Consider the following 57,465-nt stretch of genomic DNA (forward strand, 5'->3'; position numbering starts at 1 on the left):
CTTGCCGAACTTCCGCAGGTAAGGCGCAAGCAGCAGGGCCAACAGCACGTAGCCACCCGTCCATCCCATCAGGAAGGTCGAGTTGTCATAGCCGGTAAAGGCAATCAGGCCCGCCATCGAGATGAACGAGGCCGCAGACATCCAGTCTGCCGCTGTCGCCATACCGTTGGTGACCGGGTGTACGCCGCGACCGGCGGCGTAGAACTCTGATGTGGAACCCGCGCGGGCCCAGATCGCGATGCCGATGTACAGCGCAAAGGATGCGCCGACAAACAGCAGGTTGATGGTAAACTGATCCATTATCCCCGCTCTCCCTTACTCTTCATCCACGCCGTGTTCGGCGTCCAGCTTGTTCATGCGCCAGGCGTAGTTGAAGATCAGCACCAGAAAGACCAGGATCGATCCTTGCTGAGCGAACCAAAAGCCCAGATCAGTACCACCGACGGCGATGCCCGACAGCAGCGGACGCAGCAGGATGCCGAATCCAAATGACACCAGCGCCCAGATCACGAGGCTGATGTAGATGAGGCGCAGGTTGGCCTGCCAATAGCCCTTATCGGCTTCGGCTGCCTGCGCGGAGTTTGTAGATTGATCCGCCATTGCGGGTTCCTCCTTCGCTTCCTCGTTTGGCGGCCCGGTGCCCAACTCCTCCAGTGCGTCGGTCCGCTTCTCGACAATGCCCAACACCGTGTGGTGTCAGGCAAAACTCCACCAGTCCGCCAAAGCGGTCTTTTGAAGTATTCTTTTTAGGATCAAAGCCTTGCGGCTTATCTCCTCCCCTTAACTCATCACGTCGCTGACGATCCCTTCGAGATCGCCCGCGATATCCTCGATCCTGCCCATGGCATTGATGCGTTTCAGAACACCGTGACCGTCGTAATAGGTGATCAGCGGCGCGGTCTGCGCATGATAAGCTGCCAGACGCGAAGCCACGGTTTCAGCGTTGTCATCCGCGCGGCGCTTGAATTCGGTGCTGCCGCACTTGTCGCACTTACCGTCTTCGGCAGGCTTCTTAAACTGGTCGTGGTACCCTTCACCGCAGCCCGCGCAGGTGTAGCGGCCCGAGATGCGGATCACCATTTCGGCATCTTCCACTTCCAGGCTGATTGCTGCGTTGATCTTTTGGTCATTGGACGCAAGCAAACCATCAAGCGCCTCGGCCTGAACCGTTGTGCGTGGGAACCCATCCAGAATGACACCCTTGGCGCAATCTGGTTGCGCCATACGGTCGCGCAGGATCGCAATGACGATCTCGTCACTGACCAGATCACCGGCTTCCATCACGGCTTTGGCGGCTTTGCCTGCGTCGGTGCCTGCGGCAACGGCTTCGCGCAGCAGGTCACCCGTGCTGAGTTGAACAAGTCCGAATTTCTCTTCCAGCATCCGGGCCTGCGTGCCCTTCCCGGCGCCCGGAGGGCCGAGAAGGATAAGTACTGCGGGTGTGGTGATCGTAGCAGCGTCCATCACATCCTCACTTGCCCGCGCGGTTTTCGATCAGGTCTTCGACCACCGACGGGTCGGCCAGTGTCGAAGTGTCACCCAGCGAACCGAAATCGTTTTCGGCAATCTTGCGCAGGATGCGACGCATGATCTTGCCCGAGCGTGTTTTGGGCAGGCCCGGGGCCCACTGGATCACATCGGGGCTGGCGATCGGTCCGATCTCGGTCCGGACCCAGGTGCGCAACTCCTTGCGGAGCTCTTCGCTTGGTTCACGGTCATTCATCAAAGTGACATAGCAATAGATGCCTTGCCCCTTGATTTCATGAGGATATCCGACAACAGCGGCTTCTGCGACGGCGGCGTGTGCTACCAGTGCGCTTTCCACCTCGGCCGTTCCCATGCGGTGGCCGGACACGTTGATCACATCGTCCACGCGCCCGGTAATCCAGTAGTCGCCATCCTCATCGCGACGGCAACCATCACCAGTGAAGTAGTAGCCTTTGTAATCCGAGAAATAGGTCTTTTCGAACCGCTCATGATCGCCCCAGACGGTGCGCATCTGGCCGGGCCAGCTGTCTTTGATGCAGAGCACACCCTCGACACCATTGCCTTCGATCTCGACGCCGGACTGCGGATCCAACACCACTGGTTCGATGCCAAAGAACGGCTTCATTGCCGATCCGGGCTTCATTGCATGGGCGCCGGGCAGGGGGGTCATCAGGTGACCGCCGGTTTCCGTCTGCCACCATGTATCCACGATGGGACATTTGCCCTTGCCGACCACTTCGTTGTACCAGTTCCAGGCTTCGGGGTTGATCGGTTCACCCACGGTTCCCAGAGTGCGCAGATCGCTGAGGTCGCATTTCTCGACAAACTCTTTGCCCTGACCCATCAGGGCGCGGATCGCTGTGGGCGCGGTGTAGAACTGGTTCACCTTGTGTTTTTCGCAAACCTGCCAGAAGCGCGACGCGTCGGGGAAAGTTGGAACGCCTTCAAACATCAGCGTGGTCGCACCATTGGCCAGGGGGCCATAGACGATATAGCTGTGGCCGGTCACCCAGCCCACATCCGCAGTACACCAATACACGTCGCCTTCGTGATAATCGAAGGTGATCTCGTGCGTCATTGCGGCGTAAACCAGATAACCGCCGGTTGTGTGAACAACGCCTTTTGGCTGACCTGTCGAGCCGGAGGTGTATAGGATGAACAACGGATCTTCGGCGCTCATTTCGGCAGGCGCGCAGTAGTCGTCCGCCTCAAGGGCCATTTCGTTGTAGTCAAAGTCACGACCGTCGATCCAGGTGGTCTGGCCACCGGTCCGTTTGACGACAAGGCACTTGACCGTATCCTTGCAGTGCAGCAGCGCCGCGTCGGCATTGGATTTCAGGGGCGTTTTACGACCACCGCGCGGAGCCTCGTCCGCAGTTATGACGACCTTGGCGTCACAGCCATTGATCCGGGCCGCCAACGCGTCCGGCGAGAAGCCTGCAAAAACGATAGAGTGAATTGCGCCGATCCGCGCACAGGCCAGCATGGCATATGCCGCCTCGGGGATCATCGGTAGATAAATGACAACGCGGTCGCCTTTGCGCACACCCAAAGATTCAAGGACATTTGCCATGCGGCAAGTGCGGCGGTGCAACTCCGCGTAAGAGATATGCTGAGCCGGATCATTTGGATCGTCCGGCTCCCAGATGATTGCCGTTTGATCACCGCGGGTTTTCAGGTGGCGATCCAGACAGTTGGCCGAAACATTCAAGGTGCCATCGGCATACCAGTTTATCTTAACCGAACCGAAATCGTAGTTAACGTCTTTGACCTGGGCGAAGGGTTTGATCCAGTCAACGCGCTTGCCTTGCTCGCCCCAGAATGCGTCGGGGTCGCTGATCGAAGCGGCGTACATGTCGGAATATTTTTCGGCATCAACATGCGCACGTGCGACGGTTTCTGCGGATGGCGGATAGGTCTTGGCATCTGCCTGGGCAGCGGTGGTCATTTTTGAGGCTCCTCCCTCTGGACTGGATTTCGTTGGGATATTTTTTGCCACTTGGTCCGGCAATGTCGATCCCGTTCCTCCCCAAGGTCGAATATTACCGAGTTCTGAAAATAAATAAATAAATTGCCGGAATCCCTGAATTTATTTGTAAAAAAATTTCTAACTGCGGCCACATCTAGTAAAGAAAAAGCGCAAATTTCGTAAAAATCTTTTTAAAGTAAATGGATAGGTGTAACACATGCCCTGCTTGCAGTACTTGACACATGCGGGGGTCAGTTCACGAACACCTGGTTTTCCTGCATGCGCAATCCAATCGGGAACTTCTTCTGATACCAGCGGAAAACCAAGGCAGGGTTGGCACAGTAGAATGTTGGCGCTAGCTTGATCCTCAAGCGCCTCGGGAGGAGGCGCATCAATGGGAGATCAAATGATGAAAAAGATGTTGAGCGGCGCCGCTGTCGCCGCCCTGAGCTTTGCCTTTGTCGGTGAAGCTTTTGCTACTGAGTGGAACGCATCGGTCTGGGGTAAGCGTCGTGCCTTCACTGAACATGTTGAAAAACTGGCCGAACTTGTTAGCGAAAAAACCGGTGGTGAATTCACCATCAATGTCAGCTATGGCGGGTTGTCCAAGCCGCGCGAAAATCTGGACGGCATTGAAATCGGCGCCTTCGAGATGGCTCAGTTCTGTGCAGGTTACCACCGCGACAAAAACCGCGCGATTACTGTTCTGGAGCTGCCCTTCCTTGGCGTGAACAACCTGCAGGAGGAGGTGGCGGTCAGTCATGCGGTTTATGACCACCCCGCAGTCAAGGATGAGATGGCGCAATGGAACGCCCGCATCATCATGACCTCACCGATGCCGCAATATAATCTGGTCGGCACTGGCGAGCCGCGCGATGAACTGGCTGATTTTGACGGAATGCGGGTCCGTGCAACTGGCGGTTTGGGGCAAGCCTTCGAGGCGGTCGGAGGTGTTCCGACATCAGTTCCCGCAACCGAGGCGTTCAATGCCATGGAATCCGGTGTCGTCGACACCGTGGCCTTTGCCCAGCACGCACACCTGTCTTTCGGAACAATCAACGAAGCCGACTGGTGGACGGCAAACCTGAACCCGGGAACGGTAAACTGCCCGGTCGTGGTCAACATTGACGCCTATGAGGCCCTGCCAGCCGCGCATCGCGAGGCGCTGGATAGCTCGATTGATGAAGCGATTGACCACTACCTGACAAATTACGACGGATTGCTCGAGCAATGGGACAGTGTTCTGCAAGAAAAGGGTGTCCAGAAAGTCATGATTGATGATGCCGTGATTGCAGAATTCCGCACTAAAGCAGCCGACCCGATCCGTGAAAAGTGGATCGCGGAAATGACGGAACAGGGGCTGCCAGCGCAGGATCTTTATGATCTCGTGCAGATGACGCTGACGCAACAGCGCGGCGGCAACTGATCCTGAACCCGGGTGCCTGCCAGGCACCCGGTACACTAATATTGGGGAACACTGGAATGGCAGGACAGGCCACGGTGCTGGTGGACGGAAGTCGTCTGAGCCAGCTGGATCAGCAGTTGTTGAAACTGGAGCGTTTTCTAGCGCTCATCAGCGGTTTGGCAGTATTTGGCCTGATGGTCCTGGCCGTTATCTCGGTCAGTGGGCGCAATGCCCTGAATGCCCCATTGCCAGGATATGTTGACTGGATCGAACAGGCGATGCCATTGATTGCATTTCTTGGCATTTCTTATGTTCAACGCGACGGTGGCCACATCCGCATGGACATCGTTCTGTCGCGCCTTCACGGCAGAGGGTTGTGGTTGTTCGAACTGATCTCGGTGGTTTTGATCCTGCTTCTGATGCTTGCACTGGTTTGGGGCAGCTGGTCTCACTTCGACCGCTCCTTTGATTTCGGTGCACCATTGTGGAGCCGCGACAGTTCCATTGATATCGGGATTCCATTGTGGCCCGCCAAACTACTGGCCCCCGTTGCGTTTTCCGTACTGTGCCTGCGGCTTGCCTTGCAGGCTTGGGGCTATGGCCGCGCATTATGGCTGGGATTGGAAACTCCGGTGGCCGTTCCGTTGATACAGAACGCGGCAGCACAAGCAGCGGCTGAGGCCGAACAGTTCGAAGGGCAGGACTGATTTATGGACACGATTGAAATTGGCCTCTGGGTCACGGGCGGGCTTCTGATCTTTGTCGTGGTCGGCATGCGCGTGGCCTTCGCTGCGGGCTTGGCCGGGCTAATTGGGCTTGTTTGGATTTTTTGGGCCAAGTTTGGGTATGATCCGGCGCGGTTCGGTAAAGCGCTGACTGTTGCGGTAAAAACCGCCGGGCAAGTGCCGCATTCCAAAGTTGCCTCTCATACCCTTAGCCTGATCCCGACCTTTATCCTGATCGGGTATCTGGCTTATTACGCAGGTCTCACGCGGGCGTTGTTTGAAGCTGCCAAACGCTGGGTCGCATGGGTTCCCGGAGGGTTGGCGGTTTCAACCGTATTCGCCACTGCTGGTTTCGCCGCGGTGTCGGGTGCCTCGGTTGCCACCTCTGCCGTCTTCGCCCGCATCGCGATCCCGGAAATGCTGAAGGTAGGCTACAACAAACGCTTTGCTGCTGGTGTGGTGGCCGCCGGAGGAACGCTGGCATCACTGATTCCACCATCGGCTATTCTGGTGATCTACGCGATCATCGTCGAGCAGGATGTCGGAAAGCTGCTGTTGGCGGGGTTCATTCCGGGCGCGTTTTCAGCGATCATCTATGCCGTGCTGATTGTCGGGATCGCTGTGATATTTAAATCCGTCGGTCCTCCGGTCACAGGCTTTACATGGAAACAGCGCTTTTCGGCCCTTCCCGGAGCCATTCCTATTGTCGCCGTCATCCTGATCATCATCTGCTTTGTCTATAACCCATTTGGTGAAAAAGCGTGGGGCACGCCGACGGAAGGCGGCGCAATCGGCGCCTTCATTGTCTTCTGCTTCGCGCTGTTTCACGGCATGCGTTGGAGCGAGTTCAAATCCGCGTTGCTAGAGACGGCCAAGCTTACTGCGATGATCTTTTCGATCATCTGGGGCGTTCTGATCTATGTGCGGTTTCTAGGGTTCGCAGATCTTCCGGGCGCCTTTTCTGACTGGATAACCGGGCTCGAGATGTCGCCCATGTTGATCCTGATCTGTATTCTTCTTGCCTACGCCGTGTTGGGCATGTTCATGGATGCGATTGGAATGCTTCTTTTGACCTTGCCTGTTGTTTATCCGGCGGTCATGGCGCTGAACGGTGGTGAAACGGTCAGTGCTGCAGACAGTGCGTTTGGCATGTCCGGGCCGATGTGCGCGATTTGGTTTGGAATTCTGGTCGTCAAAATGGCCGAATTCTGCCTGATCACACCGCCCATCGGACTCAACTGCTTTGTCGTCGCCGGGGTGCGACCGGATTTGAGTGTTCAGGATGTTTTCAGGGGTGTGACACCCTTTTTCGTGGCCGACGCGCTGACCATAGCAATGCTCGTGGCTTTCCCTGGTATTGTACTCTACCTGCCATCGCTTGCGGGGTAGGTAGGATGCGAGGCTCTGCCTCGCGCTCCGGGATATTTAAAGCCAGATGAAGAACGGATCCCCTGCTTCATCTGGCCAATAAATATCCCGGGGGAGGCGTCCGGCACGGGCGGCGGGGGCAGAGCCCCCTTAGGTGCGCCTAACCGGCCCGCATCAGCATTCCGAACAGGTCGCGCGGATCGTCCGGGTCGGCCAACATGTCCAGAGGCTCAAAGAACGCAGTGCCTTCGATCACCTGCTTGACATAGCGCAGGGCTGAGAAATCTTCGATCGCGAAGCCAACACTGTCGAACAGGGTGATTTGGCGGTCGTCTGTGCGCCCTTTGACAGCTCCGGTCATAACCTGCCACATCTCGGTCACGGGATGATCAGCATCCAGCGCTTGAATCTCGCCCTCGATCCGGGTTTGCTCGGGGTATTCGACAAAGATGTCCGAGCGCAGCAGGATATCCCGATGCAATTCAGTCTTGCCGGGACAATCGCCACCGATGGCGTTGATGTGGACGCCGGGGCCGACCATGTTGTCGGTGAGGATGGTGGCGTATTTCTTGTCGGCCGTGCAAGTGGTGATGATCTGAGCACCTTCAATAGCGTCTTCCGGCGTCTTGCATGGGATGACCGTCAGGCCTTTGCCTTGCAGGTTTGCGGTGCATTTCGCTGTTGCACCGGGATCGGTATCGTAAAGCCGGACAGTGTCGATCCCGCACATTGCCTTGAAAGCGAGGCATTGGAATTCGGACTGCGCCCCATTGCCGATCATGGCCATGGTCGTGGCATTCTTTGGGGCAAGATAGCGCCCGACCAGAGCGGACGTCGCCGCCGTGCGCAATGCAGTCAGCATCGTCATTTCGGTCAGCAGAGTGGGATACCCGGTGTAAACATCCGCCAGCAATCCGAATGCGGTCACAGTTTGCAGACCCTCGGAGGTGTTTTTGGGATGTCCGTTCACGTATTTGAACCCATATGCCTCCCCATCCGAGGTGGGCATCAGTTCAATCACTCCGTGGGGTGAATGCGCCGGAATGCGCGGGGTCTTGTCAAAGCTTTCCCACCGTTTGAAATCGGATTCGATCTGATCGGCGATCTGTACGATCATCTGTTCGACACCTATGTGGTGAATCAGCCGCATCATGTTGTCGACGGACACGAAAGGCACGAGCGCCTTTTCAGAAGGTTGGGTCATCAGAAACTCCGGGTGGGGCGGTCAAAGATGCGGCGGCCCATAAGTGAGGCGGCCAGATCGACCATCAGCTTTGCAGTGCGGCCACGTTCATCCAGAAACGGGTTCAGTTCGACAAGATCCAGAGAACTGACCAGTCCGCTTTCATGTAGCAGTTCCATGACCAGATGAGCCTCGCGTTCGGTCGCACCGCCGGGAACAGTGGTGCCGACGGCAGGGGCAATGGCCGGATCCAGGAAATCAACATCCAACGAGACGTGGAGAAGAGCGTTTTCGGCTTTCACGCGATCCAGGAACGCCAGCAACGGCGCCTTGATCCCATGTTCGTCAATGCTGCGCATGTCGGCCAGCATGGCGCGGTCCTGTTCCAGCGCCAAACGTTCCGCCGGGTCGACAGAGCGCAGGCCAATCATGCCGACTCGGTCCGTTGGCACGACAGCGGGTAAGGGCGGAAGCGCCTCGAATCCCGACCTTCCTGTGAAATAGGCGACAGGTGTGCCATGCAGGTTGCCGCTGTCTGTACTGTCGGGGGTGTGAAAATCACTATGCGCATCCAGCCACAGAACGAATAGCGGGCGGTCGACCTTAGCAGCATAGGCGGCCATCCCGGTCACGGTTCCCATGGACAATGCGTGATCGCCGCCCATGAAGATTGGAATGCCCTGTTTAGCTGCTGTCAGTGCGGTCTTGCTCAGCGCTTGCGTCCATCCGACGCATTCGGGCAGCGCGAACAGGTGCGGATGCTCGGGCAGGTCCGTTTTTTCAGGTTGCACGTCGCCCCAATCGCAAACGGAGTGACCAAGATCGGCCAAGGCCTGATCCAGCCCGGCCACGCGATATGCGTCAGGACCCATTCGGCAACCCTGACGCCGTTTCCCGGCGTCCATCGGCGCGCCGACTAAAATGATGTTTTTGCGTTCCATGTGGTCCATTTAGGCCGTCACTGTGTCTTGCGTGAAGAGCACAAAATGCTCAAAATGGATCAGGAAGCTCCTTAATGAGAAGGTAATATGGACGAATTGGATAGTCGTCTGCTGGGCGCCTTGCAACGTGACGCGCGCGCCAGCCTGTCAGAGCTGTCAGAAACACTTGGTGTGACCCGCACTACGGTGCGCAGCCGTTTGCAACGGCTCAAGCAATCCGGAGAGATCGTTGGTTTTACCGTGTTGACGCGTCGGGATCTGGCGCAAAGCCCGGTACGTGGGCTGATGATGCTGGAAATCGAGGGGCGTGGCACCGAGCGCGTGATGTCCCGGATCGGAGCCATGCGGCAGGTCACGGCGGTCCATTCGACCAACGGCAGTTGGGATTTGATTGCCGAAATCAGTACTGAAACTCTGGCCGAACTGGACGAGGTTCTGTTTCATATTCGCAGGATCGACGGCGTTACACGTTCGGAAACGAACCTGCTGCTGTCAACACGCAAGGGGCGGCTCTAGTGCTTTGAGATGAATGCGACTTGTGCCAGAGTTTGTGAGTAGACAGGGTGCGACTTACCCTTAGGTAGGCCGCTTGCTGACTAAGGGTTCAGTATTTCCGGAAGGCTTGCGGCATGACCACATCTGAAAATGGTGACGAACCTTTGGCCGGACAGTGGGCCGAACGACTTGCTGGTCTGCTGGAAAAACCCTGGCTGCGCATCGCGATACCGGTCGTTATTACCGGGATTGCCCTTTCGGTTTTGCACGATCTGTCGGCCCATGTGAAATGGTCGGATGTCCAGACCGATATTTCGGCGACATCATGGAAATTGATGGTTTTTGCGATGTGCTGGACAGCGTTCAGCTTTTTGTCGCTGTCGCTCTATGATGTGTTCGCGGTACAGAGCGTGGCAGATGGCAAGGTGCCGTTACCTGTGGCGGGGATGGCCGGAGCCAGCGGATACGCGGTGTCGAACTGCCTTGGGTTTTCCTACATCACGGGAACCGCGATCCGGTATCGGATATACGCGTCGCTTGGCTTGGACCTTGGCCGGGTGGCTGGCGTAATCGCGACCTCGTGGGTGGCGTTCTGGATGGGTCTGATCCTGATTTTGGGCTTATTGCTGACCCTGCACCCGGATGGAATATCCAAGGTGATGCCCGTCAGCGAAACGGTCGAAACCACCATAGGGTTGTGCTTGCTGGCTGCATTTGTTGCGATGTTCATTTGGCTGTCCAGCGGTGGCCGGCGGTTGGCTGTTGCGGGCGTCGGTTTCGATTTGCCCGGAGGTAAACTGGCGGGCCTGCTGACGTTGGCTGCCATTGGGGACCTGTTTGGCGCATCCATGGTGCTTTACGTACTGATGCCGGATGATCTGGGTGTCGGGTACCCGTATTTCTTCACGATCTATATCGCCGCCATTGCCGTTGGAATCCTGAGCCATGCGCCGGGTGGGATTGGCGTGTTTGAGGCGACATTGATTGCCGGTCTGGGGGCGTCAGGCCGTTCGGATGTGATTGCTGCGTTGCTGCTGTACCGGGTGGTTTACACTTTTCTACCATTTGTAGTCGCCAGCCTTTCCATTGCCGTTGCATCTGCCTTGACCCAAAGACACATGATCGGCGGTGCCGCCATCTGGGTCTATCGCGTGATCCGTCCCATGGTTCCGATGGTCGCGGCCGGGGTTGCCGCGGTGGCCGGGGTAATCTTGCTGGTGTCGGGCGCGCTACCAGCGGGGGCGCAAAAGCTCAGCACGCTGAAAGATATGCTGCCGCTTTCGTTTGTCGAGGCTTCGCATCTTGCAGGCAGTGTCGTTGGGGTGTTGCTATTGCTGGTGTCGCGCGGGTTGTTCCGCAAGCTCTACCGGGCATGGGTCGTTGCGATGGTGTTGATGGGTGTGGGGTTCTTTGCGTCGCTTGCAAAGGGGCTCGACATCCACGAGGCGTTTTCGATGCTGGGAACGATTGGGCTGCTGGCTATGTTTCGTGGCGCGTTCTACCGGGTCAGTGGTGCGTCGATATTTCGGCTGAACATCCCATGGCTGATCAGTGTCGTGGTTCTGCTGGCAGTGATTTTCTGGATCGGGCTGTTTGCATATTCACATGTCGAATACCAAAACGATCTGTGGTGGCAGTTTGCCTGGAACGGTGACGCCTCGCGCTTTCTGCGGTCCAGCCTTGTTGTGGCCGTGATCGTGGGCATTGTTGCCGTGAACTCTCTGTTCGGGCGTGAGGTTCCGACACCACAGCGGGTTGAAATCCCAGAGGTTGTCGAGCGGCTGGTGATGGAGAGTGAGGATACGGAGTCGCAAATCTCGCTCACCGGTGACAAGCAATTCCTGATCTCACCGGATGAGACCGCATTCTTAGCGTATGCAGACACGGGCAATGCGCTGATTTCAAAAGGAGAACCGGTTGGTGACGAGAGGGCCGGGCAGCAACTGATTTGGCAGCTCCGGGAAATGGCGGATCGCGAAGGTAAACTTTGCGCGTTCTACAGTGTCTCGACCAAATATCTGCCGACTTTTCTGGATCTTGGACTGTCGATCCTGAAGATTGGCGAGGTTGCGCGGGTGTCATTGCACGATTTCTCGCTGGACGGAAAGTCGCGCAAGCGGTTCCGGCAGGCCAAGAACCGTGCTCAACGCGAAGGATATGTGTTCGAGATCATTCCGAAAGAAGAACTGGCGCCTCTGTTGTCAGATTTGCGTGGGATTTCAGACCGCTGGCTTGCGCAAAAGGCCGGTGCAGAAAAGGGCTTTGCACTGGGGGGGTTTGATGATCAATACCTGTCCTATTTCGATCATGCGATCCTGCGTGATGGCAACACCGGCAAGGTCATGGCCTTTGCCAATCTGTTCCAAGGAGGGAACAAGTCCGAGCTGTCACTGGATCTCATGCGCTATGAACCCGATAGCCCAAGTTTCGTCATGGACGCTCTTTTCGCCGACATGATGGATTGGGGTGCGCAGCAGGGGTTTCACTGGTTTTCACTGGGTGCCGCACCGTTCTCAGGGATCGAAAACCGTCAGCTTGCTTCGCTTTGGAACCGCATCGGTGGGTTCGTTTACGAACATGGCGAACAGTTCTACCATTTTGAGGGCCTTCGTGCGTTCAAGCAGAAGTTCGATCCGGAATGGAGCCCGAATTATCTGGCCAGCCCCGGCGGGCTGGCCGCGCCCCGCATCCTCTATGAGGTTAATATCCTGATCTCGGGCGGGTTGCGCGGGTTAACCAAGTAGCACCTAATTCAGGCTTGCGCGGGTTGGGGTTTTCTGCAGCAGATCGCCCCAATCCGTGCGATAGGCCATCTCGGCCAGAACGGTTTCGGGCAGGAATTCCTGATTTTGCCGGATTTGCCATCCGCCGCCCAGACCCTTGTAAACCGCCACCAGATTGCTGGATACCTGCTGCCGTGCCTCGATCAGATTGGCCTGCGACCGCAATAGTGCGGTCTGGGTGTTCAGCACGCGCGAATAATCGGCAATGCCATCTGTATATTGGCTGACGGCGATTTCGGCAGCTTTGCGTGAGGCTTCGACACTTTGCTGATAGAACCCGACCTGCTTACGTGCCTGCGCATAAGCGACCATGGCACTTTCAACCTCGGAATAAGCGGTCAGCACAGTGTTCTGATAATTCGCAATCAGCGCCTGGTAAGCGGCGTCCTGCGCGCGAACATTGTTCTTGATGCGGCCATAGTTCAGCACATTCCAGACCACACCGGCACTGGCCAGACCGGTGGTGCTGCCACCGCTGAACAGATCGCGCCCGCCGGATGCCTGCAGACCGATTGCGCCTGACAGGATGAATTGGGGATACAGGTCCGCCATCGCGATGCCCACTTGTGCCGATTGCGTGGCTGCCGCCAGTTCAGCCGCGCGTACATCCGGGCGGCGGCGCAGCAATTCAGCGGGAACGCCCACTGCCACATTTGCCCGGGCCGATGGAATGCGGCCGGTATTGCCCAGCAGACCGGTCATGCGTGAAGGTGTCGTGCCCAACAACACCGCAAGCGCGTTCTTGGTCTGTTGCAGGTCGCTTTCCAGTTCGGGTACCAGCGCCTTGGTGTTGTTCAGCAGGGCGGCGGATTCCTGTACGTCCAGTTCCGTGGTGACGCCATTGTTAAACCGCAGCTGAGTCAGGTCTGCCGAGTCCTGCTGCAATTTGATGTTCTCGCGCGCAATTGCCAGCGTCTCTTGCAGCGCCCGGATATTGACGTAAAGCGCGGCGACATCCCCGGTCAGCGTCACCAGCGCGTCGTCGTAGTTTGCTACTTGCAGGGCCAGATTGGATCGCGCGGCCTGAACGCCGCGCCGCTGCGCGCCCCAGACGTCCAACTCCCACTGGGCATCGAAGCCGACTTGCGAGGTCGAGAACTCGGTATCCAGCGGGATGACGCGATTGACATCCGAAATTGGCCCCAGATTGTCGCTGATCTGGCGCCGTTCAAGCGAGCCGCCAGTGGCCTGCGACTGCGGGTAAAGCTCGCCAAAGGCGATACCCAGTTGCGCGCGCGCCTGCAAAACCCGCGCACCAGCGACCTGAAGTGTCAGGTTCTGGGCGTAGGCCTCGGCAATCAGTTTGTTAAGGGTCGGATCATTGAATGTCTGCCACCATTTCACGACAGGCGCACTGCGCGACGTCAGCCCGCTTTGACTGGCGCTGGGGTTGTTGACCTCAATCCATTGTTTTACGACAGGTGAATTGGGGCGCACAAAATCCGGTCCAACGGGTGTGCAAGCCGCGAGAGTGGCGGCGCAAATGGCGGTTCCCAACAACCTGCGGAGTGTCATGGCGCGCATCCTCAGATATCCAGGGGTCGGATGAAGTTGGCGAAGGAATAAAGGCGGATGTTGATGCGCCTCAGAAACTCAAAACTTTTGCCCTGGCCTGTATAGATTGCCACAGCGGCATGGCCGCCCGCTGGGAAGATGTGGTCTTCCGGCACATCGACGGTGATCTGAACCGCAATCCGACCGGGCAGTTTGGGCAGCTCGAAACCGGGCAGGCGGCCCGACGGGATGAGTTGCCCTTGACGGGTGGCCCACCAGATCGCTTCGACCTTGCCCGTCAGGATTTCACCGGGATAAAGATCAAGCGCGACTTCGACCTCTTGTCCCGGTTCGACAAATTTCAGGTTCTGCTGGCGGAATGTGGCAAGGATATAAGGGCTTTCATCAGTCACGAAGCTGGCAATCGCACCCAACCGGACGTCACCGACTACCAATCCGGGGCGGGCCTGCTGTGAGACGATCATGCCATTTTCAGGCGCATAGATTGTTGTGTTTTCCAGAAAATACTCGGCTTCGGCCAATTGCGCCTGCGCCTGAAGGATGCCCGTGTTCACGCCGTCAATCTGCGATTCCAGCGCCAGTTGAGCCTTGGTCAGGTTGGCCCCAGCCTGTTTGACGGCGGCCTGATCTTCCGTCACCTGTTCGTTCCATCGATCCAGATCGTCCTGACGGGCGCCTCCGGCCGGAACAAGATTCTCATACCGCGCCTGTTGGGTTTGCGCATAGGCCAATTGCGCATTGGCCCGTTCGACAGCTTCGGTCGACGCAATGACATCCTGTTCAAGGATTTTGGCGTTCTGCTGTGCCGCCACCAACTGGGCCTGCGCATTATCGACCGCCAGCGAAAACACCGTATCATCGAACCGATACAGCGGATCGCCCTTTGCGACCGGTGTATTCGGTTCAACAAGAACCTCGGACAGAATCGTCGGCTGTGTCAGCTTGGGGATGATCTGTATGGTCGAACGTACCACGTGGCTGTCTGCTGAAAACGGCTGAAAGAAGCGCAATGCCACAAGGAAGATCAACAGCAGGTGTGCACCCACCCAGAACGAAACAATGCCCCAGGCAATGTTGAACTTCAGCCATTCCAGCTTGAAAAAAATGAGCCAGACGAAAATGATGTAGAACAGCGTGATGCCGAGGGCGACGAACATAGGAAATAGGGTCCTTCGGTCTTAACTGGGTTGTGTGTCATCTGTGTCCAGACGATCCTGGTATTCGGGTTTGACCTTGCCGCCAAGGCGTTTGATTTCATCGCGAATGGCATCTTTTTCCTCGTCCGGGCCCCGGCGAATATCGACCGTGACGCCATCGTGGAAAGCCCACATGAAGGCGTGAACCCAAGGCACGACAGCCAAAAACCCCATCCATCCCATGATCTTTACGGCTTCGGCATGGGGATGATTACGTTTGATCGCGATCCGCCCCGGAAGGCCCATAATGAACAGGAACAGCGCCATAACTGCTGCAAGCAGCAGGATCAGCGCGACCAATGTCAGATAGTCATAATAGCCCAGCGGCTGGCCCAATAGTCCCATGTGTGTGCCTCCATCAGGGGAAGGTTAGGGTATCCTCAGTCATTCGTTTTCAGTTCGTCAATCAACTTGTAGTCCGTTGGCGGGTCATCACAAATGCCCGGTCCGCATTCCAGCAGAGTTGAACCGGCGTTCAGTACGGCAAGTGCCAGCATGACAAAGAAGGCGGTTTTGGCCAGCTTGTTTCCCCCAAAATGTACCTCGCTGGCCGCGCCCGAGTCATATTGGCGATCAAACAGCAGCATGAACGACGTACCCAGCAGGACAAGGAAAAAGGCGATGCCCGCCCAAGTGTAATAATGCAGCCCCAGAACGGGCGATCCGTAATGGCCGGTTCCAGGCACAATGTGCAACAGGATTTGCCGGATCGAAACACTGCCGCCATACAAAGCGGCAATGAGCATGATGGCATAGTGCTGCGGTCGCGCGCCATAAAGCAGGTTCAGGCCCAGCCCGACGCCGACGGCTACAAAGCCGACACGCTGCAACAGGCAAAGCGGACAGGGCAGTTCGTAAAGGACAAGTTGATAGAAGAACGCCAGCGCCAGAACGAGACTGACGGCCAGCATTCCGATCGCGTTTAGTGTACGTGACAGTTCGGGTGTCATGATGAGGCCCTCAAAGCTGAATTGTCAGCTGACTGGTGGCGTGGAATTTCAACCAGTAGATACTCAGGGCAATCGTAAGGAAGAACAGCGCATTGCCTGCCTTTGTCATGTTGAAATAGTTGAGCCCCATCGTGGCAGTAAGTAATGCAAATAAAAGCGCAATCATGGCCCGGTGCTCCCCTCCCGTGCACATATCTTTATGCAAACGATAGTGTCAGGCCGGGTGGCATCTGGCAAGCGGCGCGGTAAATTGGAGACTATTCTTAATGTCCGCTAGTTACACAGGACGATGTCCGTTTGCCATTCCTGACCGCGCAGGTGCAGATCGCCAGGTAACGGCGCATCCGTGTAAATCGCATCGATTTCAGCCAAAGAAGCGATGCGCGCCGGGGCCGAGCGGTGAAACTTGGAATAGTCGGCAACCAGAAATGTGCGGCGTGCCTGCGCAATGATGGTCTGGCTGACTTGTACCTCCTGAAAGTCGAAGTCCAGAAGATCTCCGTCAGTGTCCAAAGCTGAACAGCCGATTACGGCAAGGTCAAATTTGAATTGCCGAATGGTCGAAACAGTCAGGTTCCCGATCAACCCGCCGTCGGTGCGCCGCAGGACGCCACCGGCCATGACGACCTCACAATCCGGGTTCTCAATCAGAATGTTTGCGACATTGATGTTGTTGGTCACAACCATCAGATTCTTGTGGTTCAGCAATTGCCGCGCCACGGCCTCGGTCGAGGTTCCGATGTTCATGAAGATCGATGCGCCGTCGGGGATATCGGTGGCGCAAGCCTGTGCAATACGGGTCTTGGCGTCGGCGTTCAGGGCACGGCGGTCTTCATATCCGATGTTTGACACGCCCGAGCGCAGCACCGCGCCGCCATGCACCCGATCCAGTTTACCTGCCTCGGCCAACTCGGTCAGGTCGCGCCGGATCGTCTGGACCGTGACACCAAATCTTTCGGCCAACCCGTCAACGGTGACGCGGCCTTCGGCCCCGGCAATGTCCAGAATGTCAGATTGGCGAAAAGACAGGGACATGGTGTTTCCAAACTTGAAGTGTTTCTTTCGTTTTTGTTCTTTTTGGCCGATTTTGCAAGAACGGTATTAGGAGATTTCAGGTTAGTGTTGCAAAGCGAAAAAAATCGAACATAAACATTGACCATACGAAGGATGTTCTGGCAAATGCCTGTCATCCATCCTGACAAGGAATCATTGGCATGCAGTCAGCGGACGTTCAGACAACGGACCTTTTTATCATCGGGGGCGGGATCAATGGTTGCGGCATCGCTCGGGATGCTGCTGGTCGCGGGCTGTCAGTTACATTGGCAGAGATGAATGATCTGGCCTCGGCCACATCATCAGCCTCGACGAAATTGTTTCATGGCGGGTTACGCTACCTGGAGTATTTCGAAATCCGTCTGGTCCGTGAGGCTCTGATCGAGCGTGAAACCCTGTTGCGCGCGATGCCGCATATCAGCTGGCCGATGCGCTTTGTGCTGCCCTACCACAAGGACATGCGGTTTGACTCGGAAACGCCGACCTCCCGGCTGCTCAGTACGGTCATGCCGTGGATGCGGGGGCGGCGTCCGGCTTGGCTGATCCGGTTGGGTTTGTTCATGTATGACAATCTGGGTGGCCGCAAAATTCTGCCGGGCACCACATCACTGAACCTGCGATCGGCTCCGGAAGGCGTCCCGTTACAGGACAAGTTCGAAACGGCTTATGAATACTCTGATTGCTGGATCGAAGATTCACGGTTGGTGGTCCTGAATGCCCGCGACGCCGAGGCGCGCGGTGCGCAGATCATGGTGCGAACCGAGGTGATTTCGGCCGAGCGGGTGGACGACCTTTGGCAGATATCCATTCGTAATCGCAACAGCGGCGAAACCCGTCTTGTCCGGGCCAGAATGCTGATCAACGCGGGTGGCCCTTGGGTCGGTGACATCATCCAGACCAAGATCCGTGTCAACTCACGCGAGGGTGTTCGGCTTGTTCGGGGCAGCCATATTGTGACGCCCCGGCTGTATGACCACGACAAGTGCTATTTTTTTCAAGGCGAAGACGGCCGCATCATTTTCGCCATACCATACGAGCAGGATTTTACCCTGATCGGCACAACGGATCAGGATCACCCAGACCCTGACACGAAACCCGTCTGTACCGAGGCCGAGCAGGAGTATCTGTGCGCTTTCGCATCGAAGTATTTCAAGCGCGCTGTGACCCGCGAAGATGTTGTGTGGACCTATTCCGGTGTGCGGCCGCTTTATGATGACGGCGCCAGCAGTGCCACCGCCGCAACGCGGGATTACACGCTGAAGGTCGATGCGCAGGGTGGGGCGCCTGTATTGAACGTGTTTGGCGGCAAGATCACCACCTATCGACGGCTTGCGGAAAGTGCTCTGGAGAAGGTTGGTGAATTTTTTCCGAATATGCCGGGCCCCTGGACCGCCGGTGTGACGCTGCCGGGCGGTGACTTTCCGGTTGACGCTGTTGAAGCCCTGACTGATCAGCTTTTGGCCAGGTATCCGTTTCTGGGTGCCGCCTGGGCTGCACGCCTGATCAGGGCCTATGGAACCGAAGCAACAGATGTCCTTGGGGATGCGCAGCAGCTGTCTGATCTGGGTGAGGATTTTGGCGCAACCCTGACCGAGCGGGAGGTCGCGTGGCTGATCGACAAGGAATATGCACGGACCGCCGAAGATGTCGTCTGGAGGCGCAACAAGCTGGGCCTGCGACTGAGTGCGGAGCAGATCGCGCGGATCGACGGTTGGATGGCTGAACGGCTGGCCCCCGGCAAGGCCTGATCCATCTTTCTATCCTCTTGGCGGGTGATGCGTGTTGTGCTAGCCGTTGGTCACGGTCGGCAGACACCGAGGCGTCGCTGCTCTTAACCAGAGTGCTAAACCTGCCAGTGTAATTGAAACTATCGCAACCATCAGGGCGTTGTTTCGTCAAGTCAGCGACCAACGATCGCGCAAACGCCCGATATGGATTTGTGATGAGCAAAACTCCTGTACCCTTGCACGCCGATGATTTGACCGGATTCGTGCGCACCCTGTCCCAACAGCTTGGCGGCTCCAGCCCGTCGCACCTGACACTGATGAATATGGTCGCTCGTGCCGCCGGGTTTCAGAACGTGCAACATATGCGCGCCACCAGTGCTGCTGCCAGGCGAATCAAGGCCCGTCCGAAACAACCGGCTGCTGACATGCGCACGGTTGAGCGTACATTGCACCTGTTCGACGCACAAGGCAGGCTTCGACAATGGCCGTCAAAACGATCGGTGCAGACTTTGTCTTTGTGGGGGCTCTGGTCTGCGATACCGGCAGCCGCGGTGCTGCAAGAGGGTGAGGTCAACGTGTGCCTCAATGCCGAACATTGTTTTGATGACCCTGCAACCCTGCGCCGGACCATGATTTCCTGTGGGCTGCTGACACGGAACCGGGATGGATCGGATTATCGCCGGGTCGAGCAGGCACCGACACCAGAAGCAAAGGTGGTGATCCGGGAACTCTCTGAACGTCGGCGGGGAAGACCAGACTGACGCCAGAAAAAAGCCCCGCTGATGGGCGGGGCTTTGATCGGATCAGGCCGCTTCTTCTGAAGGGCCGGGATCGTTTTTGCTGCCTTTCAGCCACTCACGCATGCTTTGCATCAGGGCGTAGAGGACAGGCACCACGATCACGCCAACCAGCGTCGCGGCCAACATGCCACCGAACACGGCGACACCGATGGCTTTCTGGCTGGCCGCACCCGCACCATTGGCAGCCAGCAGCGGTACGACCCCCAACAGGAAAGACAGGGCAGTCATCATAACAGCGCGGAACCGCTGATGAGCGGCCTCGACGGCAGCGTCCTTGATCGAAAGACCCTTGGCGCGCTGTTCCATTGCAAACTCGACGATCAGAATGCCGTTCTTCGAAGCAAGGCCCACCAGCATGATCATACCGATCTGCGTATAGAGGTTTATGTCACTGCCAACGATGGCAACCGCGGCCACCGCCCCGAACAGGGCCACGACCACTGACAGCAGGATCGAGACCGGCATAGTCCAGCTTTCATACTGTCCCACAAGAAACAGGTAACCGAATAGGATGGCCAGCCCCAGAATAATGATCACCAGGCTGCCGGACGCCAACTGTTGTTGTGCCGTCCCCGTCCATTCGAACGAGTATCCCGGCGGCAGGGCCGAAGCAGAGACCTCTGTCATCGCTGTGATCGCATCGCCGCTGGACAGGCCCGGCGCTGGCACCGCTGTCACCGTTGCCGACCGGAACAGGTTATGCCGTTTCAGCAGAACCGGCCCCAAGACGTTTTCCACGTCAATCAGGGTACCCAGTGGCACCATGTCGCCCTTCTGTGAACGCACATAGAGGCTGGCAATGTCATCGACATTGTCGCGATAGCTGCCTTCCGCCTGGATCATTACGCGATAGACGCGACCAAACAGGTTGAAGTCGTTGACATAATACGACCCCAGCTGGGCTTGCATGGTCTGGAAGATTTCAGCCACCGAGACGTCCAGTGTTTTGGCTTTCTCGCGGTCCAGATCCACGAACAGCTGCGGAACGTTGGCACGGAATGTCGTATAGGCCTGCCCGATCTCGGGGCGCTGGTTGGCCGAATAGACAAACGACCCCACAGCCGAAGCCAGATCCTGCGGCGAGCCGCCTCCGGTTTGCTGCACCTCCATCTCAACCCCGGCAGACATGCCAAGACCCTGAATTGGTGGCGGGTTGAAGGCAACGGTCGAGGCTGCGGTTTCGTTATTCGCGATGGCCAGCACCTTGCCCAGAATGGCCTTGGCGCTCAGGTCCTCCTCCTGCCGTTCGGCCCAGTTGTCGAGGTTCACGAAGATGGCAGCGCCGTTGGTAATTGTGCCGTTCAGCAATGAAAAGCCATTGATCAGAACGGTGCTGGACACACCCGGGATCTCGCGTATCTGGTCATCGAGGCGCTTTGTCACGGCCTCGGTCCGTTCCAGTGTCGCGGCGTCAGGCAGTTGCACGTCGACAAAGAGATAGCCATTGTCTTCCAGTGGGATGAACCCGGCGGACGTGTTCGACATGATTGCCCCTGTTCCCATGCCGAGCCCAACCACGATGGCCAGCGCGATAGCCGGAAAGACAAGCAGTTTGCGAACAATGGCGACATAGCCGTTGCGAACGCCACCAATGAAGTTTTCGAACAGTGCAAGCAGCCCTTTGGGCGGCCCTGAGCGGGCCTTAAGGACCAGCCCACACAGCGCGGGCGACAGTGTCAGCGCGTTGATGGACGAGATCACAACAGCGGTCGAGATCGTGACAGCGAACTGAGAGTACAGCCGCCCTGAGATGCCCGGCATGAAGGTCACGGGCACGAATACCGCCAGCAATACCAGCGTGGTCGCGATGACCGGGCCTGTGATCTGCCCCATCGCCTTACGGGTGGCTTCTGCCGGGGGCAGCCCCTCATCAGCGATGATGCGCTCGACGTTTTCGACCACGACGATGGCGTCATCAACCACGATCCCAATGGCCAATACCAGCGCGAACAGCGAGATCGTGTTCAACGACATGCCGAAGGCCAGCAAGAAAGCAAACGTGCCGATCAGTGAGACCGGGATGGCAACCGCGGGGATGATCGTCGCGCGCCAACTTCCCAGGAACACAAAAACGACCGAGATCACGAGGGTGAAGGTCAGGATCAGTGTCGATACGACGTCATTCAAAGAAGCTTCGACAAAGTCTGTCGTGTTGAAGGGTACTTCATATTCGACATCCGTCGGGAATGCGCGGGACAGCCGCTCCAGTTCCGTCTGCACGCGCTCTGAAACGGCGAGGGCGTTTGCGCCGGGGGCTTGATAGATACCGATCACGGTGGCCGGCACGGACTGAAAATAACCGGACGCCGAGTAGAACTGTGCGCCAAGCTCAACCCGGGCGATGTCCCTTACGCGGACAATTGCGCCAGCATCTCCGGTACGGATCACGATATCGCCAAATTCTTCGGCTGACGTCAGTCGACCTTTGGATTTGATCGTGTATTGAAAGGTCTGCCCTTCGGGCACAGGCGGTGCACCGATCGACCCGGCAGACACTTCGATATTCTGTTCGCGGATCGCGTTGATTACATCGCCTGGTGTGATGGACAGGGCTGCCATCTTGTCAGGGTCCATCCAGACCCGCATGGCGTATTCAAGGTTGGTCAGAACATCAGCCTTACCCACGCCTTGCACACGCGCCAGCGCATCGCGCAGGTTGATTGAGGCATAGTTGGAAAGAAACACGCTGTCATAGGTGCCATTGGGCGAGGTCAGCGTGACCAGCATCAGCATATTGGTCGACGATTTTTGTGTGACAACGCCCGAAGATGTCACTTCGGCGGGCAACGACGACATTGCCTGCGCCACCCGGTTCTGCACGTTGACCGAGGCGATATCGGGGTCGGTGCCAACTTCGAAGGTTACGTCCAACGAATACGAGCCGTTGTCAGACGATCTGGACGTCATGTAGATCATGTCGTCCACACCGTTGACCTGCGCCTCGATCGGTGCGGCAACGGTGTTTTCCACTGTCTCCGCATTTGCGCCGGTGTATTTGGTGGAGACGTTGACCACGGGCGGGGTAATGTCCGGGAACTGCGCGACCGGCAGCACCAGATAACCGATGCCACCCATGATGGTCAGCACCAGCGAGATGACAAACGCCAGCTTTGGCCGGCTGATGAACAGGGCTGAGAACATCGATTACTCTCCCGGCTGTTCAGAGGCGACGACCGCGTCAACAGCCACGCCGGGGCGGACCCGTTGCAGGCCCTCGACAATCACGCTTTCGCCTTCACGCAAACCTTCGGTAACGATGATGGCGGTACCTTCCGTGTTGCCTGTGGTGATGTATCGCTGCTCCACCATCTGTTTGTCGTTTACTACAAGCACAAAGTCACCGCGCTGGTCGCGTTGCAGCGCAGCTTGCGGCACCAGAACTTGCAAGGTCGGTTGCAACGCTTCGATCTGCACATTCACGAATGCACCGTCCAGGATCAAACGGTCGGCATTTTCGAACTGGGCGCGCATTGTGATCGCGCCGGTCAACGGGTCGATACGATTGTCAACAAATACGATCCTGCCCGTTTCATCCAGCTTTGTTCCATTTGGCAGCGTGATATGCACATTGGGGCTTTGCGGGCTGTCCGCAAGAGAAGCGGAATTTGCGCCAACGGTCTGAAGAACCGAAGTAAAGAGTTTTTCGTTGAGCGAGAAATTCACATAGATCGGCGTCTCGCTTACAATGTTCACCAGCGGCGGGTTGGTCGGGCCGACCACATCACCGACACTGGTGGTGATGCTGCCTATACGTCCATCAAAAGGCGCGTGGATCTGTGTATAGCTGAGGTCCAGTTCGGCCTGCTGGATCGCTGCATTTGCGGCCTTGACCTGAGCCTCGGCGACCAGTTCGTTGGCCCGCGCGATGTCGCGTTCGGATTCAGGTGTCGCGTCGCGCTTGTAAAGCTCTTCCTTACGCGCCAGGTCCACCTTGGCCAACTCAAGATTTGCCTCGGCCCGGTTCAGATCGGCTTTTCGGGCCTCCAATGTCGCCTCGTAAAGGTCAGGTTCGATGGTGAACAACAGGTCGCCTTCCTTGACCGTAGCCCCATCCTCGACATTCCGGCTGTTGAGAAAACCGTTCACGCGGGCCACGATATCGACCTTATTGATCGCCTGAGCGCGCCCTATGAAGGAAGCCTCGTCGGTGATTTCCTCGGTGTAGGCGGCCGCAATCGTAACTTTCGGTGCCGCCCCTTCGTCCTGTGCAGTTGCAGGTTGGGCCAGTCCCAGGGATATCAGCAATAATGCGGTGGCGATTGGATTGCGGACCTGAGTTAGAAAAGGGAAAACTTGGGACATGGCGAAAGCCTCGTGCATTTCAGAAACAATTGGTGTCCATCCCGGCGGTCACAAACGCGCGAGTCGACAAAACTTGTTTGCAGGATGGCTTGTTTGCCACGAATTCTCAAGCGCGATGAATCCCGAGGTGGTTTGCGATGACGCCAAAAATTACAGCAACTAAGCTGGTTTAGGTGTCGGCCCGTTCCGAGGTGCCGAACGAAAACAGGGGCCAACGGCCCCCGTTCGAGCTTTCGAATATCAGGGCGGTCAGCCGCGTTTACCGGCGAATTTTGCCTGCCATTCTTCGCGCTGTTCGTCTGTGATCTTGGCGAACAGAACGTCTGGCACGGTAAAGTCGTGACCCGCGGGTAGCGCGTTCAACGCTGCGGCCACGTCTTCCGGCCAGCTGGTGTCGAGCGTGTTCATGGCGCTTAGCATCTTGGCCGAGGTATCAGGGATGAACGGCGCGCTGAGCACGGCATAGAACCGGATCAGGTTCAGGCCCAGGCGTACTTGTGCAGCGGCCTGTTTGGGGTCTTCCTTGAAGGTTGACCACGGTGCCGCTGCTTGCAGGTATTCGTTGCCAGCCACCCAGATGGCACGCAGTTCCTGAGCCGACTTGCGGACATCCATTGCTTCCATATGCGCCTCGTAAGCGCGGACGCGTTTGGTGAGTTCGTCGATCAGAGCGTTCTCACGCTCGCCAAAGTCACCGCCTTCGGGCACCACCTCACCGAATTTCGAGCGGCAGAACTTGGTGATGCGGCTGACGAAGTTGCCTAGAACATCGGCCAGATCCTTGTTCACCGATTGCTGGAAGTTTTCCCACGTGAACTCGCTGTCGCTGCTTTCCGGCGCATGGCTCAGCAGCCACCACCGCCAGTAGTCGGCTGGAAGAATCTCGAGCGCCTGATCCATAAAAACGCCACGCCCCTGCGAGGTCGAGAACTGGCCGCCGTCGTAATTCAGGTAGTTGAAGGATTTCAGGTGGTCGACCATTTTCCACAGCTCGCCCGATCCCAGAATAGTGGCGGGGAAAGAAAGCGTGTGAAACGGCACATTGTCCTTGCCCATGAACTGGACATAGCGCACATCGTCCGCGCCCTTATCGGTGCGCCACCAGCGTTCCCACTCGGAATCGGGTTTCCCCGTGGAATCCGCCCATTCCTTGGCACAGGCGATGTATTCAATCGGCGCGTCGAACCAGACATAGAAGACCTTGCCTTCCATACCGGGCCAGTCCTGATCGCCTTTCTTGACCGGAACACCCCAGTCCAGATCGCGGGTGATCCCCCGGTCTTGCAACCCGTCGCCATCATGCAGCCATTTCTTGGCAATGGATGTGGTTAGGATCGGCCAGTCGGTTTTGCTGTCAATCCAGGCATCCAGCTGATCCTTCATTGCCGATTGGCGCAGATAGAGGTGCTTGGTCTCGCGCACTTCCAGATCCGTCGAGCCCGAAATGGCCGAGCGCGGCTCGATCAGGTCCGTCGGATCCAACTGCTTGGTGCAGTTTTCACACTGGTCGCCACGTGCGTTCTCGTATCCGCAATTGGGGCAGGTGCCTTCGATATAGCGGTCGGGAAGAAAGCGACCATCCGCGTTGGAGTAAATTTGCTTTTCCGTGACCTCACGGATCAACCCGGCCTCATCCAGCTTTCCGGCAAAATGTTGGGTCAGCTTTTTATTCTGCTCGCTGGATGAGCGGCCAAAGTGATCAAAGCTCATCCCAAAACGCTTGGCGATGTCGGCCTGAATTTCGTACATGTCCGCGCAATACTCGGCCACCGGCTTTCCAGCTTTGGCAGCGGCCAGTTCGGCCGGGGTGCCGTGTTCGTCTGTGGCGCACAGGAACATGACCTCGTTCCCCCGGCCACGCTGGTAGCGTGCATACAAGTCGGCAGGCAGTTGCGAGCCGATCAGATTGCCGAGATGCTTGATCCCATTGATGTAAGGGATCGCCGAAGTGATGAGAATCCGAGCCATATTCCGTTTCCGCATATCTAACTGCGCGTTCGTCTAACCTAAGTCACCGCTCAGCAAAAGCCCGGTTTCGTAGATGACTGGAATAACTCTGATTTGTAACGCGCGCCTGATGGGACGACCAAGCCGCCGATGGCCGTTGTAATACTGTCAGATTGTGGTCAGCCAATACGCAGACTCTGCGCAATGCAGGGCTGCGGGTCCGCTTTTCATTCCTCGCGGGCGCGTTTCAGCAACCTTCCGACCGTAAAGGATGTACGTGGTGCGTAGACGTAATTGGTTCTTTCCGCGGGTGTTGGACGCGACCGCATCCGGGCCAGGCCGAAACCGATCAGGAATACGTGGCCGACCGCAACAAATGCAAACAGCGCGCTGGGGCCGAAATCCTGGATCAGTGTTGACGTGATATAGGGTGACGCAATAGCCCCCAGCGCGTACCAGAACATCAAGGCGGCAGACAACTCGACCCTTTGTTCGGTTGTCGCAAAATCGTTGGCATGTGCGGATGACACCGAAAAGATTGGGAATGTCGTGAACCCAAAAAGCGCCGCTGCAAGCATGACACCGACGGTTCCCGTGTCGCTTGCCGCCATTGTGACCCCGCAGCTTAGCACCGCCGCGACCGAAAGCCAGATCAAGACCCAGCGCCGGTCGTATTTGTCCGCGAGCCATCCCATCGGATACTGCGCCAGCGCCCCGCCCAGAACGAAAGAGGCGAGGAAGAAGGCGATTTGATCCACTCCCAACCCGACTTCCTGACCGTAGACGGGCCCGACCATTCGGAAAGATGCTGAACTGAGTGCCGAAACAATGACGCCCGCGACGGCCAACGGCGAACTGTGCCATGCCAGTTTCGGGCGCAGGCGGGGGGCGTCGGGCGTCTTCGGCTGACTTGCGCGTGTCAGTGTCAGCGGCAGCAATGAGGCGCAGCAAAGGATCGCCAAGAGGTTATAGGAAACATACGAGGCGGGTGGCAGGACGGCGATGATCAACTGAGCACTCAGCGAGGCACCCATATCGACGATGCGATAGGTGCCCATGGCTCGTCCACGTGTCTCATTGGTCACTTTTGCATTCAGCCACGCTTCGATGACAGTGTAACTACCTGCCACACATGTGCCCGAGGCGATGCGCAACGCCGCCCATACATAAGGATTGTCTGTCAGGGTGTGCCCGATCAACCCCATCGCGCCCAGCGCTGTGCATACGGCAAATGCGCGGGAATGCCCGACACTGCCCATCAGTCGCGGCGCCCACCAGCAACCTATGAAAAAGCCAAGGAAATGCGCTGAACCCAGCATACCGATCTGTTCGGTCGAAAAGCTTAAGGTGATCCCGGAAATGGCATCAAGTGGCCCGACGCCGCCCGTTGAAAGCTGAAGCAGAATGACCGAAAGAAACAGGGCGGCAAATGAAATGATCGTGCGCATGGTTTTCTCAGATAGGCGGCGTCACCGGACAATGCGCGCAACTATTCGACTTTATCCAGTCGTTTTTTGCTTTTTGTCGATTAGGTTGCACGAATGATCTCGGCACGTATGTCCAGTCCGACGTTTTGTCCTACCAGATCGGGATAACCCGAGGCACCGAAATCGTGCCGGTTCAATGTCCCGGTCAAACCTATGGACAGGCGGTTGAGGTCGTTCGCGGCTGTTCCGGGCTGGCGGTATAGGTTGGCATCCAAAGTTATGGGGTGCGTCACATCTCGGATACTCAGTTCCCCCGTGACACGAGCACCATTCGATATGCGCCCATCGGCCCCCAATTGAATGTCAGTCGATACGAATTGAATTGTCGGGTAGGTTTCGGCGCCCAAAACACCGGGGCCGAGCATCGGCATGCGGGCAAAGGGCAAGCGTGTTCTGGCCTTGTTGACATCCAGCACCACCGTGACCCGGCTGTTTTGCAGGCGGTGCATGTCAATCTGTACGTCCGCCTGCCGGATCGGCATTGATCCGGTCTGAGGGATACCTGACAGATCAAAGGTAAAACCAACCACGGTGGCTTTCGTTGACAAAATGTATGGCTGCAACGCGGCTTGCACCGTACGGGCCAAAGGCAGAGCCACCATCCCTGCAAGCACCAAGCGGCGGGTCAGGTGTGTCACGCCATGACCGTGTCCCGTCTGGGGCGGGATCTTTTGATCAACATCAGAACGATGGCAATGTTCAAACCGTTCCAAAGAATTCCGTTGACGAAGGCCAGGTGGTAACTTCCGGTGACATCGTAAATCCAGCCTGACATCCAGCCGCCAAGCGCCATGCCAAGGATGGTCATCATCAAGACGAATCCGACCCGCGCCCCGGCGTCCTGCGGCGGCATGTATTCACGGACAACCAAAGCGTAGCTGGGCACGATGCCACCCTGCGCCAGACCGAACAGCAAGCTGATCACATAAAGTGAGACCATCCCGTCATATGGCAGGAACAGGAACAGGGCGATGCACTGCAAGACTGAGCCGATCAAGAGCGTCATGACGCCGCCCAGACGGTCGGCCAACAGGCCCGAGAGAATACGGCTGGCGACGCCACCTAGCAGCATCAGCGATAGCATTTCGGCCCCCACTGCGGGGCCGTATCCCAGCCCGACGCAATACGACACGATATGGACCTGTGGCATGGACATCGCTACGCAGCATCCAATACCAGCCAGGCCAAGGATGTACTGTAACACGCGTGGTGAAACGCCGACAGTGCGCGCGTTGATCCGGGCTGTGGCCGCGGCTGTGCTGTGTGCTTCGACCGGGACCTGACGACGCAACAGCAAGGACAGGGGGATGACAATCAGCAGCGTCAATAGCGCCAATGTCAGGTAGACCTGTTGCCAGCCATCCCGTAACAGAATGCCGGACAGCAGGGTGGGCCAGATTGCGCCAGAGATATAGTTTCCGCTGGCCACCAATGCGACGGCGAACCCACGCCGCTTCATGAACCAGTGCGAGATATCGGCGATCAAGGGGCCAAACCCGATCGATGTTCCCAGCCCGACCAGCAGATGCGCCGCAGATAGTAGTGTTATATTCGGGGCCAGCGTTGCCAATAGATAGCTGAAGGCGCTTAATACAGCGGCGCCGATCAGGGCGCGTGTCACGCCCAGCCGGTCCACCAGTTGTCCTAGCCACATATTGCCCAGCGCAAATCCGATCATCGTAAGCGTATATGGCATCGAGGCTTCGGCGCGACTGGCGCCGAATTCTGCTTCGACAGTAGGCATGACCACGATGACCGCCCACATCCCTACATTCGCCACAGTTGCGATGGCGAGCGTGATCAGAAGGCGAATCCAGGAATAGCGGCTGTCATGGATCGGATGGCTCATGCGGCGACGCTAGGGTGCGATCCGGAGTTTGGCGAGTCACATCTTGCGTGATCCTTGCGGCTTCACGTCAGAATGTCCTCTGTTTCAATGCGTTTCAGGTGCAGACCGGTGCGGGCAGCAGTCTGAGTGGCCTGCCAGCTGACCGGGGGCAGGGCGCGGGCGCGGCGGCGGGTCAGGGTCCAGTGTCTGGTATCTCCCTGATGGGCGGCGGCCATGTGCCAGCGTGTCTCAACCCCTTGTGCGCCGCCATCACCGGGCGTCAGCAGCAAGCCAAGCGGGGCTTGGCCCATCGTACCGCCTTGTTCTGCGGCCAGATGCATCCGCCGCACCGGCGTCAGCCCCGGCGCGCCGGGCAGGTCGCCTATGATCAGCGGGATGGCCCCGCTGCGCAGCGCCTCTTCAATACACCATAACAGATCTTCGGCGCGGGTGGGGTGGACGAACAGAAAACGCGCCGGATCAGCAAAAGCCATAATTCCGTCGGGGTTCAGTTGGGCGGGCTCCCACGCGGGGGAAATCCACAGCACGGGACCCTGTGTCTGACCGGCCAGCCAGATGGCAAAGCTGCGTCGGGCGGGGCCGCAAGCCTCGTGCACGCGACCCGGTTGCAGGGTGATCTGCGAATGGAGATTTATCCCCGGGATCTGACGTGCAGGTTTGGGACCAAGAAGCTGAGCAGACATGCCCGCAAGCTATCATGTTCCACTTTTGTTCTCAAGAGGTGAGGAGCATCAACGGGACAGGATCAGCTTGCCATCCGCAAACTGAATGCTTGAAAAACGGTGCAGATATTCCATCCCCAAAAGAGACTTATCCAGTTCGCCCTCGTTGACCCAGGCCGAAACGTTCTGATCCGTAATGGGTCCTATCGTCAGGGTCTCAAGCCGCACCGGCGCGGTACGCACCTCACCGTTTGCAGTCAAGGCGCGCCCGAAATAGTTCAGCTGATCGGGATCAATGCCTGCCCGTTTGGCATCCCGCGCGTTCAACACGATCTGGCTGGCACCGGTGTCGACAAGAAAGGTGATCAGCTCACCATTCACCAGAACCGGAAGGTAATAATGGCCATCATAAGCGCGGGGAACCTCAACCGAGTTACCGGTGACACTCATCTGCGGCGCGGGAGCGACCGAGGAACGAATATCCTCCCACAGACCGACCAGTGCAATGACCCCGACAAAAATGAACACCCATGCCATGACCTGCTGAAACGTCTTGCCAAGCGACTGCCGATTATGCGTGACAAACCACATCAGCAGCGCCGCCCCCAGCAGGGCCAGATAGATCAGGCGTCCAATATCGAAACTGTCCATGCGGTTCCCGGAAATCCCCTTAACCTTGTTAATATGGGGGCTTAAGATGCGAATCCAAAGGCCTTGAGGCCATCAAGAATAAACTGAACAGATAATGCAGCCAGCAGCATCCCAAGAAGCCGGGTCAACACGTTCAGCCCGGTTTTCCCCAAAAGCCGTGCCACGGCCCCGGATGTAAGATACATCACAAAAACCATTGCCAGAACGACCAGCATAACGCCGATGACAACCGCCAGACCCTGAATGCCGGGATGTTGACCGGCCAGCAGGATCATGGTGGCAATCGCACCGGGTCCTGCAATCAGTGGGATGCCCAGCGGAAACACCGACGGGTCCGGATGTTCTTCTTCTTCGGCACTGTTTTCACGACGTTTGGTCCGGCGTTCAAACAGCATGTCGAGCGCGGTCAGAAACAGAAGAACACCTCCCGCAACGCGAAACGCCTCCATCGAGATGCCGACAAAACCCAGCAACGCTTCGCCAAAGGCCGCGAACATGGCCAGAATGCCGCCTGCTGTCAGGCACGCGCGTATCGCGACAGAGCGGCGCGTGTGCCAATCCATGTTCTGGGTCAGGGCCACAAAAATCGGGGTTTGCGCCGGTGGATCAAGAACCACGAAAAGCGTTGTGAACGCAGTGATCAGAAATGCGGTGTCAATCACTCTTTGCTACTCTGTTGCAGATGTTTCAAAATTTTTAGGGCGTCTTCGGCCCGTCCGGAGGGAACATAAACATGATCGTGGTGATAGCCCGCAACCATGTTCGCCGGAATTCCGGCCTGTGCCAACACCCCGGAGACCGCAGCGGTCAGACCCACGCCTTCGAGCGAGGAGTGCACTTGAAGCGTGATACAACGCATAGCAAACGCCTCTTTTGGTGCGCAATGGATCGGAACGATTAAAGACAGTCCTTCGGCCTCGACGTAACTGGCGCGTGTCCCGTCGGGCCAGTCCATATCTTCAGGCCAGACCACAAATGCGAATTCGTCGGGTTGAATTTCGGGGTGCATTCCCGCGATCATCGCTTTGGTTTCAACAACGGGATCGCTCATACCGTTTCTGCCTGTTCCAGTCGCTCGGCAGCGGCGATCCAAAGCGCTTCTGCTTTTTGCATGGCCTCGATCACCTCGGCGAATTTGCGGTTCCAGGTTTCCAGATCGTTGATCTTGTCGTCTTCGTAAAGCGCCGGGTCGGCCAGTTTTGCCGCGAGCTTGTCGTGCATCTCTGTCAGTTTCTCGACCCGGTCCTCGCATTTGCGCAGGTCCGCCCGCAGTGCCAGCATGGTATCGCGCGAGGTACGTTTGGGCTTCTCTGTTTGCGGCTTTTCTTTCACCGGCTTGTCACGCGCCAGCAAAAGGGCCCGGTAGGATTCAAGGTCACCGTCATAAGATTTGACCGTACCGTCCGAGACCAGCCACAACCGATCGGCAACAAGCGACAGAAGGTGCATGTCGTGGCTGACCAGCACGACAGCGCCGGAATAGGCGGTCAGTGCTTCGACCAGCGCCTCACGGCTTTCGATATCCAGATGGTTCGTCGGTTCATCGAGGATCAGCATATGCGGTGCGTCGATGGTGGCCAGCAGCAGCGACAGGCGTGCTTTTTGCCCACCCGACAGGCGGCCAACCTCGGTTTCCGCCTGTGCTGCGTTCAGGCCGAACCCCGCCAAACGCGAGCGCCACTTGCCAGGCGCCTCGTCCGGGCGCAGGCGGCGCAGGTGGTCCAGTGGCGTTTCGTTCACATAAAGCTCGTCCACCTGATGCTGAGCGAAATACCCGATGCGCAGCTTGTTGCTGCGGGCCATCTTACCCGCCATGAGGGGCAGGCGGTCTGACAACAGTTTGGACAGGGTAGATTTGCCCTGACCGTTCTTGCCCAACAGCGCGATACGGTCATCCTGATCGATGCGCAGGTTCAAGCGGCGCAGTACTTCGATCTCGCCATAGCCGGTGACACCACCTTCGATCTGGATGATCGGCGGCGACAGTTCCTCGGGTTCGGGGAAGGAAAACGCGCGCAGCGCGGCCTCTTGCGGGGTTGAGACCAACTGGATGCGTTCGATCATTTTCAGGCGCGATTGGGCCTGAACGGCCTTGGATGCCTTATATCGAAACCGATCCACGAAGCTCTGCAAATGAGCGATGCGGGCCTTTGCCTTTGCATTCTCTGATTCCGCCTGCGCTAGACGTTCCGCCCGCCGTTCGGCGAACTTGTCATAAGGCACGGCGTAATAGGTGAGTTTGCGATCCTCCAGATGCAGGATCGACCCTACGGCGCGGTTCAGCAAGCCCCGGTCATGGCTGATGATTATGACCGTGTGCGGATATTTCGCCAGATAGCTTTCCAGCCACAGCGCGCCTTCGAGGTCCAGATAGTTGGTCGGTTCGTCCAACAGCAACAAATCCGGCTGCGAGAACAAAACCGCCGCCAAGGCCACTCGCATCCGCCAACCGCCCGAGAAATCCGAGCAGGGGCGCAACTGGTCTGCGTCGTCAAACCCCAACCCCTTGAGGATCGAGGCCGCGCGGGCCTCGGCCGACCAGGCGTCGATATCGGCCAGCCGGGTCTGGATTTCGGCAATTCGCGTGGGATCCATTGCGTCGCCAGCCTCGGCCATCAGGGCGCTGCGTTCGGTATCAGCGGCCAGAACAGTGTCGATCAGCGAAACGTTGGATGATGGGACCTCCTGCGCGACCCCGCCAATGCGGGCGCGCTTGGGGACCGCAATATTCCCCGATTCCAGCGCCAGTTCCCCGCGGATCAGGCGAAAAAGCGTGGTCTTTCCCGTGCCATTCCGGCCCACAAGGCCAACCTTGTGACCGTCTGGTATGGTTGCGCTGGCGCCATCAAACAATGGGCGGCCTTCAACGGCATAGGTGATGTCTTCGATCCGTAACATGAGGCGCTCTTAGCAGAGGTGTGATGCCGCCGCCAGCGGCTTGGCATTTTCAAGCATCAAGCAATGTGTTAGCGCTGTCTCGTTTGCTTTTTGAAGCGGTTTTTCACATGCGCGCGGCCCGGACGCCTCCATCCCTGATCACATTGATCTTTGCTACGGCGCTGTCTGTGCTGACGCTCAACATGTTCCTGCCGTCGCTGGCGCATATGAGTGAAGACTTCACGGTGGATTACGGCCTGATGAACCTGTCGGTCGCGGGGTATCTGGCGGTTTCGGCAGTGTTGCAACTGATCATGGGCCCGTTATCGGATCGCTTTGGGCGCAGACCTATCCTTTTGATTTGTATATCAATATTTGTCCTTGCGTCGATCGGATGCACACTGGCCGGATCGATCTGGGTTTTTCTTGGCTTCCGCCTGCTTCAGGCTGCTGTTGTCGCCGGCTCGGTCCTGTCCAGCGCGTCGATCAGAGACCGTTACGCACCGAATGAGGCGGCAAGCAAACTCGGTTACGTCGCGATGGCCATGGCCTTAGCCCCGATGCTTGGGCCGATGTTGGGTGGGGCGCTGGATATGCTTTTCGGTTGGCGCTCGGGGTTTGTCCTGTACTCGTTGCTTGGGGCAGGGTTGCTGGTGCTGCTTTGGTTCGACATGGGCGAGACCAACACCAACCGCTCGTCCACATTTGGTGCCCAACTGCGCGAGTATCCCCATCTGTTCCGTGCCCGCAGGTTCTGGGGCTATGCCTTATGCGCAGCGTTTTCGATTGGGGGGTTCTACAGCTTTATCACCGGTGCGCCGCTGGTTGCCGCAGCGTGGTTCGACCTGAGCCCAGCAACGCTGGGGCTGGGGATTGGCATCATCACCGGCGGGTTCATGGTTGGCAATTTTGTCACCGGTCGGATTGCGGCCCGGACGCGCCTGACGACAATGATATTGTCGGGGCGGATCGTGGCCTCAACTGGCCCGTTCTGCGGATTGATGCTGTTTCTCGCTGATCTGGGATCGGTCTGGGTCTTCTTCGGCTCGGCAATCTGTGTCGGCTTTGGTAACGGTTTGACCAATGCCAATGCCGCGGCTGGCGTCATGTCAGTACGCCCCGGACTGGCAGGAAGCGCGGCAGGGCTGTCGGGGGCATTGATCGTGGCTTTGGGCGCTGTTCTGACCTCAATGACCGGCGCGTTCGTTAGCCCCGAAAATGGGCCGTATCTGGTACTGGGCATGATGTGGGCCTGTAGCTTTGCTGGCTTGCTGGCGGTGCTTTACGTCCGTCGACTGGACCGCGTCGACCCTTTGCCAGACACAATCTGAACTGCAAAGCCACGGGCATGGCATCATTACACTTTTCATGGGTCAAAGTCCGTGATACCCGGCGCGCGATGGATTTCGGCGCGGGTCCCGCGTCACATTATAAGGAGAGGCCGACATGGCACTGGAACGCACATTCTCGATCATCAAACCCGATGCAACCCGCCGCAACCTGACCGGCAAGATCAACGCCAAGTTCGAAGAAGCAGGCCTGCGCATCGTGGCGCAAAAGCGCATTCACATGACCAAAGCTCAGGCTGGCAAGTTCTATGACGTTCATGCCGAACGTCCGTTCTATGACGAACTGTGCGAATTCATGTCGTCGGCTCCGGTTGTTGTTCAGGTTCTGGAAGGCGAAGGCGCCATTGCAAAGAACCGTGAAGTTATGGGCGCAACGAACCCTGCGGACGCAGCCCCCGGCACCATCCGCGCTGAATTCGCGGAATCGGTCGGTGAAAACTCGGTCCACGGTTCGGACGCACCGGAAACCGCAGCGGTTGAAATCGCATACTTCTTCTCGGGCATTGAACTGGTCGGTTAAGCCACAGCCATTGGTGACAAACAGGGGCCGCATCCTTGGTTGGGTGCGGCCTTATTCGTTCAGAGCTGCTTTAAGTCCTTTGGTGCAACACGAACTCCGATGGCGTCCAGATCTGCAATCATCTGGTTTTCCGGAGCAGCACCGTTACCAGCTTTGATTGCGTCGAACCTTTCGCGCAGGGCTTTCTTCTCGTCGCCCTTGCAATCGTTCCACGGGCGGCCCTGCAATCCCATCACCAGAACATAATATCCGATGAAATGCGCCCTGGTGCCGGCGCGCAACAGGCGGGCATAGGCTTCGTCCGGCCCCAGTTCTCGCAGTGCCTCAGCCGAATGAATACCAGCACGTGCGCAGGCCTGTTCAAAGGCGGGGCCAAGGTTTCGGATCGAAGATACTGGTTCGCTCATAGCGGTGTCTTACTTCGGCACCCGAGGCCTGTCACCCCGTGATTACACTCGGTCGCAGGCATAATGCCTTGATGTCCTTTCGGGTTCAGCCGAGACTGAAAAGGAGAACCTTGGATGGCGTTGGAGCAACCAAACCAAACAAGGGGCGCGCGCATATGATCGTTGAGAAACCTGTAAAGGGGTTTCTGAAGTTGAACTGGAAAGGCGTATCATGACCAGATCGTCAAGCGATCAGTTCATTTTCCCAGCGAGGATTGACGAAACGGCTCTGGCAAATGCCATTGCCGGGTTTTCCCAAAAAGTTTCACCCGATAGCCCCGTCGCAGCTTTCGCATTGCTGGATTGTCACGATCAGTCACTGCGCGCCTCGGGTCGTGCTTTGATCGATACTGGCGGGGTGTTGCACCTGCTGCGGAAGGACCACGGCCCTTTGTCTCAGCAGCACTCGGGGCATCTGCGGTTTGCACGGGACTTGCCAGAAGGGCCGGTTCAGAAGGCGCTGAGCGACTTTCCTGAACTACGGGCGCTGACGCAGATTGGTGTTGGAGAGATCGAGGCAAAGACCTTCGCCGTGCTTGATGATCTGCAAAAGACAAAAGTCAGGGGAACTTTAACGTACATGTCGACGCCATCAGGGCAGGCAACCATTGTACGAATTCAGCAGTTGCGCGGGTATAAGAAGGCCTATCAGTTGGTCCGTTCCGCTCTCGATCGCGTTTCGGGCGGTGTTCGTGACGTTGAAACGGTCTATCCCAGTCTGTTTCCAGACATGGTTCCCTATCAGGCCAAGCCTGAAATAAAGTTCGGTCAAGCAGATCCTTGCAGCGAAGTCGCTGCGAAAATCGTTCAAATATATCTGAGGGTTGCACGGCAAAACGAGGAGGGCATGATCGCTGATATCGACACCGAGTTTTTGCACGATTACCGGGTATCGTTGCGCAAGATCAGGTCAGTGATCAGCCTGTTCAAGGGTGTGTTGTCCGAGGCCCAGACGGCCGAACTGAAGCGGCTCTTTTCCGATCTTATGGCCCCCACGGGACCTCTGCGTGATTTGGATGTCTACCTTCTGAAAAAAGACAAGTATTTCAATCTTATCCCGCCGAGCCTTCACGCAGGACTGTCCGAGATGTTTGATCAGTTTCAAACGGAACGTACACAAGAGCAACTGCGCCTATCTCGCTGGTTGCGCAGCGCCGACTACACGACGTCCATGACCGACCTGACCGCAATGTTCACCAGTACTGATCACTTGGACCTCGGACCAAACGCGCATCGCGGAACGTATGACTATGCCTGCGCGCTGATCTGGAAGCATTATCGCAAGATGTGCAAACTGGCGCGCGGCATAAGCGACGATAAACCAGACAGGACGGTGCATGACCTTCGTATCGAATGCAAAAAACTAAGATATCTGATGGAATTGTTTGCCCCATTATTCGATTGGAATGGTTTGAAAATGATCCTTAAGCCATTGAAAAAACTTCAGGATAGTCTTGGTTTGTTCAACGACTATTCTGTTCAGCAAGATGCGTTGATGACCTTTGTTGCGTCTCGCGCCGATACGCAAGGCCGCGTGGACGCGCAGATCGGTTTGTCCGTGGGCGGCCTAATCGCTGTGCTTGATCAACACCAAAAGACGGAAAGAAAGCGCGTTGTCGCAAGTTTCCATCAGTTTGACGGGCAAGAAATCCGGCACATGTTCCGCAGTCTGTTTCACCACAAAAAGGAGTAAGGAATGAAAATCATTGCCTTTTACTGCAATAAGGGCGGTGTTGGACAAACCGAGACTTCCGTGAACCTTGCCTATGTCTGTGTGCAAACCGGTCGGCAGGTTTTGCTGTGCAATCGCGATTCTGGGGGTGCGTCTGGGGTCTGTTTTCGAGCCGCCGATGAGATCGTTGTTCCCGTCAGTCGCACAACCTTGACCGAGCGGTTATTTGGTCAACCGGTTAGCATTTTCGACAAACACAATATGCATCAGATAAGCTGCGGGCGTTCTTTTCAATGGCGCAGCATCGGGCCTTTGCCAATACTTACGCAGATCGCGGCGCGGCTGGTACGGCATATCGGGTGCTGTTTGATAAGCTGGAAGATTGAGTGGGGGCGCTCCGATGAGCACAGAAATAGAGCGCAAGTTTCTGGTGGCAAATTTACCGGACTTGAGCCGCGCAGAAAAAGCAGTGGTGCGTCAGGGGTACCTCACCGCGCCGGAGGACTCGACCGAATTGCGTCTGCGGCAAAAGAACGATGTGTTTTTCCTGACCTTAAAAGGAGGCGGTGATCTTGTACGTGTTGAGCGTGAGACAGAGATAACCCGGGACCAGTTTGAAACCTTCTGGCCGGAAACTCGAGGACGCCGGGTCGAGAAGGTACGTTACACGGATCAAATGCCGGACGGCCACCAGTTCGAGCTGGATGTTTTCTCAGGCGGCCTGGAACCCCTGTGTTTGGTTGAAGTTGAATTCCATACCAGTGAAGCCGCAAATGCCTATGTCCCACCGGATTGGTTCGGTGCGGATGTCACCGAGGATAAACGTTATAAAAACATGATATTGGCGGTAAACGGACTGCCGGGTTAACTCTGAATTGCCAGATTGATCGTGGTTTCCAAACCTGGGTTGCAGTTTCGGGCTGCGAATGTCCCGCCATGCATGTGAGAAATCGCGGCAACCAGCGCGAGCCCCAATCCCGCATTGCGTTCCGTGCGCGCCGGATCAAGCGTGACGAACGGAAGCTGAAGGCGATCCAACTCTCCGGGCGGAACACCCGGACCACGGTCCCGAACCTGCAATTGGGCAAATCCGTCCTCGGTACCGATTGAGATCGTGATTGTGGTATTTGCCGGTGCGTAGCGCATAGCGTTTTCCAGCAGATTGGAAAGAGCCTGCGAGAGGAGGGGCCGGTGCCCCTGAATTGCGGGGGCAGAGCCTATAACCTCAAGACGGACGTCCTGATCCGCGGCCACCGGATCATAAAGCTCCACGACATCGCCAACCAGTTGCTGCAAGTCAATGTCTTCGAATTGCTCGCGCCCCAGACCGGCCTCGGCCCGCGATATCTCGGTAAGCTGTCCCAAGACCCGCAAAACATGGTCGATTTCTCCCGTTGCCCGCGCAATGTCGATCTCGCGATCCAGATCGCTTTTGCCGGGCTCGGAAAGGGATTCGACCCGTTGGCGAAGGCGGGACAGAGGAGAGCGCAAATCATGTGCGATAGAGTTCGAGGTGGTGCGCAGATTACTGACCAGCTCTTCGATCCTGTCGAGCATGTTGTTCAACGTGCCAGAGACCTGATCGAACTCGTCCCCGGTTCCGCGTAGGGGCATCCTTTTGGAAAGATCGCCAGAAACGATGTTTTCGGCTGTGCTTGCGATGTCTGACAGGCGTGAAAATACCAGGCGTGTGAACAGCCAGCCGGTGATCACGCTCAGAACAAATGCTATCCCTAGCGCCAGTGCCAGAGATCGGAACAATACACGGTCGAATTGTTGACGGGCCGCCGCATCCCGTCCCACAAGAAGGCGTTCGCCACCGGGCAGGCGGATCGATGCCGCCGAGATAGGCACCAGTTGGTCATTGTCAGCCCTGCGCAACTCAAGGTCGACCCAACCGCTTCCGGCGGTCACATTGACCGGCCAGGTTTTCAGGTTACCCACAAGCTTGACGCCTTGCCGATCCGCCAGAAGATACAGCGCGTCTCGGTCGGGCGCGCTTGGAAGACGGCGTTCGATCGCTGTGATCAGCCCGATCAGCCCGCGCCGTTCATATTCATCTGCAAGCCCGGTCAGTTCGGCGGACACGACTGATCGGGTCTCGGATTCGATGCTTCTGTTGGCCGTCACATAGACCAATGCCAGCACGGACGCGGTAAGGAACGTGCTTAGCACCATGCTGGTGGCGACAAGTCTTGTTCGTGAATTATTAAGGGAAAGCCGAAGGTTATCCATCGGACATCATGTAACCTGCTCCGCGAACAGTTTCAATCAAAGGTGTGTCTCCGCCTTCATCCAACTGGCGGCGCAGCTTTGAGATGTGAACATCCACAACGTTGGTGTTCGGGTCGAAATGATAATCCCAGACGCCCTCAAGCAGCATGGTACGCGACACGACACGGTTCTTGCGGCGCAGGAAGAATTCAAGAATCTGGAATTCACGGGGCGTCAGCGTGATCTCATGGCCGTCCCGCGTAACCTTGCGGGTCAGAAGATCCATTTCAAGATCCTTGCAGGTCAGAGTCGGCGTTTCCTCGGATTCTTGCGGACGTCGTAACAGGGCTTCGATCCGTGCATGAAGTTCCTGAAACGAGAAGGGCTTGACCAGATAATCGTCGGCGCCTGATCGCAATCCTTTGACGCGCTCGTCCACTGCGCTCATGGCCGTCAACATCAAGACCGGTGTTTTCAGCCCTGCTGCACGCAGGGATTTGATCAGGGACAGCCCGTCCAGACCGGGAAGCATCCTGTCCAGCACAATGGCGTCAAACCCGCCATCCGTTGCGTGGTACAATCCCTCGCGGCCATCAGCAGCCGTTTCGACCACATAGCCTTCTTCGCCAAACCCTTTGGCAATGAAATCCCTGGTGTCAGTGTCATCTTCGACGATCAACAGACGGCGGCTCATGATCTGGCTCCTTTTCCCTTGGGATTTAAACACATTATCCAAACAAAGCCCATGGAATGCAGAATATCTTGCCGGGTGCTGGGCACGCACCCGGCAAGCCCGACGGACAGCGGACAACTCAGGTCCGCCGGGTGAGGCGCGCGCCGGATCTCCCCATCAAGCGGCGCGCGCATAGTGTTGGTCAGACCAGTTCGACGGCAACGAAGATCTGGCTGCCGGCCCGATTGATCAATACCAGTGCCGGGTCCGTCTTTTCGCTGTCCAGTGCCGCCTTCAGCGCTTCGGGTGTGAACGTGTCTTGGTTGCCCAGTTTCACGATCACGTCACCACGTTGCAGACCCGCCCGAGCCGCAGGGCTGTCCGGTTGCAGGTCTGTGACGACCACACCTTCGACGGCTTTAGCGATACCTGCCTCGGCCCGCACCGTTTCGGTCAGGGGGGCCACGGTGACACCAAGCGACGAGCCTGCCGCCTCGGATTCGACAGGGGTGTCGGACTGAGCCGCCGCTGCCTGATGCTGGCCAACGGTCAAAGTGACCGTTTCCTGTTTGCCATCGCGCAGAATGGTCAAATTACTGGCGGTGCCGACCTTGGTTGTGCCCACCAGAATGGGCAGGTCACCACTGGAGTCTACGGCTTCGCCGTTGAAGGACAGGATAACATCGCCTTGCTCCAGAACGCCATCTGCAGGGCTGTCGGCGACAACATCTGCCACCAGTGCGCCCGAGGAGGCATCAATTCCCAGTGCCGCCGCAAGCTGCGGGCTGATATTCTGGATAGATACACCCAGCCACCCACGGCTGACCTGCCCGTCATCCTGCAGATCGGCCGCAATATGCTCAACGATGTTCGAGGTTACGGCAAATCCCAGCCCGACAGATCCGCCACTGGGGGAATATATGGCCGAGTTTACACCAATCACGTCGCCGTCCATGTTGAAAAGCGGGCCACCAGAGTTGCCCTTGTTGATGGCGGCGTCCGTTTGAATGAACTCGGCATAAGGCCCGTCCGAGATATTGCGACCTTTAGCCGACACAATGCCGGTAGTGACCGTCGAGCTCAAACCAAACGGGTTGCCGATCGCTACGACATCTTCGCCTACGCGGATTGCATCGCTGTCACCCAGTTCGACAGCTTGCAGACCCGGGCCTGCATCGATCTTCAAGACTGCGATGTCTGTCAGCGGGTCGGTGCCAACTACCTCGGCCTCAAATGTCCGGTCATCACTTAGGCGAACGATTACAGTCGCGGCATTGTCCACCACATGGTGATTGGTGACGATATAACCGGCTTCATTCAGTACAAACCCTGACCCGAGCCCTTGTGCCGGCCCGCGTTGAGGCATGTTGAACCCTTCAGGCCCACCAAAGCGCTTGAAGAATTCCCCAAACGGATGACCGTCGAAATCAAAATTCTGCCCCTGTGCGGGGCTTGGGGCGGCCTTTTGTTCGGCAATGATGGTTACAACCGAAGGGGAAACGGATTCGACAAGATCGGCAAGCGCCTCATCCGCCATCGAAGGTAAAGCGGTTGTGGCCAGCATGGCTGCGCCCAATGCGCTGACCCCCATCCAGTTGGATGTGCGGGGAAGTAAAAGCGAAGATTTTCGGATGCTCATTTCTGTCTCCTGGTTTGATCACGCAATTTCCGTTGCGCGTTGAGACATGAGATGCACTGGCAGGATTGGGGTTTCCTGACTGATCAATTAATAAATCTTAATTTTGCCACAAAGCGGGTGTTTTGTGGCGAAGGACGTTGATCAGGATTCGCTTATTTAACCGGGTAGGTCGAAGGCGAATCGGAGGATTGTTGCCAAAACAGACGTCAAACTTTCAAAAAAGTTGAATTTTCATTGTTTTGTTGACAATGCTTTCACTGAACAGTGGGGAAAAATGCTGCTCTTCCAATGGTTGTGGGCGAGTCCGGGAGTCATCGGACTTGACGCTGTAACTTTGCTGACAGGCAGCTGAATGGGTGCATAAGTTTGCGCTTAATCCCGAATCGTTGATATGCGCACCGGACTTGGATCGCCTATAGGTTGAACAAGCCCTGGGGCTATGTTGCCTAAAAGCCAAATCGAGGTGCGCGAAATTAACCTATTCTTCCAATTTTACGTTGTTTCTAAGGATCGGATAAGTGAGGATGAAATTGCCCAAGTGAGGGGAAGCCAAAAGCGCTAGGGGGCGCTGGCGGCTAACTCAGTTACCGGAAGTTTTAGCGGCGTGTTAACGAGGGGGTCTTGTTTAGGTTTAGCTGCTAGGGAACCAGAGTGTCTTTAAGACCTATTGGTCAAACTTTTGGAATTGTGGAAAGTGGTAGTCCTGTATTGGGCACCGGCCCGGTCGATGTTGACCGGGCCGTGTTTATTCAAGAAGTACGCTTCTTGCACCAAGCATCCCAATCTTCCGGCGTATCCAAATCCATAACCGCGTTTTGACCGGGAAGGGGTTGCAGGAATACGCCACCCTGTTGTGACCGAACCACCGTCTGCGCGCCGTGATCGCCGTGCAATGCCAAGAGCTGACTGAAAAGCGTCCGATCGAAGATCACCGGGTGCCCGGGCTTTCCATCTGCGGTTGTTCCGCGCCAGATTACATTGTCGGGATGTAATTGACGTGCATTCAAGATCGTTCTCAGATCAGCTTGGGTCAGGTCAGGTAAGTCGGCCAGCAAAACCATGACTGCGGGTGCGTCTACAGGAAGGTATTCTATGGCGGTGCGCAAACTGGCGTTCATTCCCTCTGCCGCGTCCGGGACCGGAACGGTCTGAACATCCAGTCCCGCAAGTGCATCATATCTTGGGTGTGGACGCGGTGGCAGGGCGACAAGGACAGGCGCCACACCACGCGCAAGGGTCGCCGTACGGGTCAGCAGTGGAATGCCGTCGATTTGCTGCAAAAGCTTGTCCAACCCGCCCATACGACTGGATTGACCGGCGGCAAGCAGGATGATTGGGATTTCGGTCATTGTGCCTCACTGCCGTCAGTCATGTGTGCTGTCATCCCCTCATGCGTGTGCCATCTGAGTCAAACAAAGGTGTCGAGATAACCTTCGCTTTGCGCATCTGCCCCAGAATCTCGATTTCAACCTCCAGACCATCTTCTATGCGCCCGGACGGCAGAAAGCCCATGGCGACGGATTTTTGCGCAAAATGAGAATAGCCGCCGGAGGTACAAAAACCGACAACCGAACCATCCAGCCAGATCGGTTCATAGGCGTTGACGTCTGCATCGTCTGTTTCGACCTCGAAGGCTGCCAGCTGGCGGGTGGTTCCGTTGGCCCGTTCTGATTCCGCTGTATCGCGGCCGATGAAACGGGTGCTTTTGTTGAAAGCAATGAACCGGTCCAACCCCGTTTCTGCGGCGGTGTAATCTGGCGAATATTCCCGCATCCATGAGCCAAAGAACTTGTCTAGCCGCAGGCTCATCATTGCGCGCATTCCGAACGGAACAATACCGTGGGGTTGTCCGGCCTCCCACAGCGTCCACCAAAGCTGACGCTGCGCTAAGGGGTCGCAATAGATTTCATAACCAAGGTCACCCGTATAGCTGACACGCTGAACGATACAGTCGGTCATGCCGACAGTCATCCGGCGCGCGTTCAGGAAGTTGAAATCGGCCAAGTCGTCTCGGGTGCAGGCTGCCAGAACCTGCGTTGCCTTCGGGCCGGCAATCTGGAAGCCGTTCAACCGGTCGCTGACGTTTTCAATCCTCACGCCGTCCTGAGCGTTTTGCTGGAACCACCGCATGTGGAAGGCCTGACTGCCATAAGACGCCGTAAGCTGGAACTCGGTTTCAGTCAGGCAGGAAACAGTGAAATCGCCGATTAACTTGCCCTTGTGCGACAGCATCGGGGCCAAAGACAGCCGACCGGGTTTCGGAATGCGGCCAGCCATGATCCGGTCCAGCCAGTTCCGAGCATCGGGTCCGGTGATGCGGTATTTGCCGAAATTGTGGACTTCGTTGATACCCACAGCTTCACGCACCGCCCGCACTTCGCGCCCTGTCGCCGCGAACGCGTTCGAGCGGCGGAAGGATGGCGTTTCAAACTCCGGCTCATCTTCCTGAGCAAAATAGTTTGGGACCTCAAGGCCGTATTGCTGCCCCCAGACCGCGCCCAGCTCGCTGAAGATGTCATACATTGGTGTTGCGCGGTTGGGGCGCGCGGCAGGCAGTTCTTCGTTCGGATAGGCGACGCTGAAGCGTTTCTGATAATTCTCGATGACTTTGGGGCGGGTGTAACCTGGGCTGATCCAGTCTCCGAAGCGGGCAACATCCATGGCAAACACATCGCGCTCGGGCTCACCTTCGATCATCCACTGCGCCAGCGAAAGGCCAACGCCGCCACCTTGACTGAACCCGGCCATGACACCGCAGGCCGACCAGTAGTTGCGCATTCCGGGTACAGGGCCGACCAGCGGGTTGCCATCAGGGGCAAAGGTAAACGGCCCATGGATCACCGATTTTATCCCGGCCTCAGCCAGCACAGGAAAGCGGCGATACGCGAATTCGATACTGTCGGTGATCTTGTCATAATCATCGGGCAGTAACTCGTGCCCGAAATCCCACGGTGTGCCGTCTACTGCCCAGGGCTTGCAGGGCTGTTCGTAGAACCCGATGCACAGGCCGCGCCCTTCCTGCCTCAAATAGCTTTCACCTGCCGGATCCATGACATGCGGATGCTCGCCACCCGCATCGATAATCGCTTCAATCTGTGGGATCGCGTCGGTGACAAGATATTGATGTTCCATCGGGTGTAGGGGGAAATAGACACCCGCCAGAGCACCAACTTCACGCGCCCAAAGCCCGCCTGCGTTAACAATGTGTTCGGCATGGATTGTGCCTTTGTCGGTGACGACATCCCAGCTTCCATCGGGGCGCTGGTTGGTTTCACGCACCATGCAATGGGTTTCGATCGTGGCGCCGCCCATTCGCGCGGCCTTGGCATAGGCATGGGTGGTGCCTGACGGATCCAAATGACCATCCAGCGGATCGTAAAGAGCGCCGATAATTCCGTCGGTGTTCGTAATGGGCGCGATCTTTTTGATTTCTTCCGGGCCGACGATTTCGGTCTCAAGCCCCATGAACCGATGCTTGGCGCGTTCCGCCAGCAGCATATCAAACCGGTCCTGATTATCGGCCAGTGTCACACCGCCCACGTGGTGTAGGCCACAGGACATGGCGGTGATCTGTTCCAGTTCTTTATACAGCCTGATCGTGTAGCCCTGCAGTGCCGCCATGTTGGTGTCGCCGTTGAGGGTGTGAAACCCGCCTGCCGCATGCCAGGTCGAGCCGCTGGTCAGTTCGGACCGTTCCAGCAACATGACGTCCGACCACCCAAGTTTGGTCAGGTGATATAGAACCGAACATCCGACAACGCCGCCACCAATGACGACAACCTGGCATGTGTTTTTCATCTGCTCCTCCTTTTCTGGTAGGACGGTGCAGATCAACGATTAAGCATTCTGTCATACGAGCGACAGAGCGCGTCGTTTTTGTCTCGCACCCAAACCCCTATAAGGGACGCACTTTCAGGGCTGTGATACGATTGCCTTCGCGTGCTGTAACCTCGAACCGGAAGCCATGGAACGAAAACACTTGTCCAACAACCGGGATCATCTGGGCTTCGTGGATGACCAGACCAGCAAGAGTGTTGGCCTCTTCATCCGGTAGCGACCAGTCCAACGCACGATTGACATCGCGAATGGTCATAGCACCTTCGACAAGGAATTGGCCATCATCCGTCCGCACAACCGGTACCTCTTCGGCAATATCGAACTCATCGGCGATTTCGCCCACGATTTCTTCCAGAATATCTTCAAGCGTAATCAGTCCACGCAATGAGCCATATTCGTCCACCACCAGCGCAAAATGACCATGCATCCTCAGAAACTCGCGCATCTGGTCATCCAGAGTTGTGGTCTCCGGAACGAAATAGGGGGCATTTGCGACTTTGCCGATGTCAAAGCTGGCCAATCGGTCGGTGCTGCCGTCACTGCTGCCAGCCTGTGCATACATCGCGCGGAACAAGTCCTTGGCGTGAACAACGCCGACAATGTTCTCCTGCTCGTCCCTGAAAACAGGCAGACGAGTGTGGGGGCTTTCAAGGCATTGCCTCAGGATAGCTTCGGGTGGGGCGTTCGCATCGATCATCTCGATGTTGGAACGGTGGAGCATGATCTCTTCCACCGTGCGGTCGCCCAGATCCAGCGCGCCGAGGATGCGGTCGCGATCTTCCTTTTCAACCACCCCTTCGGAATGGCCCAGTTGCAGAGCGCCTGCGATTTCTTCGCGCACGGCCAGAATGTTGCTGTCAGGATCGATCTGAACTCCGAACAGGCGCAATACGCCACGCACCAACAATCGAACGGCCGCGACGACAGGTGAAAACACCGTCACGACCACGCTGATGATCGGTGCAACAGCCGCAGCGGCCTTTTCGGAATTGGTGATGGCGTAGGTTTTGGGCAGCACTTCAGCAAAGATCAGCACCAGAAAGGTCATGACCAGGGTCGCCAATGCCACGCCGCTTTCGCCAAAAAGACGTGTGAACAAAGCCGTCGCAAGTGACGCGGCCAGAATGTTGACGAGGTTGTTGCCCAGCAGAACCGACCCGATCAGACGTTCGTTGTCGTCGGTTATTTCCAGCGCCTTTTTAGCCCCGCGCGATCCCTTGTCGGCCTGAACGCGTAGTTTCCCCCTTGACGAGGCGGTCAGCGCCGTTTCCGAGCCCGAGAAAAATCCGGACAGGATAAGCAGGAACAGGATAGCGCCGGTCGTAACCCAGAATGCGCCGTCGAACATAGAAGGTGAGGGTTCCATTGGTCCTTGATAGATTTGTGTACTGCATCCGTTATGGGGACGTCGCCCCGCTGAATCAAGGTCTTAGCCCTTGTCCTCATTGCGGTCCTTGCTCAGCGGGTGATGTTGCAACACCAGTTCCGCCAGACGTTCATCCAGAACATGCGTATAGATTTCTGTCGTCGCTACGTCTGCATGGCCCAATAACGTCTGGATCGATCTCAGATCAGCGCCGTTGGCCAGCAGATGCGTGGCGAATGCATGGCGCAGCGTGTGTGGTGTGACTTTTTCAGAAGAAACACCACCCCGTACAGCCAGCTCTTTCACCAGCAAAAAGAACCTGTGCCGTGTCAGATGACCGGACTTTCCGCGTGATGGGAACAGAAAGCGCGAGCGCTGAGCGCCTTTTTCCGCGGCCAAGTCCTCGGCCTCGTCCCGCGCGGTCAGCCACGCGGCCAAAGCATCCCGGGCCGGGGGCGACAGGGGGACCATTCGCTCTTTACCCCCTTTCCCCAGCACCAGCAGCATCCGGGGATCGCCACGGGCCGAAGAGACGGGCAGGGAGACAAGCTCAGTCACCCGCATTCCTGTGGCGTACAAAACTTCCATCAGGCAGGTGTTTCTTAGCCTGTCAGATTCGGTTCGCCCGGTTTTTCGAGCAGCCTCCAGCAAACGATCAACTTCGGGCACATCCAGCGTCTTGGGCAGCCGTTTCTGCCGGCCGGGACCTTTGATCTGAATGGCAGGATTGGTCGCGCGCCAGCCTTCCTCGAAGGCAAACCGGTACAGCTGCTTGATAGCAGACAAACGCCGTGCGCGGGTCGAACGTGACAAGCCCTGTGCATCGCAGTCGATCAGGTAGGCTTCGATCAGGTCGCGATCTGCCTGATCAAATCCGGATTTCTTGCGGTCCAGCCATTCGGCAAAATCTTTCAGGTCGCGCCCATAGGCCAGCAGCGTATTGGTAGCCGCGCCAAGCTCTGCCGCCTGCGCCTGCAAGAACGTTGAAATCCACAGGGCGTCTGATGCCGGAGAGCCCATGATCAACGCTTTTGCAGGATCAAAAGGGACAGGGCCGCACGTCGCGCGGTGTCTTCCAACCCAACGCGCCGGAATGTTGCAATCGCCGCTGTCAGGTCCACCAGATTGCCCCGTGCGCCATGTGCAAACAGTTGCATGGCTTCAATAATGGCTTCGCCCAATTGACCGTTGGCCAGCAGCGCATCAATGTCGCCCGGCACAGGCGCTGCCCATTCAAACCCCTGAGCGACAGCATCAGCCAAAGGGGACGGGGACACCGCGCGCCCGGGGTCACCTTGTGCCAAAGCGGCAAGAAATCGGGTTTCGTTGGATGTGTCGGGCGCTGCCAAGGCGGCCTGTTCGTAAAGCCCCGACAGCATCAGAATACGCCAGCGCAGGATTTCGGTGGTGGCAACCGGCAATGTGACAGACGACAAGCGCTCGGCGAACAGTTCGGCAAACGGAACCTCAAGCCCGACACCGCGCATCTGTTGCCAGACCGGTTGCAAAGTCTTTCCGATCGCTTCCGCGTTCCCGGTGTCTAACGCGCTTTCAAAACGCTGAACGGCGGCCACCCGATCCCAGACAGCACCTGAGGCCGCCGGGTCACGCTCAGTATAAAGGCCCAGCAGCTGATTGGGGGTTAATGCGCCAATGCGGGTAAGCCGTTCCGCTGCTTCGATCTGTGCCTTCCAACCTGCGACATCGCGCAGATCCGCATTGGCAAACGCCCGTGGCAGCGGAGCGGAGGGAAGTCGTTCGCCAATTGCCTCAAACAAACGGAACGTCAGGGGATCAGGGTTCTCAGGCTGCGGCAGGTAAGCTGCGCCTTCATACAGTTCCGGGCTGAGGAAACGGTCCAGAACTGCCAGATCCTCGGGTGGAAGGATTTCAAGCGCATGCGCTGCCTCAAGGGTCAGCGCGGCTGAAGCCCAATCCCCGCGGCGGGCCTTGCAGAAGATCTGAGCCGCATAGTCCCGCGAAAGATGCGGTTCGGCAATAAGGGCGGTACAACTGCGATCCTCATCCCCGGTCAAGAGCGTCGCATCGAACCAGCGCTTGAAACGGTCTTGCGTGTCAGTAGGTCCGGCCAACTGAACAAGCGACTGCGCCGGATCAGCGGCACCCAGTTGCATCAACCGATCCAGCCGGGCCAGCAAAAGGGTTTCTTCGGCCAGAGGCCCCGACGGCGCGCGGGTTTCAGACAAGAGCAACGTGAACAACAAACGCTGCATGGCCGGGTTGTCACGCACGTGGACGTCGGCGATCAGTTCGGCCAGGCGATCCGCATCGCTGCCCTGCCAAAGGTCGACGGGCAGACCGGTGACAGAGGACGAAACCAGGCCCAGCGGCTGCGATAGTGCCTCAAGCGAAGTCACCTCAATTTCCGGCAATGCGCCATCTTGCGTAACCGGTGGTTCCAGCAGAACGGTTCCCGGCAGGTTTTCCGGCGGGTCTGTCAGCCATTCGATGGCGGATAAGGGTTCCTGCGCATGTGCCGACCCGGCCAGTGTGATTGCCAAAAGCAGTTGCTTAGTTGACATCCAGTACAACCGGCTCGCGAATTTCACTTTGAGGCGCAGAGAAATCCACACCAAAGAATGGACCGACATAGGCATAGGCAACCAGCCCGATGAATGTCAGGCACAGAACATATATCAGGAACTTGATCAGACGGCTCATGGCGTCACGCTGCCTCAATTTTTGATTTTGACCAAGTTATAACTGGCATTTTTCCCAAGATCACGTCATTCACGGTGAAATGAGCGAAATTAAGCATAACACGCATTCAGCGGACGCGCAGACCCGATTTGATCTGCACAAAACCGTGGTTCTGGTGGGCATGATGGGGGCCGGTAAGACGGCCGTGGGCCGCGCTTTGGCCGCGCGTCTGGGTGTTCCCTTTCTGGATAGTGATGCTGAAATCGAATCAGCCGCCAACATGACCATCCCCGAAATCTTTGAGCGGGACGGGGAGCCGTTTTTTCGCACCAAGGAAACACAGGTCATCAGCCGCCTGCTGGACGAAAAAAAAGGCATCCTTTCAACGGGTGGCGGGGCGTTTCTTCAGCCTGACAACCGGCGTTTGATCACCTTGCGTGGGGCGTCTGTCTGGTTGCGGGCAGACCTGAAAGTTTTGTGGAGCCGAGTTCGCCACAAGGACACGCGCCCGCTGCTTCGTACCGCTGATCCTTTTGCGACATTGAAAGCCCTCTACGAGGCGCGTGTTCCGGTTTACGCCGAGGCGGATCTGATCGTGGATTCAGATGGCGAAACTTCGATCGAGAATATGGTGGACCGCGTTGTCGACGCCTTGTTGGCGCGCCCTGATGTTTTGGAAGTCAGATAATGCATCAAACAGTACATGTGGAACTGGGTGACCGGTCGTATGACGTTGAGATTGGTCCAGATCTTCTGGCGCGCGCGGGTGATTGGATTGCACCACTATTGGCGCGCCCCAAGGTGGCCGTCCTGACAGATGAAAATGTCGCTGATCTGCATCTGGACTCGCTGCGTGCGGGTCTGAAAGTCGCCGGGATCGAAATGTCCGCGCTGGCCTTGCCCGCCGGCGAGGCGACCAAAAGCTGGCCTCATTTCGAACGCGCGGTTGAGTGGCTGTTGGCAGAAAAGGTTGAACGCCGGGACGTTGTTGTGGCCCTTGGTGGTGGGGTAATTGGTGATCTTGCAGGCTTTGCCGCGGCCGTCCTGCGCCGAGGCGTTCGGTTCGTGCAAATCCCCACGTCTTTGCTGGCGCAGGTCGACAGCTCTGTCGGTGGGAAAACAGGGATCAACGCCCCTCAGGGGAAGAACCTGATCGGCGCTTTTCATCAGCCATCGCTGGTTCTGGCAGATACATCTGTCTTGCAGACCATGCCCCAGAGGGACTTTCTTTCAGGGTATGGCGAGGTGGTGAAATACGGCTTGCTTGGGGATGCGGAATTCTTTGAATGGCTTGAGGTGAACGGGCAAAGCGTCTCCTCGGGCGACATGGCCGCGCGTGTGCGTGCGGTAACCCGCTCGGTTCAGATGAAAGCCGATATCGTGGCCCGGGATGAAACCGAACAAGGTGACCGCGCCCTGCTGAATCTGGGGCACACCTTCTGCCATGCCTTGGAGGCCGCCACAGGTTATTCCGACCGTCTTTTGCATGGCGAGGGCGTGGCCATTGGCTGTGCACTTGCGTTCGAGCTTTCATCCCGCCTTGGCCTGTGTTCGCAAGAAGACCCAAGCCGGGTACGCGCGCATCTGCGGGCGATGGGCATGAAAACGGATTTGGCTGATATTCCGGGCGAACTACCAAGTGCCGAGGTACTGGTGAACCTGATGGGGCAGGACAAAAAGGTCGTGGACGGCCAGCTGCGGTTTATCCTGGCCCGCGGAATTGGTCAGGCTTTTGTGACCTCGGATGTGCCGAAGGATACGGTATTGTCGGTTCTGTCGGACGCGCTAGCCCCGGTGTGACGCAGGGGATTAACGGCCCTGAATAACCATCAGCTCGCCAATGTTTTCGCGGGTTATGTAACCGATCATGTGACCGCCATGGGTCAGAACTGCAATGGCTGGCGCCCCATTGTGCAGGTGTTCCAGCACGTCCTCAAGGCCGGTTGTCAGCAAGACTGCGGGAACGTTGGCATCCATGATCGAGGTCGCGGGCGCAGTTCTGGGCTGGTCGCTTGCCAGGGCAGTGAACAGGCGATCGCGTGTCACAAAACCCAGCAAAGTATGATTTGAGTCCAGTACCGGAAACTCGTGCTGAGTGGTGTGAATGACGGCTTGTGCCGCTGTGCTCAGCGTATCACTGGGAGAAAGTGCGTGAAACTCAGTGATCATCGCGTCACGGGCCAGAACACGACGAACCGCAGATCGCAAAGCGACTTCCTGGCTTTCTGCATTGGCTGCAAAGAACACAAATACGGCGATCAATACCAGAATTGGATTGCCGGAGCTCAGCCCTAGAAATCCAAACCCGATGGCGACAACCTGGCCACCAACGGCTGCAATTCGGGTGGCTTTGACACGATTCATGCGTAAACACAGAAGGGCGCGAAAGACGCGGCCTCCGTCCATTGGGAATGCCGGGATCAAGTTGAAGATGGCCAAAAGCAGATTGATATAGGCCAGCTTGTCCACAATCCTCACATTTGGTGACTCCAATTGCGCGAGGGTCTCAAGCGGCATCCCTGCGCCAAGCACGGCAAGGCCAATGAAGATAGCGATATTCACTGCCGGGCCCGCAAGCGCCACCAGAACCTCTTGCATCGGTTTTTCCGGCATTCTCTCAAGCCGGGCCAGGCCGCCGATGGGCAGAAGGGTGATGTCGGGGGTTTTGATGCCATAGCGCCGCGCCATAAGGGCGTGACCGAACTCATGCGCGACAACGCAGGCAAACAGCGCCAGAACAAAGAGAAGGTTCTCAATCGCGGCTGGCATTCCACCGGCTGAGAAAGCGGCAAAACCGACCCAAGCGAGCAGCAGAAAAAAGGTGACATGGACCCTCAGTTCGGACCCGAGCAATCGGCCGAGAGAGAAGGACCATGTCATGTTGTTTCTCCGTTTTACTTAGAACGGAATCTCGTCGTCGTCGATTCCGCCCGATGCGGGCGCCGGAGAGCTGGATGGACCGCCATAGGGGTCACCGTAACCGCCACCGGCCTGGCCGCCACCATAACCGCCGCCGCTGCCGCCACCGCCTTCACTACGACCGTCCAACAGGGTCAGTTCCCCGCGATAGGGGCGCAAGACAACCTCGGTCGTATAACGATCCTGACCGGACTGATCCTGCCATTTGCGGGTTTCCAGCTGGCCTTCGATATAAACCTTGCTGCCCTTGCGCAGATATTGCTCGGCGATGCGGGCCAGCGGTTCCGAGAAGATGGCAACCGAATGCCACTCTGTCCGTTCACGACGTTCACCCGTGTTGCGGTCTTTCCAGTTTTCCGAGGTGGCAATGCGCAGGTTGCACACTTTGCCACCGTTCTGGAACGACCGGACTTCGGGGTCGCGGCCAAGATTTCCCACCAGAATGACCTTGTTGACTGAACCCGCCATGTAAATCCTCGTTCTGTTCTGCGTAAATGCGCCGAATCTGGCGCAATGAGTTTCGTGAGACCCTATACGGCCTGCATCATGGTTGAAAACAGTTGATACAACACTGTCGAACAAGAGTCTTACTGTACTATTTACCAAGCTTTCATTTTTTGCGGGAATACCTATACTCCCACTGGTTTTGATCGAGCAGGATAAGCAAAGATGCGTTCTTGGGTTGCTGGGTTTTCCGTTGCCTGCCTTGTATTGGCCGTTGCGCCGGTGCAGGCACAAACATTGTCCAGCAAAAGCCGCAAGGATATTTTCCTGAAACAGGCGAAGGTTCTGGATTCTCGTGCGGCAACCCAGTACCGCGACTCGGCCCGGCTGAAACCCAAAACAACGCGCGATCAGGTCAGCAAACGATATTCAGGAAAATATCGCGGAGAGTATCTGGAAATCGCGCGGCGTGTTGCCCGCCTTCACAACATCCCTGAAGATCTGTTCTTGCGTCTCGTGCAGCAGGAAAGTGGATGGAACCCTCAGGCGAAGTCACATAAAGGTGCGTTGGGATTGGCGCAACTTATGCCACAAACGGCTGAGCTTTTGGGCGTAAACCCGCATGATCCCAAGCAGAACCTCGAAGGCGGTGCTAGATATCTGTCCTGGCAGTACCGCAAGTTCAAATCGTGGCCTTTAGCGCTGGCGGCCTATAACGCGGGGCCTGATGCGGTTGAAAAGCATGGTGGTATCCCGCCGTACAAGGAAACCCAGAACTACGTAAAGATTATCTGGGGCGGCTGAAACCGATGCTGCGCCGCAGAGTGTCGTATTCTTGATTCAGTGTAACGCCTCCAACTAACCTGACAGGGTATCGCCCAATAACTGGTGAGGCCCCTTATGCCTGCTGATCACCCGCAGATTCCCAAAGAAACGCTGGCAAACTGGCAGCAACTTGTTGATCTGGTCGCAGAACTGGCCGACGTGCCCGCAAGCCTGATCATGAAAACCGACGCGCCGGATCATGCGGTTTTGATCACATCCGATCACCCCGAGAATCCATATCCGGTCGGTCTGAGTTTCCAGTTGAACCCCAAGCTATATTGCCAGGGTGTTCTGGAGCGTGACGGAGAATTGGTGGTCGAGGACGCCAAATGTGATCCGGTTTGGGCGGACAACGACGACCTGGAACACGGAATGACCTTTTACATCGGCTTACCGCTGAAATGGCCCGATGGCTCGGTGTTTGGCACAATCTGTGTTCTGGACCGTAAACAGAACCGGCGGGCCTTGTTGTTCCGAGAGGGGCTGGCGCAGTTCGCGCGCATGGTCGAGTCGGATTTGGCTTTGTTGCAAGAGGTTTATCTGAGACGCGCGTTGGAGGAGAAACTGAACGAAACACTTGCCCAGCTTGAAACGCGTGTTTCGGATCGAACCCGAGAGTTGCAGGAGACGAACACAGCGTTGCGCGTATTGCTCTCAAGTCTCGACGATGACCGCAAGAACCGGGATCACGAAATCGTCGAGCAGGTTCGAAGCAGAGTTTTGCCGTATCTTGAAAAGGTTCGGGCGCAGCTTTCCGGCGACGAGGCGCAATTTGTCTATCTTGAGCTGGCCGAAAAGAACCTGAACGAGATCACATCTTCGCTGTCTGACAAGTTGACGGATGCCTTCGCGGCAATGACCCCGACCGAAATGGAAATTGCACAGATGGTCATGTTTGGGAAAACCACAAAGGACATTGCCAAGGCCCTGTCCCGAGAGACGTCGACAATCGATTTTCACCGCAACAACATTCGTCGAAAACTAGGACTTGAGGGACGGGATCAAAACCTGCGCAGTCATTTGCTCTCGATTTCGTGAATGCCGAATATGGGGATTGCCCCCATATTTCACCCCCATTTTTTCGGTCTGAGCCGATGTGCTTTGGCTTGTTACCCTCTGGGTTGAGGTGCGGAAAAACGGCGCACGTCCAACAGAGAGGTACAAAGATATGGATCGCAAGGATCTGAAACCGACCATCCTGAAAGGGGACAGGGATCATCTGGCACCGGGGCTGTCTCGGCGGTCATTTTTCATGGCGGCAGGTGCTGCCGGTGTTGGCGCGACAGCTTCAGTGCTGGGGGCAAAACCGGCCGAGGCGCAATCGCAAGCCTGGTTGCAGCCAGGAAACAATAACCACGTGATCGACCTGCAGGGATCGACGGGTCAGGCCAGTGCCGGAGTTGTCGGTATCGACTATTATGGCCATTGCGCCATAAAGATCACCTCGCCCAACGGCGCAACGGTCCTGTTCGACCCCTGGCGTGATGACCCGTCGGGCGCGTGGGGGCTTTGGTTCCGCAATGAATTCCCCCAGATCCCGGTGGACATTACCTTGTCGACACATGCGCATTTCGATCACGACGCGATCGAACGACCAAGCTCGACCATGGTGCTGGACAGGATGGTGGGCAATTTCGAGTTCGCCGATATCAAGATCACCGGTTTTGCAGATAAACATGCCTGCGTGGCGCCGGGGTGGTACAACTGGACCAATGCACTGGCCGAGTTTGGGGTCGAAGCCTGCCCACCGAACAATGTGGGTCATATGGATATGGTGGTCTATCTGGTGGAAACAGGCGGCATTCGTACGCTGATCTGGGGTGATAATCGCCACAATCCGCCTCAGGAGTTTTGGGACGCCGTCGGACAGGTCGATGTTCTGACCCTTCCGGTAGACGGGTCGCAACATATCCTGAGTTTCGATCAGGGTAATGACATCGTGGCCAAGCTAAAGCCCAAGATCATTATCCCAACTCATTACCTGAACGAAGTCACGTCTTATACGCTGACCACGCTGCAATCAGCAGACGAGTGGGTAAAGGGACAGCAAAGCTATCAGATGCTTGACAGTGCCAGCCTGAAACTGGAGGCCGGAGAGATTGCTGGTATGAACCAGGAGTTCATGCATTTCGGCAACAATGTCATGACCGGCTGAGAGTCTTACAGGGAACCACCACTCACAGGCGCCGCCAGTTTCCTCGTGAAACGCGGCGCTCACAGAAAGGGCCGGTCAACGACCGGCCCTTTCCAGTGAAGATCCGCAAACCTACTCGGCCGCGACTTTGATCACGGGTTGCATCCGTGCCAGCACCTCTTCGGACAAGTGGCACTTCACCTGATGACCCTCGGCCAATGTCTGCACCGGTGGCACATGTGACTCGCAGCGGCCGTCAGGCACTTCGGATTTCCAGCGACACCGTGTCTGGAACGGGCATCCCGGTGGCGGGTTCATGGCTGAAGGAATATCACCTTCCAGTACGATGTGCTGCTTTTCGACCGATGTATCGGCGATGGGAACAGCACTCAGAAGCGCTTCGGTATAAGGGTGGTAGGGGGGGGCAAAAACCTGATCAGTTGTGCCCAGCTCGACCACGTGGCCCAGATACATCACCATCACTCGGTCGCTGAGGTATCGCACGATGGAAAGGTCATGGCTGATGAACAGCAACGTGGTTTTGTGCTCGCGCTGAATTTCCATCAGCAGGTCGGTCACCGCAGCTTGCACCGAAACGTCCAGTGCCGATACGGGCTCGTCGGCTACCACAATGCGCGCATCGCCGGCAAAGGCGCGCGCGATACCTACGCGCTGCTTCTGGCCACCCGACAGCTGACGCGGCATTCTGTCGGCAAAGGCGCGCGGCAGTTTTACCAGATCCAGCAGCTCCAGCATCCGCTTCTTGCGCTCGGCCTCGGAATTGCCAACACCGAAGATTTCCAATGCCCGGATGATCTGGCGCCCAACGGTCATCGACGGGTTCAGCGTGTCGAACGGGTTCTGAAACACCATCTGAACTTCACCAACGGTCTTTGCGTCGCGCTCTTCTATGGGCACCTGTTCGATATTGCGGTTGTCCAGAAGAATCTGCCCGTCCGTGGCCGTCTCAAGACCCATGAGAACTTTGGCAAAGGTGGACTTGCCGCAACCGGATTCGCCCACAATGGCCAATGTCTCGGATTCATGCGCCTCGAAACTGAGCGTTTCGTTTGCCTTCACAACCTTCTTTTCGCCACCGCCGAACAGGGCATTTGCTGCAACCTCATAGTATTTCTTGAGGTTGTCCATCTTCAGAACGACCCTGCCGATCTCACCTTTCTCTTTCTGTTCACCCACCGTGATTGGTGCGTTCCAGTCAATCTCTTTGAATTTAAGGCAACGGGTATGGTGCCGGTCATTTCCGGGCACCGCCTCCATCAGGATGTCCTTGGCGTCACAGCGACCTTCTTCGAAATAGTCGCAGCGCGGACCGAAGTTACAACCAGGGGGCCGCTCATGGGGTAGGGGAAAGTTCCCCGGTATAGCCACCAGC

At 57.1% G+C, this 57,465-nt stretch carries 52 protein-coding genes and 1 pseudogene (2 of these 53 cut by a window edge); 17 read left to right on the plus strand and 36 right to left on the minus strand.

Features of this window, described 5'->3' with window-relative positions; genetic code table 11:
* The 4 genes from ACR0DS_RS06495 to acs form a co-directional block, all read right to left on the minus strand.
* Positions 1-300 carry the 5' portion of a sodium:solute symporter family protein gene (locus tag ACR0DS_RS06495; protein ID WP_480481301.1) on the minus strand. It extends 1,485 nt beyond the left edge of the window, so only the first 300 of its 1,785 coding nucleotides appear in the window; it begins with the start codon at positions 298-300; its stop codon lies off the left edge, out of view.
* A 15-nt stretch (positions 301-315) separates the two neighbouring features.
* Entirely contained in the window at positions 316-600 is a 285-nt protein-coding gene (locus ACR0DS_RS06500; RefSeq protein WP_209504901.1) for a DUF4212 domain-containing protein, read from the minus strand.
* A gap of 180 nt (positions 601-780) precedes the next feature.
* Positions 781-1,464, minus strand: coding sequence for an adenylate kinase (locus ACR0DS_RS06505; protein ID WP_267364040.1), 684 nt, complete (start codon positions 1,462-1,464; stop codon positions 781-783).
* A gap of 7 nt (positions 1,465-1,471) precedes the next feature.
* Complete coding sequence (gene acs / locus ACR0DS_RS06510; protein WP_480558600.1) at positions 1,472-3,436, minus strand: acetate--CoA ligase; 1,965 nt, start codon at positions 3,434-3,436, stop codon at positions 1,472-1,474.
* A gap of 430 nt (positions 3,437-3,866) precedes the next feature.
* Between acs and ACR0DS_RS06515 the strand changes: the two genes are divergently transcribed.
* The 3 genes from ACR0DS_RS06515 to ACR0DS_RS06525 are packed head-to-tail and all read left to right on the plus strand — an operon-like array spanning position 3,867 to position 6,976.
* The gene (locus tag ACR0DS_RS06515) at positions 3,867-4,883 is read left to right on the plus strand and encodes a C4-dicarboxylate TRAP transporter substrate-binding protein (protein ID WP_267364050.1); all 1,017 of its coding nucleotides are present in this window, start codon (positions 3,867-3,869) and stop codon (positions 4,881-4,883) included.
* Between the two features lie 56 nt (positions 4,884-4,939).
* On the plus strand, positions 4,940-5,569 hold the full coding sequence (locus ACR0DS_RS06520; RefSeq protein ID WP_480558598.1) for a TRAP transporter small permease: 630 nt from the start codon (positions 4,940-4,942) through the stop codon (positions 5,567-5,569).
* Positions 5,570-5,572: 3 nt separating this feature from the next.
* Positions 5,573-6,976 (plus strand): TRAP transporter large permease, encoded by a 1,404-nt coding sequence (locus ACR0DS_RS06525; RefSeq protein WP_480558596.1) that lies wholly within the window; start codon positions 5,573-5,575, stop codon positions 6,974-6,976.
* Positions 6,977-7,115: 139 nt separating this feature from the next.
* Here the strand turns inward: ACR0DS_RS06525 and ACR0DS_RS06530 are convergent, their stop codons facing one another.
* Both ACR0DS_RS06530 and rocF read right to left on the minus strand, forming a co-directional pair.
* The gene (locus tag ACR0DS_RS06530) at positions 7,116-8,159 is read right to left on the minus strand and encodes an ornithine cyclodeaminase (RefSeq protein WP_480481295.1); all 1,044 of its coding nucleotides are present in this window, start codon (positions 8,157-8,159) and stop codon (positions 7,116-7,118) included.
* Positions 8,159-9,079, minus strand: coding sequence for an arginase (gene rocF, locus ACR0DS_RS06535; RefSeq protein WP_267364051.1), 921 nt, complete (start codon positions 9,077-9,079; stop codon positions 8,159-8,161). Before rocF ends, ACR0DS_RS06530 begins: the two co-directional genes overlap by 1 nt.
* An 87-nt stretch (positions 9,080-9,166) precedes the next feature.
* Here rocF and ACR0DS_RS06540 point away from each other — a divergent pair, with 87 nt between their 5' ends.
* Together ACR0DS_RS06540 and mprF are read left to right on the plus strand one after the other, a co-directional pair.
* Complete coding sequence (locus tag ACR0DS_RS06540) at positions 9,167-9,595, plus strand: Lrp/AsnC family transcriptional regulator (protein ID WP_480472343.1); 429 nt, start codon at positions 9,167-9,169, stop codon at positions 9,593-9,595.
* Between the two features lie 113 nt (positions 9,596-9,708).
* Entirely contained in the window at positions 9,709-12,318 is a 2,610-nt protein-coding gene (mprF, locus tag ACR0DS_RS06545) for a bifunctional lysylphosphatidylglycerol flippase/synthetase MprF (protein WP_480558594.1), read from the plus strand.
* A 3-nt stretch (positions 12,319-12,321) separates the two neighbouring features.
* Here mprF and ACR0DS_RS06550 read toward each other — a convergent pair whose 3' ends face one another.
* The 6 genes from ACR0DS_RS06550 to ACR0DS_RS06575 form a co-directional block, all read right to left on the minus strand.
* Positions 12,322-13,872 carry an efflux transporter outer membrane subunit gene (locus tag ACR0DS_RS06550; protein ID WP_480558592.1) on the minus strand — a complete coding sequence of 517 codons (1,551 nt, stop codon included), beginning with the start codon at positions 13,870-13,872 and terminating at the stop codon, positions 12,322-12,324.
* Positions 13,873-13,883: 11 nt separating this feature from the next.
* On the minus strand, positions 13,884-15,029 hold the full coding sequence (locus ACR0DS_RS06555; RefSeq protein ID WP_267366155.1) for an HlyD family secretion protein: 1,146 nt from the start codon (positions 15,027-15,029) through the stop codon (positions 13,884-13,886).
* A gap of 21 nt (positions 15,030-15,050) precedes the next feature.
* Positions 15,051-15,413, minus strand: a complete 363-nt coding sequence (locus tag ACR0DS_RS06560) for a DUF3302 domain-containing protein (RefSeq protein WP_480485873.1) — start codon at positions 15,411-15,413, stop codon at positions 15,051-15,053.
* Positions 15,414-15,448: 35 nt separating this feature from the next.
* Entirely contained in the window at positions 15,449-16,018 is a 570-nt protein-coding gene (locus ACR0DS_RS06565; protein WP_480485871.1) for a disulfide bond formation protein B, read from the minus strand.
* Positions 16,019-16,028: 10 nt separating this feature from the next.
* A complete protein-coding gene (locus ACR0DS_RS06570; protein ID WP_209595994.1) occupies positions 16,029-16,184 on the minus strand; it encodes a DUF5993 family protein in 156 nt (51 codons plus the stop codon).
* 107 nt (positions 16,185-16,291) lie between these two features.
* The gene (locus ACR0DS_RS06575; protein ID WP_480558590.1) at positions 16,292-17,053 is read right to left on the minus strand and encodes a DeoR/GlpR family DNA-binding transcription regulator; all 762 of its coding nucleotides are present in this window, start codon (positions 17,051-17,053) and stop codon (positions 16,292-16,294) included.
* A 179-nt stretch (positions 17,054-17,232) separates the two neighbouring features.
* Between ACR0DS_RS06575 and glpD the strand changes: the two genes are divergently transcribed.
* A complete protein-coding gene (gene glpD / locus ACR0DS_RS06580; RefSeq protein ID WP_480558589.1) occupies positions 17,233-18,819 on the plus strand; it encodes a glycerol-3-phosphate dehydrogenase in 1,587 nt (528 codons plus the stop codon).
* Between the two features lie 194 nt (positions 18,820-19,013).
* Positions 19,014-19,559 (plus strand): DUF2087 domain-containing protein, encoded by a 546-nt coding sequence (locus ACR0DS_RS06585; RefSeq protein ID WP_480558587.1) that lies wholly within the window; start codon positions 19,014-19,016, stop codon positions 19,557-19,559.
* A gap of 42 nt (positions 19,560-19,601) precedes the next feature.
* Here the strand turns inward: ACR0DS_RS06585 and ACR0DS_RS06590 are convergent, their stop codons facing one another.
* The 11 genes from ACR0DS_RS06590 to ACR0DS_RS06640 form a co-directional block, all read right to left on the minus strand.
* Positions 19,602-22,739, minus strand: a complete 3,138-nt coding sequence (locus tag ACR0DS_RS06590) for an efflux RND transporter permease subunit (RefSeq protein WP_480558585.1) — start codon at positions 22,737-22,739, stop codon at positions 19,602-19,604.
* A gap of 3 nt (positions 22,740-22,742) precedes the next feature.
* The gene (locus ACR0DS_RS06595; protein ID WP_480481277.1) at positions 22,743-23,900 is read right to left on the minus strand and encodes an efflux RND transporter periplasmic adaptor subunit; all 1,158 of its coding nucleotides are present in this window, start codon (positions 23,898-23,900) and stop codon (positions 22,743-22,745) included.
* Positions 23,901-24,149: 249 nt separating this feature from the next.
* Positions 24,150-25,868 carry a methionine--tRNA ligase gene (metG, locus tag ACR0DS_RS06600; RefSeq protein ID WP_480558584.1) on the minus strand — a complete coding sequence of 573 codons (1,719 nt, stop codon included), beginning with the start codon at positions 25,866-25,868 and terminating at the stop codon, positions 24,150-24,152.
* Between the two features lie 206 nt (positions 25,869-26,074).
* Positions 26,075-27,295: an MFS transporter gene (locus ACR0DS_RS06605; protein WP_480485858.1), complete on the minus strand. Its 1,221-nt coding sequence runs from the start codon at positions 27,293-27,295 to the stop codon at positions 26,075-26,077.
* Between the two features lie 80 nt (positions 27,296-27,375).
* Positions 27,376-27,972 (minus strand): YceI family protein, encoded by a 597-nt coding sequence (locus ACR0DS_RS06610; protein ID WP_480558583.1) that lies wholly within the window; start codon positions 27,970-27,972, stop codon positions 27,376-27,378.
* A complete protein-coding gene (locus tag ACR0DS_RS06615) occupies positions 27,969-29,183 on the minus strand; it encodes an MFS transporter (RefSeq protein ID WP_480558581.1) in 1,215 nt (404 codons plus the stop codon). Before ACR0DS_RS06615 ends, ACR0DS_RS06610 begins: the two co-directional genes overlap by 4 nt.
* Before the next feature lie 62 nt (positions 29,184-29,245).
* Entirely contained in the window at positions 29,246-29,866 is a 621-nt protein-coding gene (locus tag ACR0DS_RS06620) for an ImuA family protein (RefSeq protein WP_480558579.1), read from the minus strand.
* A gap of 48 nt (positions 29,867-29,914) precedes the next feature.
* Positions 29,915-30,496 (minus strand): retropepsin-like aspartic protease family protein, encoded by a 582-nt coding sequence (locus ACR0DS_RS06625; protein WP_480481265.1) that lies wholly within the window; start codon positions 30,494-30,496, stop codon positions 29,915-29,917.
* A 41-nt stretch (positions 30,497-30,537) separates the two neighbouring features.
* Positions 30,538-31,158 (minus strand): MarC family protein, encoded by a 621-nt coding sequence (locus tag ACR0DS_RS06630; RefSeq protein WP_480481263.1) that lies wholly within the window; start codon positions 31,156-31,158, stop codon positions 30,538-30,540.
* On the minus strand, positions 31,155-31,547 hold the full coding sequence (locus ACR0DS_RS06635) for an ACT domain-containing protein (RefSeq protein ID WP_480558577.1): 393 nt from the start codon (positions 31,545-31,547) through the stop codon (positions 31,155-31,157). Before ACR0DS_RS06635 ends, ACR0DS_RS06630 begins: the two co-directional genes overlap by 4 nt.
* On the minus strand, positions 31,544-33,394 hold the full coding sequence (locus tag ACR0DS_RS06640) for an ABC-F family ATP-binding cassette domain-containing protein (RefSeq protein ID WP_480558575.1): 1,851 nt from the start codon (positions 33,392-33,394) through the stop codon (positions 31,544-31,546). Before ACR0DS_RS06640 ends, ACR0DS_RS06635 begins: the two co-directional genes overlap by 4 nt.
* 107 nt (positions 33,395-33,501) lie before the next feature.
* Here ACR0DS_RS06640 and ACR0DS_RS06645 point away from each other — a divergent pair, with 107 nt between their 5' ends.
* On the plus strand, positions 33,502-34,704 hold the full coding sequence (locus ACR0DS_RS06645) for a multidrug effflux MFS transporter (RefSeq protein WP_480558573.1): 1,203 nt from the start codon (positions 33,502-33,504) through the stop codon (positions 34,702-34,704).
* A 115-nt stretch (positions 34,705-34,819) separates the two neighbouring features.
* Complete coding sequence (ndk, locus tag ACR0DS_RS06650) at positions 34,820-35,242, plus strand: nucleoside-diphosphate kinase (protein WP_008757405.1); 423 nt, start codon at positions 34,820-34,822, stop codon at positions 35,240-35,242.
* Positions 35,243-35,301: 59 nt separating this feature from the next.
* On the opposite strand, the gene ACR0DS_RS06655 is transcribed toward ndk, so the two are convergent.
* Positions 35,302-35,649 carry a TfoX/Sxy family protein gene (locus ACR0DS_RS06655; protein WP_480472383.1) on the minus strand — a complete coding sequence of 116 codons (348 nt, stop codon included), beginning with the start codon at positions 35,647-35,649 and terminating at the stop codon, positions 35,302-35,304.
* A gap of 472 nt (positions 35,650-36,121) precedes the next feature.
* On the opposite strand from ACR0DS_RS06655, the gene ACR0DS_RS06660 reads away from it, so the two are divergent.
* From ACR0DS_RS06660 to ACR0DS_RS06670, 3 genes and pseudogenes are all read left to right on the plus strand, one after another.
* Positions 36,122-37,381 carry a CHAD domain-containing protein gene (locus ACR0DS_RS06660; RefSeq protein WP_480558571.1) on the plus strand — a complete coding sequence of 420 codons (1,260 nt, stop codon included), beginning with the start codon at positions 36,122-36,124 and terminating at the stop codon, positions 37,379-37,381.
* Positions 37,382-37,384: 3 nt separating this feature from the next.
* Positions 37,385-37,519: pseudogene (locus ACR0DS_RS06665) on the plus strand (AAA family ATPase); the annotation flags it as partial.
* A gap of 241 nt (positions 37,520-37,760) precedes the next feature.
* Entirely contained in the window at positions 37,761-38,228 is a 468-nt protein-coding gene (locus ACR0DS_RS06670) for a CYTH domain-containing protein (RefSeq protein WP_480481247.1), read from the plus strand.
* Here ACR0DS_RS06670 and ACR0DS_RS06675 read toward each other — a convergent pair.
* From ACR0DS_RS06675 to ACR0DS_RS06715, 9 genes are all read right to left on the minus strand, one after another.
* Entirely contained in the window at positions 38,225-39,538 is a 1,314-nt protein-coding gene (locus ACR0DS_RS06675) for a sensor histidine kinase (protein ID WP_480556327.1), read from the minus strand. The genes ACR0DS_RS06670 and ACR0DS_RS06675 overlap by 4 nt on opposite strands.
* A 49-nt stretch (positions 39,539-39,587) precedes the next feature.
* Entirely contained in the window at positions 39,588-40,268 is a 681-nt protein-coding gene (locus ACR0DS_RS06680) for a response regulator transcription factor (protein ID WP_480481243.1), read from the minus strand.
* A 181-nt stretch (positions 40,269-40,449) separates the two neighbouring features.
* Complete coding sequence (locus ACR0DS_RS06685) at positions 40,450-41,886, minus strand: DegQ family serine endoprotease (protein WP_480558569.1); 1,437 nt, start codon at positions 41,884-41,886, stop codon at positions 40,450-40,452.
* Positions 41,887-42,635: 749 nt separating this feature from the next.
* The gene (locus ACR0DS_RS06690; protein WP_480558567.1) at positions 42,636-43,235 is read right to left on the minus strand and encodes a nucleotidyltransferase family protein; all 600 of its coding nucleotides are present in this window, start codon (positions 43,233-43,235) and stop codon (positions 42,636-42,638) included.
* A gap of 31 nt (positions 43,236-43,266) precedes the next feature.
* Positions 43,267-45,684: a GcvT family protein gene (locus ACR0DS_RS06695; protein ID WP_480558565.1), complete on the minus strand. Its 2,418-nt coding sequence runs from the start codon at positions 45,682-45,684 to the stop codon at positions 43,267-43,269.
* A gap of 97 nt (positions 45,685-45,781) precedes the next feature.
* Positions 45,782-47,071 (minus strand): HlyC/CorC family transporter, encoded by a 1,290-nt coding sequence (locus ACR0DS_RS06700; protein ID WP_480558563.1) that lies wholly within the window; start codon positions 47,069-47,071, stop codon positions 45,782-45,784.
* An 81-nt stretch (positions 47,072-47,152) separates the two neighbouring features.
* Positions 47,153-48,109, minus strand: coding sequence for a site-specific tyrosine recombinase XerD (locus ACR0DS_RS06705; protein WP_480472401.1), 957 nt, complete (start codon positions 48,107-48,109; stop codon positions 47,153-47,155).
* Positions 48,110-48,111: 2 nt separating this feature from the next.
* Positions 48,112-49,632: a hypothetical protein gene (locus ACR0DS_RS06710; protein ID WP_480558561.1), complete on the minus strand. Its 1,521-nt coding sequence runs from the start codon at positions 49,630-49,632 to the stop codon at positions 48,112-48,114.
* Positions 49,622-49,771 (minus strand): hypothetical protein, encoded by a 150-nt coding sequence (locus ACR0DS_RS06715; protein WP_267363898.1) that lies wholly within the window; start codon positions 49,769-49,771, stop codon positions 49,622-49,624. The genes ACR0DS_RS06710 and ACR0DS_RS06715 overlap by 11 nt, the downstream gene beginning before the upstream one ends.
* 79 nt (positions 49,772-49,850) lie before the next feature.
* Here ACR0DS_RS06715 and ACR0DS_RS06720 point away from each other — a divergent pair, with 79 nt between their 5' ends.
* Both ACR0DS_RS06720 and aroB read left to right on the plus strand, forming a co-directional pair.
* Positions 49,851-50,438, plus strand: coding sequence for a shikimate kinase (locus ACR0DS_RS06720; protein WP_480537702.1), 588 nt, complete (start codon positions 49,851-49,853; stop codon positions 50,436-50,438).
* Complete coding sequence (gene aroB, locus ACR0DS_RS06725; protein ID WP_480558559.1) at positions 50,438-51,550, plus strand: 3-dehydroquinate synthase; 1,113 nt, start codon at positions 50,438-50,440, stop codon at positions 51,548-51,550. The genes ACR0DS_RS06720 and aroB overlap by 1 nt, the downstream gene beginning before the upstream one ends.
* A gap of 9 nt (positions 51,551-51,559) precedes the next feature.
* Here the strand turns inward: aroB and ACR0DS_RS06730 are convergent, their stop codons facing one another.
* Together ACR0DS_RS06730 and ssb are read right to left on the minus strand one after the other, a co-directional pair.
* Positions 51,560-52,630: a site-2 protease family protein gene (locus ACR0DS_RS06730; RefSeq protein WP_480537706.1), complete on the minus strand. Its 1,071-nt coding sequence runs from the start codon at positions 52,628-52,630 to the stop codon at positions 51,560-51,562.
* Positions 52,631-52,648: 18 nt separating this feature from the next.
* A complete protein-coding gene (gene ssb / locus ACR0DS_RS06735) occupies positions 52,649-53,137 on the minus strand; it encodes a single-stranded DNA-binding protein (protein WP_209504119.1) in 489 nt (162 codons plus the stop codon).
* A 201-nt stretch (positions 53,138-53,338) separates the two neighbouring features.
* Here ssb and ACR0DS_RS06740 point away from each other — a divergent pair, with 201 nt between their 5' ends.
* From ACR0DS_RS06740 to ACR0DS_RS06750, 3 genes are all read left to right on the plus strand, one after another.
* Positions 53,339-53,917 carry a lytic transglycosylase domain-containing protein gene (locus ACR0DS_RS06740; protein ID WP_480481225.1) on the plus strand — a complete coding sequence of 193 codons (579 nt, stop codon included), beginning with the start codon at positions 53,339-53,341 and terminating at the stop codon, positions 53,915-53,917.
* A 96-nt stretch (positions 53,918-54,013) separates the two neighbouring features.
* Entirely contained in the window at positions 54,014-54,976 is a 963-nt protein-coding gene (locus ACR0DS_RS06745) for a LuxR C-terminal-related transcriptional regulator (RefSeq protein WP_267363905.1), read from the plus strand.
* A 130-nt stretch (positions 54,977-55,106) separates the two neighbouring features.
* A complete protein-coding gene (locus ACR0DS_RS06750) occupies positions 55,107-56,093 on the plus strand; it encodes an MBL fold metallo-hydrolase (protein WP_480537707.1) in 987 nt (328 codons plus the stop codon).
* Between the two features lie 111 nt (positions 56,094-56,204).
* Here ACR0DS_RS06750 and ACR0DS_RS06755 read toward each other — a convergent pair whose 3' ends face one another.
* Positions 56,205-57,465: the 3' portion of an ABC transporter ATP-binding protein gene (locus ACR0DS_RS06755; protein ID WP_267363907.1), read on the minus strand. The gene runs 827 nt beyond the window's last position; the window shows 1,261 of its 2,088 coding nt (coding positions 828-2,088); its start codon lies beyond the right edge, outside the window — the gene reads right to left on this strand; the stop codon is at positions 56,205-56,207.

It is taken from the genome of Ruegeria sp. AF5, from assembly GCF_056541905.1.

What these genes read in the sequence shown, in the direction of transcription:
- ACR0DS_RS06500 (WP_209504901.1), bottom strand. Translation starts at nt 600, where the DNA reads ATGGCGGATCAATCTACAAACTCCGCGCAGGCAGCCGAAGCCGATAAG.
- ACR0DS_RS06505 (WP_267364040.1), bottom strand. Translation starts at nt 1,464, where the DNA reads ATGGACGCTGCTACGATCACCACACCCGCAGTACTTATCCTTCTCGGC.
- acs (WP_480558600.1), bottom strand. Translation starts at nt 3,436, where the DNA reads ATGACCACCGCTGCCCAGGCAGATGCCAAGACCTATCCGCCATCCGCA.
- ACR0DS_RS06515 (WP_267364050.1), top strand. Translation starts at nt 3,867, where the DNA reads ATGAAAAAGATGTTGAGCGGCGCCGCTGTCGCCGCCCTGAGCTTTGCC.
- ACR0DS_RS06520 (WP_480558598.1), top strand. Translation starts at nt 4,940, where the DNA reads ATGGCAGGACAGGCCACGGTGCTGGTGGACGGAAGTCGTCTGAGCCAG.
- ACR0DS_RS06525 (WP_480558596.1), top strand. Translation starts at nt 5,573, where the DNA reads ATGGACACGATTGAAATTGGCCTCTGGGTCACGGGCGGGCTTCTGATC.
- ACR0DS_RS06530 (WP_480481295.1), bottom strand. Translation starts at nt 8,159, where the DNA reads ATGACCCAACCTTCTGAAAAGGCGCTCGTGCCTTTCGTGTCCGTCGAC.
- rocF (WP_267364051.1), bottom strand. Translation starts at nt 9,079, where the DNA reads ATGGAACGCAAAAACATCATTTTAGTCGGCGCGCCGATGGACGCCGGG.
- ACR0DS_RS06540 (WP_480472343.1), top strand. Translation starts at nt 9,167, where the DNA reads ATGGACGAATTGGATAGTCGTCTGCTGGGCGCCTTGCAACGTGACGCG.
- mprF (WP_480558594.1), top strand. Translation starts at nt 9,709, where the DNA reads ATGACCACATCTGAAAATGGTGACGAACCTTTGGCCGGACAGTGGGCC.
- ACR0DS_RS06550 (WP_480558592.1), bottom strand. Translation starts at nt 13,872, where the DNA reads ATGACACTCCGCAGGTTGTTGGGAACCGCCATTTGCGCCGCCACTCTC.
- ACR0DS_RS06555 (WP_267366155.1), bottom strand. Translation starts at nt 15,029, where the DNA reads ATGTTCGTCGCCCTCGGCATCACGCTGTTCTACATCATTTTCGTCTGG.
- ACR0DS_RS06560 (WP_480485873.1), bottom strand. Translation starts at nt 15,413, where the DNA reads ATGGGACTATTGGGCCAGCCGCTGGGCTATTATGACTATCTGACATTG.
- ACR0DS_RS06565 (WP_480485871.1), bottom strand. Translation starts at nt 16,018, where the DNA reads ATGACACCCGAACTGTCACGTACACTAAACGCGATCGGAATGCTGGCC.
- ACR0DS_RS06570 (WP_209595994.1), bottom strand. Translation starts at nt 16,184, where the DNA reads ATGATTGCGCTTTTATTTGCATTACTTACTGCCACGATGGGGCTCAAC.
- ACR0DS_RS06575 (WP_480558590.1), bottom strand. Translation starts at nt 17,053, where the DNA reads ATGTCCCTGTCTTTTCGCCAATCTGACATTCTGGACATTGCCGGGGCC.
- glpD (WP_480558589.1), top strand. Translation starts at nt 17,233, where the DNA reads ATGCAGTCAGCGGACGTTCAGACAACGGACCTTTTTATCATCGGGGGC.
- ACR0DS_RS06585 (WP_480558587.1), top strand. Translation starts at nt 19,014, where the DNA reads ATGAGCAAAACTCCTGTACCCTTGCACGCCGATGATTTGACCGGATTC.
- ACR0DS_RS06590 (WP_480558585.1), bottom strand. Translation starts at nt 22,739, where the DNA reads ATGTTCTCAGCCCTGTTCATCAGCCGGCCAAAGCTGGCGTTTGTCATC.
- ACR0DS_RS06595 (WP_480481277.1), bottom strand. Translation starts at nt 23,900, where the DNA reads ATGTCCCAAGTTTTCCCTTTTCTAACTCAGGTCCGCAATCCAATCGCC.
- metG (WP_480558584.1), bottom strand. Translation starts at nt 25,868, where the DNA reads ATGGCTCGGATTCTCATCACTTCGGCGATCCCTTACATCAATGGGATC.
- ACR0DS_RS06605 (WP_480485858.1), bottom strand. Translation starts at nt 27,295, where the DNA reads ATGCGCACGATCATTTCATTTGCCGCCCTGTTTCTTTCGGTCATTCTG.
- ACR0DS_RS06615 (WP_480558581.1), bottom strand. Translation starts at nt 29,183, where the DNA reads ATGAGCCATCCGATCCATGACAGCCGCTATTCCTGGATTCGCCTTCTG.
- ACR0DS_RS06620 (WP_480558579.1), bottom strand. Translation starts at nt 29,866, where the DNA reads ATGTCTGCTCAGCTTCTTGGTCCCAAACCTGCACGTCAGATCCCGGGG.
- ACR0DS_RS06625 (WP_480481265.1), bottom strand. Translation starts at nt 30,496, where the DNA reads ATGGACAGTTTCGATATTGGACGCCTGATCTATCTGGCCCTGCTGGGG.
- ACR0DS_RS06635 (WP_480558577.1), bottom strand. Translation starts at nt 31,547, where the DNA reads ATGAGCGATCCCGTTGTTGAAACCAAAGCGATGATCGCGGGAATGCAC.
- ACR0DS_RS06640 (WP_480558575.1), bottom strand. Translation starts at nt 33,394, where the DNA reads ATGTTACGGATCGAAGACATCACCTATGCCGTTGAAGGCCGCCCATTG.
- ACR0DS_RS06645 (WP_480558573.1), top strand. Translation starts at nt 33,502, where the DNA reads ATGCGCGCGGCCCGGACGCCTCCATCCCTGATCACATTGATCTTTGCT.
- ndk (WP_008757405.1), top strand. Translation starts at nt 34,820, where the DNA reads ATGGCACTGGAACGCACATTCTCGATCATCAAACCCGATGCAACCCGC.
- ACR0DS_RS06655 (WP_480472383.1), bottom strand. Translation starts at nt 35,649, where the DNA reads ATGAGCGAACCAGTATCTTCGATCCGAAACCTTGGCCCCGCCTTTGAA.
- ACR0DS_RS06670 (WP_480481247.1), top strand. Translation starts at nt 37,761, where the DNA reads ATGAGCACAGAAATAGAGCGCAAGTTTCTGGTGGCAAATTTACCGGAC.
- ACR0DS_RS06675 (WP_480556327.1), bottom strand. Translation starts at nt 39,538, where the DNA reads ATGGTGCTAAGCACGTTCCTTACCGCGTCCGTGCTGGCATTGGTCTAT.
- ACR0DS_RS06680 (WP_480481243.1), bottom strand. Translation starts at nt 40,268, where the DNA reads ATGAGCCGCCGTCTGTTGATCGTCGAAGATGACACTGACACCAGGGAT.
- ACR0DS_RS06685 (WP_480558569.1), bottom strand. Translation starts at nt 41,886, where the DNA reads ATGAGCATCCGAAAATCTTCGCTTTTACTTCCCCGCACATCCAACTGG.
- ACR0DS_RS06690 (WP_480558567.1), bottom strand. Translation starts at nt 43,235, where the DNA reads ATGACCGAAATCCCAATCATCCTGCTTGCCGCCGGTCAATCCAGTCGT.
- ACR0DS_RS06695 (WP_480558565.1), bottom strand. Translation starts at nt 45,684, where the DNA reads ATGAAAAACACATGCCAGGTTGTCGTCATTGGTGGCGGCGTTGTCGGA.
- ACR0DS_RS06700 (WP_480558563.1), bottom strand. Translation starts at nt 47,071, where the DNA reads ATGTTCGACGGCGCATTCTGGGTTACGACCGGCGCTATCCTGTTCCTG.
- ACR0DS_RS06705 (WP_480472401.1), bottom strand. Translation starts at nt 48,109, where the DNA reads ATGGGCTCTCCGGCATCAGACGCCCTGTGGATTTCAACGTTCTTGCAG.
- ACR0DS_RS06710 (WP_480558561.1), bottom strand. Translation starts at nt 49,632, where the DNA reads ATGTCAACTAAGCAACTGCTTTTGGCAATCACACTGGCCGGGTCGGCA.
- ACR0DS_RS06715 (WP_267363898.1), bottom strand. Translation starts at nt 49,771, where the DNA reads ATGAGCCGTCTGATCAAGTTCCTGATATATGTTCTGTGCCTGACATTC.
- ACR0DS_RS06720 (WP_480537702.1), top strand. Translation starts at nt 49,851, where the DNA reads ATGAGCGAAATTAAGCATAACACGCATTCAGCGGACGCGCAGACCCGA.
- aroB (WP_480558559.1), top strand. Translation starts at nt 50,438, where the DNA reads ATGCATCAAACAGTACATGTGGAACTGGGTGACCGGTCGTATGACGTT.
- ACR0DS_RS06730 (WP_480537706.1), bottom strand. Translation starts at nt 52,630, where the DNA reads ATGACATGGTCCTTCTCTCTCGGCCGATTGCTCGGGTCCGAACTGAGG.
- ssb (WP_209504119.1), bottom strand. Translation starts at nt 53,137, where the DNA reads ATGGCGGGTTCAGTCAACAAGGTCATTCTGGTGGGAAATCTTGGCCGC.
- ACR0DS_RS06740 (WP_480481225.1), top strand. Translation starts at nt 53,339, where the DNA reads ATGCGTTCTTGGGTTGCTGGGTTTTCCGTTGCCTGCCTTGTATTGGCC.
- ACR0DS_RS06745 (WP_267363905.1), top strand. Translation starts at nt 54,014, where the DNA reads ATGCCTGCTGATCACCCGCAGATTCCCAAAGAAACGCTGGCAAACTGG.
- ACR0DS_RS06750 (WP_480537707.1), top strand. Translation starts at nt 55,107, where the DNA reads ATGGATCGCAAGGATCTGAAACCGACCATCCTGAAAGGGGACAGGGAT.